Origin of the sequence: Methylobacterium sp. E-046, from assembly GCF_022829625.1 — a bacterium.
In the GTDB taxonomy this organism is placed as follows: Bacteria; Pseudomonadota; Alphaproteobacteria; order Rhizobiales; family Beijerinckiaceae; genus Methylobacterium; species Methylobacterium longum.
In genome coordinates, this window is the sequence record NZ_JAKSYP010000222.1 from 1 (window position 1) to 44,139 (window position 44,139).

Consider the following 44,139-nt stretch of genomic DNA (forward strand, 5'->3'; position numbering starts at 1 on the left):
AAGATCGCCACCGCCGCCACGATGCTCACGCTGTCAGCGAGCCTGGCTGTTGCTGCGCCGTGCAACGTCGGCACGACGACGAATGCGGCCACCGGGAAGGACAGCAGCTCGAATGTCGATGGGGGCTCGACCGCCAAGGTGACCCCCGGCGCCAAGGCGGAGTCCCCCGGCACGGTCGGCGCCATGACCAACACGGGCGCCGCCATGAAGGATGACGGCTCGAAGAAGGCTCCGGAAGGTCAGCCCGTGAAGCCCGGCGCCGACAATTGCTGAGCCTGCACCAGCAGACTCGGACCGTTCAGCTAGGGATCAAGGCATGAGCAATATGAAGCGGGCTATGGACGTCTATTTGAACGGGCTGCGCAATCAGCACGCGGTCGAGACACAGGCGATCGGTACGATTCAGAATGAGTTGCCTCGGATGGAGGGCTATCCGGACCTGCACGCGAAGATGAAGGCAGACCATGAGCGGTCCGTCACGCAGGCTGCGCGGCTCGACGATCTTCTTGAGAAGCACGGATCCAAGAAGTCGATACTCAAGGAGGCAGTGACTGGTGCCGTCGCGACAGTGGCGGGCTTCACTCATGCCGGTGCGGGTGACGAAGTCTTGAAGAACGTCCTCGCTGCCATCGGCTTCAAAGCCTACGAGATCAGCTCCTACAAGGTGTTGCTCGCGTTAGCTGACGCGGCTGGCGCCAGCGACGACACGTCGGTGCTCGAACAATCGATGCGGGAAGAGCAGGACATGGGCGATTGGCTCGGGAGCAATCTGCCCAACCTTGTTCATGCCTATCTTGAGCAGAAGCCTGTTTAGGGCTGTACCTATCGACCCCACCAGCCCGTGATCCGATCGGGCGGTGGGGCCGAATGTGCGGGCGACAGATCTTGATCAGGCTGCCTTGCGGCCCTCCGCGGCGCTCTTGATTGCAGCTCCTGGACGACCGAGGCCAATGGCCTTGGCGAGGGCGGAGCGCTGCGCAGCATAGCTCGGCGCGACCATCGGATAATCGCTCGGTAGCCCATAACGGTCGCGATAGCTCTTCGGGTCGAGACCGTGGCTTGTGAGGTGTCGCTTGAGCGTCCTGTAGGTCTTGCCGTCGATGAAGCTGACGATGCCATCCTCGCGGACCGACTTGCGGATCTGGGCCGAGGTCAGCTTCTCGACGTTCCTGGCCAAGGCAGTCCCGCTCGTGCTGGCATCAGAGCTCAACCCGGCTACCGCGTCGTGCACGGTCTGGATCAGGTTCGGAAGCTCAGAGGCTGGAACCGGATTGTTCGAGACGTACGCCGCGACGAGTTCGCCAGCCAGTTCAATGAAGTTCGCGGTGCGCCCGAAATTCTCTGGTATCAATTTATTCCTGCCATCGTTCTATTGCTCGCGCCACTATACGGAGCATGCTGCGTACATCATGATTTCCTTGACGAAATCAAGTCTCAGGCGCATGATTTCGCCATGCGGCGCGTACGCGCCCTTCGATTGCTAGAACAGGCGTTGATACGCGGCGCGTGCGGGACGCCAAGAAAGATCATAGCCGGCGAGCTATCGGATCCTCGCGCTGATCGGCAGCACGAGGGCGCTCCTGAGCTTCACGCACCGGCGGCTCTGCGAGCGGACCCTGCCAGACACCTTCTTCTGTCACGATGATGTCCATAGGAACGTCGTGCGGCTGCGGGTAAATAGTCGCGAGCCGGGCAAGGTCAAAGCCGACACCGATGACCCGTGGCCTCATCGACTTGGACGCGATGGTCCGGTCATAGAAGCCGCCGCCATATCCCAGGCGGTACCCCGCCTGATCGAAGCCGACGAGCGGCGCTATCAGAACGTCAGGATCGACAGCTGCGCCTTCAGCGGGAACGGGTATGTTCCAGACGCCGCGGGTCATGCGGTCACCTGGCGACCATTCTCGAAACTGAAGCGGGCGCCCCTTCTCCACGACGACCGGAAGCGCCAGCCGTACGCCCGTTCCACGCAGCGGTGTCAGAAGGGGTCTGGGATCGAACTCGCCTCTGAAGGGCCAGTAGAGTCCGATCGATATTCCCGATGCCCCCGGTAGAGCGGCTCGGAGTGCCCGCTCGATTCGCTCGCTCCAGGCCGCGCGGTCCTGGGCAGAGATGCTGACCCGCCGCTCGATGAGAGCGGCGCGGGTCTCCCTTCGCCACTGCCGCACGCGCGACCAGTCGGACGCGGCTTCTTCGGAAAGGTACGATTCGGAAAGCTGAGGCTTCGCCCCCAGGCTGACGAAGTCGGGGCTGAGCTCATGCATGAGGCAGGGTGGAGAACTGTACGCGCCGAACTCAGGAAGGTCGGGAACCGCAGAATCCGGCGACATCTCAGGCAGCTTGGTTGAACGCCCAACCATGATGAGCTCCCGCGCTACGATCGACCCGCACGACTCCCGGTGTCCTTGAGCAAACGCTTCCTCAGCACCTTGAGTTCGGTGAAGCGGATCGCATCACCGCGACACTGCCGGCCATCATCCCCTGCTCGTCTCTGCGCGGCACGATGGTGGCTCCAGCGCGATCAGCTGCCCAACCTTTCAGAGGCTCCAGAAGGACACGCGAGCGCCCTCCGTTCGGGCGTGATGATGGCGGGCGATCAATCGACAGCCCTGGTCCTCTGGTAGAGCGCCGGTCGATTCCCGACCGGCCCTCGCACTCGCCTGGACCGGATCAGCGCGTCGCGGACGGGCCGGCGCTCGGGAAGAACAGCTGTTCGCCGCCGACCTTGTAACCCGCGATCGCCTGCTGCCCCTCCGGTGAGACAAGCCAGTCGATGAAGGCCTGTCCCTGCTTCGCCTTCACGCCAGGGTGCCGATCGGGGTTCACCAGCATCACGCCGTAGGGATTGAACAGGCTCGAATCCCCCTGGACAAGGATGACCAAGTCGGCGCGATTCTTGAACGCGAGCCACGTCCCCCGGTCGGCGAGGATGTAGGCGCCGAGGGCTGAGGCCGTGTTGAGTGCGGAACCCATGCCCTGGCCCACATCCCGGTACCAAGGGCCTCGCACGGCCGCGAGATCGACGCCCGCCTCCTTCCAGCTGCGCAGCTCGGCGCTGTGGGTGCCCGAGCGGTCACCGCGCGACACGAACGCCGCCTTGCTGGCCGCGAGCTTGGCGAAGGCCTCACGCACGCCCAGGCCGCGCACGCCGGCCGGGTCGGAGGCCGGGCCGATCAGCACGAAATCGTTGTACATCACGTCGTACCGCTTCGTCGCGACGCCCTCGGCGAGGAACTTGTCCTCGGCCGGACGGTCGTGGACCAGCACCACATCGGCATCGCCGCGGCGCGCCGCATCGAGCGCCTGGCCCGTGCCCAGAGCCACGACCTTCACGTCGATCCCGGACGTCTCCCGGAAAAGGGGGAGGATGTGTTTGAACAGGCCGGACTGCTCGGTCGAGGTCGTCGAGGCGACGACGATGGAGCTCGGCTCGGCGTCGGCCGACGGCATGAGGCCAGTCGCGCTCAGGAGCGCGGCCAATCCCAGCGTCAGGAGGCGGCGACGAAAGGGGTCCACGGCAACTCCCCAGCGAGATAGGCCCGCGACTCGGACGTGCGGGGCGAGAACAGGATCTGGCGGGCTGGACCATGCTCGACGGCGCGGCCGGAGGCCAGCACGATCACCGTGTCGGCGAGGCGTGCCACCTGCCCGAGATTGTGTGAGACGAGCACCACCGTTGTGCCCGCCCGCGCCATCGCGGACACCAATCCCTCAACGATCTCGGTCGAGGCTGGGTCGAGGTTCGCGGTCGGCTCGTCGAGGAGCAGCAGGTCCGGTCCGACCGCCCAGGCGCGGGCCAGCGCCAGCCGCTGCTGCTCGCCGCCGGAGAACCGCGTCGCGGCATCGCGCCCGCGCTCCGACAGGCGGACGCGGGCGAGCGCTTCCTCCACCCGTGCGGCGCGCGCGGGACGAGGCAGGCCTCCGAGAGCCAGGGCGATGTTCGCGGCCGCGGTTGCGCGGATCAGCGCCGGCCGCTGAAACACGAAGGCCCGCCGGTGCGGGCCGACCTGTACCGTTCCGCCGTCGGGCTGCAGGAGCCCGTCGATGACCCTGAGGGTGACGCTCTTGCCCGCTCCATTCGGGCCGATGACGGCCGTGACGCTGCCCGAAGCGATCTCCAGGTGGAGATGGTCGAGCACCGTTCGCCCGTCGAGGGACAGAGTCACGTCCTGGAGGCGGATGGCCGGCGTCGCGCTCATCCATACACTCGCGCAGCGTGCCGGCGGAGCACGGCCACGGCCACGTTCACCACCAGAACGAGGCCGATCAGCACGAGGCCGAGCGCCAGGGCGAGGCTGAGATCGCCCTTCTGGGTCTCCAGTGAGATCGCCGTCGTCATCGTGCGGGTATACCCGTCGATGTTCCCGCCGACGACGAGGACCGCCCCGATCTCAGAGATCGCCCGGCCGAACGCGGCGAGCGCCGCCGTCACCAGGGAGAAGCGTACGTCGTAGATCATCGCCCCGGCCTGACGCGGTGCGGAGAGCCCGAGGGAGCGCAACTGCTCCCCGAGATGCACCCGGGCGTCGGCGACGACCTGCTGCGTCAGGGCGGCGACGAGCGGCGTTGCGAGCGTCGCCTGTGCGGCGATCATCGCGCCGGGGGTGAACAGCAGGCCGAGCGGTCCGAGCGGACCGGAGCGGGAGAGAACGAGGTACAGCACGAGGCCGACGAGCACCGGCGGCAGCCCCATGAAGGCGTTGAGTAAGCCGACCGCGGCCCCGCGTCCGGGAAAGCGGGCGACAGCCAGGAACGCACCGAGGGGTATGCCGAGCACGAGGCCGATGCCGACGGCAGTGAGGCTGACACGCAACGACAGCCACGCGATCGCCAGCACGTCACGATCCAGGCTGAACAGGCGGGATAGGATTTCCTGGAGCGTCTGCATCATGCGCCCGGGCTGGTCCTCGGGAATGGGACGGGGCGGATGGCGAGATCAGCCGATGAATCCGACCTCGAAACGCAGGTTCGGCCGAATGGACCTGTCATACCTACCAGAGAAGCGCGTGCGGAGAGTCGGTGAGCATATCGCCCGGGGCGACCGTTGTCGTGTCGTCGGGAGGTTCGACGAGGCCATCGCTCTCCGTCAGGGATGTGCGCACACCTGCCCCTTCGCGCGGGAGCTTGCTCGCCACGGGGACGGCGTCAGTGCCGCGCTCGCGGCTGACCGGCACGTGATCTCGCCGATCCGGCTACTTCCGGTACTCGAACGCGGCGTACGGGCCAAGATGCTGGGGTCTCGGTCAGGCCGCCGGGCCGGGCGAGGAGCGGCCGCATCACGAAGAGCAGCGCGACGTGAACCGCGACCGGGTTGCCCGGCAGCCTGCTGAGCAGCTTGTCCACGACCTGCCCGAGGGCGATCCGCCGCCCCGGCCTGATCGCGAGTCGCCGGAGGGCCAGCCGTCCCAGCGCCTCGACTGCCGCCGTCACGCGGTCCTGTTCTCCCATCGAGATGCCGTCGGAGGTCAGACCCCGGTCATGGCCGATGCCGGCCGCGTCCAGCCGGGCCTTCAGGGCGGCAAGGTTGTACCGGATCGGGCGCGCGACGGCAGCCGCGGCGGTCGGCTCGACCGAGCAGGTCAGGCCGTCGATGAGGGCATCCGTGTCCTGCAGGGTCGCAGCTTGAAAACAGTTCACGAACCTGGGAATCCGACCTACGCCCGGAGTGGGCGCGTGTGGTTCACACAGCATCGGCCGAGGATGCCACCCACTCACCGACATGGTGGGGCAACCGTGGCGGATCACTTGCGGGCCCGTGGACGAATAAGCTGGTCGACCGCTACCCCGAGCGGACGGAGCGCGAGCCGGAGCGTTCAAAGGCGGTGGCTGCCGCCCTCGTGTTCGTGGAGCGCGGGAGCAGGCTTGGGAGATCCAGTCTTCGATGTCGTGAAACGGGGGATAATAGGGGTTCACGGTGCCGACCCTTGATCATCGAACCCGGATGGCGCATCGCCGCCACGATGATCCGAAATGCGTCCTCGGCGCTGATCCCGCTTCGGGAGGCGGCGAACCTGCTGAGCGATGAGGCTGCGCCCGTCGCCCCCGCGACCGTTGCGCTCGCAGCGGCGCTCGGACGCATCGCGGCAGGCGCGATCGTCGCGCCCTCCGCCGTGCCGATGAGCATGACGGCCATGCGAGACGGCTTCGCGGTCGAGGCCGCTTCGGTGGGAGGCGCGTCGGCCTACGCGCCGATCTTCCTGGCGCGGCCACCACCATGGGTCGAGGCGGGACAGCCGATGCCTCCCGGCACCGATGCGGTTCTACCCCCGGAGGGATTTGCGGACGGCATGGTCGTCGCGGACATCGCCACGCGGGAAGGCGTGTGCGGGGCGGGCGACGACGTCGCTGGCAAAGAGAGGTTGATCGAGGCGGGCACCCAGATCGAGCCGCTTCACCTGCTCGTCTTGGAAGCGATCGGCCTGAAGGCGGTAGACATCCGTCAACCCCTCCTGCGCGTCGTCACCGCGGGGGCGTCCCACCTCGATACCGTGTCGCCCCTGCTCGGGCGTCTGATCGCCCGGGCCGGTGGGGCCACGGAAGCCGTTCGCGCCCAGGGCGTCCGGGACATCGGCGAGGCCATCCGGGGCGGCACGGCGGACGCGGTGCTGGTGGTCGGGGGAAGCGGGTTCGGACGCTCGGACCACAGCGCGGCGGCCCTCGCCCTCGCCGGAGACGTCCGCGCGCACGGCATCGCCATGCGGCCCGGCGAAACCACCGCCGTCGGCTCCGCAGCCGGCAGGCCGGTTCTTCTGGTACCCGGACGTCCCGAGGCGGCGCTGGCCGGGTTCCTGGCACTCGGCCGTCCTCTCATTGCGAGGCTCACCGGCGCGCCGGACCGCCCGCTCCGGCGGCATGTCCTCGTACGGAAGATCGTCTCGGCGATCGGGTTATCCGAGGTCGTCTTCGTCCGAAGCGTGTCGGATGGCGTCGAGCCACTCGGCGGAGCCGGCCTTCCGCTCCGTCGGTTGGTACAGGCGGACGGCATCATCGTGGTCGAGCCGGAAAGCGAAGGCTTCCGGGCAGGCGAGGAGGTGAAGGTTTGGCCCCTGTGAGCGCCGACGCGGACCGGGACGAGGCGGCGCATTTCGCCGAGCGTATCGCCGCGGCCTCAAGCCAGGAGCAGTTTCTCACGGTGATGAGTCGGGACGACGCGCTCGCAAGGTTCCGGGCGGCGGTCCCGCACACGCTCCTGCCTTCCGAGACCGTGCCGTTGGAAGACGCGCTCGGGCGCGTGCTCGCCCGCGACGTCGCGTCCCCAAGGGACGTTCCACCCTTCGACCGTTCCCTGGTGGACGGGTTCGCCCTGCGCGCCACCGACACGGAAGGAGCCGGGCCGGCGAGCCCGCGGCGTCTCACGCTGAACCGCGAGATCCTTGCTTGCGGCGTCGCGCCGACCGTCGTCGTCCGGCCGGGAACGGCGACGCCGATCTCCACCGGCGGCATGATCCCTCGGGGCGCCGACGCCGTGATGATGGTCGAGCACTCGGAGTTCGACGCCGGGAGCCTCGCCGTCGACGTTCTGACCGCGGTTCGGCCGGCGCAGTTCGTGGGATATGCCGGGGCTGACATGGCACGCGGCGAGACGGTGCTGCGCAAGGGAACGCGGATCACCGCCCGCGAAATCGGCATGGTGGCGGCGTGCGGCCTGGCGGCCGTCGACGTGACGCGACGTCCGCGCGTCGCGGTCCTGTCCACGGGGGACGAGCTGGTCGCACCGGGCGAGCCCCTGCCCGAAGGCGCGATCTACGACTCGAACGGCGCGATCATCGCGGCCGCGGTGACCGAGAATGGCGGGGAACCGCTTCGGCTCGGGATCGTGCGCGACGATGCGGCCCTCCTCGAGGCAGCCCTCCGATCCGCCCTTCGGGACAGCGACCTCGTCGTGCTCTCGGGAGGCACGTCAAAAGGGGCCGGCGACGTCTCGCACCGTGTGCTGCCCCGCCTCGGCGAGCCGGGAATCCTGTTCCACGGCGTGGCCCTGAAGCCCGGGAAGCCACTCTGCGTGGCGGTGGCTCAGGGAAAGCCGATCATCGTCCTGCCGGGGTTCCCCACCTCCGCGATGTTCACCTTCCACGACTTCGTCGTTCCGTTCGTCCGGGCGCTTGCCGGGCTGCCGCCGCGGGAGGACGAAACGATTGCGGCGCGCGTCTCCCAACGGGTGCCCTCCGAGCTTGGCCGCACCGAGTTCGTGATGACCTCGCTCGCCCTCGGTCCCGAGGGGACGATCGCCCTGCCGCTGCCGAAGGGCTCGGGTTCGGTCACCGCCTTCTCGCAGGCGGACGGATTCTTCGCGGTTCCAGCCGCGCGCGCCGGCGTCGAGGCCGGCGAGGACGTCGCCGTGGTTCGCCTGGGCGCCGGCGTTCGGGCGCCCGACCTGACGGTCGTCGGCAGCCATTGCATCGGTCTGGACCGGGTGGTCGGCCTGCTCGCCGAGCGGGGCTACCGCGCCCGCACCATCTGGGTCGGGTCGGCCGGCGGCCTCGCCGCCCTGCGACGCGGCGAATGCGATGTCGCCGCCATGCACCTCTTCGATTCCGAGACGGGCCGGTACAACGCCCCGTTCCTCGCCGAGGGGATGTCCCTCGCGCCCGGTTGGCGCCGCCTCCAGGGCGTCGTGTTTCGCCGCGGCGACGCCCGGTTCGAAGGTCGGGAGGCCGCCGACGCGGTCACCGCCGCGCTGTCCGACCCCGACGCCGTCATGGTCAACCGCAACGCCGGATCGGGCACGCGTCTGCTCGTTGACGGGCTGCTGAACGGTGCAAGGCCGGCGGGGTTCTGGAACCAGCCGCGTTCGCACAACGCCGTCGCCGCGGCGGTTTCGCAAGGCAGGGCGGACTGGGGCGTGGCCATAGCAAGCGTCGCGGATGCCTATGGGCTCGGCTTCCATCCGTTGACGGAAGAGGATTACGACCTAGTGTATCGCGAGCGCGCGAAGGGGATGCCAGCGCTCGCGGCATTCCTGAGCCTGCTGGGCGAGCCCGAGACGGCCGCAGCGCTGCGCGATCTCGGCTTCTCGCCCGCCGCGAAACCCTCGTGACGAGCGCAGGGCTCGCCGGCCTCGTCGCGGCCGGCGTGACCCCGACCAGCCCGGTCAAGATCGCATGAGCCCGCATCCGCCGGCCCGCGATGCGCGGGACCTGCCTCGGTGGAACGAAACGGGGAATCCTGTCGCTCGCCGGGATGCTCGACGATGCCGTTTCGCGTAGGGACGCCTGCGAGGCGCTGGGGTCTCCATCGAGGCGGTGGGCATTGGGCGAGGACACGAGCATCAGTCTGAGGATCGAGCTCGGCTCGGACACCTTGCTGGGACCGGGCAAGGTCGCCCTTCTGAGCGGCATCCGCGACACCGGCTCCATCGCCGCCGCAGGGCGCCGGATGGGCATGAGCTACAAGCGAGCTTGGTACCTCATCGATACGCTGAATAAGGCGTTCCAGGAGCCGCTCGTCTCCGCAAGCAAGGGCGGACGCAGCGGTGGCGGCGCGACCCTCACGAACACGGGCACCGCCATCCTCGAGAGTTACCTGCGCATGGAGCGGCTCGCCTCGGAGGCCGTGGCGGGTGAACTCGACCTTCTCGCTTCGCTGATGAAGCCCGATTCCTAGAATCGAGGACGGCGCTCGGAGGAGCGCATCGATCGGGAGCCGATTCTTGAGGCCGTGCCTCGGCCCGGTAGTCCTCAGCTCGGTGCCGGCGAGCCTGCCGCATCCGGCGCTGCCCGCCGGATCATCCTGATGTCCACCGTCAAGGCCCGGCGGCACGCCTGAGCGCGCCGCCGGAGGTCCACCGCCTACTCGGCGGCCATGGGCGTCGCGTGGACGGCGGTGGCCCGGGCCGCGCAGAACTTGAACTCGGGGATCTTGCCCATGGGATCGAGCGCCGGGTTCGTCAGCAGGTTGGCCGCAGCCTCGGCGTAGCAGAACGGCATGAAGATCATGCCGACCGGCACGTCGCGGTCGGAGCGCACCTTCAGGTGGACGGCGCCGCGGCGCGTCTCCAGCTTCATCGTATCGCCGGGCTCCAGCCCGAGCCGGTAGAGCTCCTTCGGGGCCATGAAGGCGACCGCCTCTGGCTCCAGCGCGTCGAGGACGCCGGCGCGCCGGGTCATCGAGCCGGTGTGCCAGTGTTCCAGTACGCGGCCGGTCGATAGGACCATCGGGTAGTCGTCATCCGGCAACTCGTCCGGGGGCACCACGGCGGCCGGGACGATCTTCGCGCGCCCGCTCTCCGTGGGGAAGCCGGCGTAGAAGATGATCTCGTTGCCGGGCTTGTCCGGCGCGTCGACCGGGTAGGTCACGGCGCCCTCGCGCTCCAGGCGCTCCCAGGTGATGTTGTTGAACGACGGCATCACCATGGCCATCTCGCGGAAGATGTCGGCCGGGCCGCCGTAGTTCCAGGGCAGACCGAGGCGCTTCCCCAGTTCCTGGATGATCCACCAATCCTGCCGCGCGTCGCCTGGCGGCGACACCACCGGCTGCGAGATCTGCACGCGACGGTCGGTGTTGGTGAAGGTGCCGGCCTTCTCCGCGAAGGCGGAGGCCGGCAGCACCACGTCGGCGTGGAAGGCGGTTTCCGTCAGGAACAGGTCCTGTACGACGAGGTGGTCGAGCATCGCCAGGGCGTGACGGGCGTGGTTCAGGTCCGGGTCCGACATCGCCGGGTTCTCGCCCTCGACGAACATGCCCTTGATCTCACCGGCGTGGATCGCGCGCATGATCTCGACGACGGTGAGGCCCCTCTGCGGATCGAGCTTCTGACCCCAGAACTCCTCGAACATCTCCCGCACCGCGGCCTTCTCGACCGACTGGTAGTCCGGGTAGACCATCGGGATCAGTCCGGCGTCGGACGCGCCCTGGACGTTGTTCTGGCCGCGCAGCGGATGCAGGCCGGTGCCGGGGCGCCCGATCTGCCCCGTGACGAGGGCCAGAGCGATCAGGCAGCGCGAGTTGTCCGTGCCGTGGACGTGCTGGCTGATGCCCATGCCCCAGAAGATGATCGAGGACTTGGCGCGGGCGTAGAGCCGGGCGACCTCGCGCAGGGTCTCTGCGTCGATGCCGCAGACCGAAGCCATCTTCTCCGGCGTGAACTCGACGATCTTCTCCTTCAGCAGCTCGAAGTTCTCGGTGTAGCCGGCGATGTACTGCTCGTCGTAGAGCCGCTCCTCGATGATCACGTTGAGCATCGCGTTGAGCATCGCCACGTCCGAGCCGGGCTTGAACGCGAGGTGCTTGTAGGCGTGCCGCGACAGCACCTGCCGGCGCGGGTCCATGACGATCAGCTTGGCGCCGCGCTGCTTCACCGCGTTCTTGAGGAAGGTCGCTGCGACCGGGTGGTTCACAGTCGGGTTGGCGCCGATCACGATGATAACCTCGGCATCGAGCGCCGCCGAGAACGGCGCCGACACGGCGCCCGAGTTCAACCCCTCCATGAGGGCGGCCACCGACGAGGCGTGGCACAGCCGCGTGCAGTGGTCGACGTTGTTCGAGCCGAAGCCGAGCCGCACCAGCTTCTGGAAGAGGTAGGCCTCTTCGTTCGAGCCTTTCGCGGAGCCGAAGCCGGCGAGCGCCTTGGGGCCATGCGTGTCGCGCACCGTCTTGAGGCCGCCGGCGGCGCGGTCGAGCGCCTCCTCCCAGGTCGCCTCGCGGAAGTGCGTCCACGGGTTGGCCGGGTCGACCTGGTCGTTGGCGTCCTTCTTGACGTTGTCCAGGCGGATCAGCGGCGCCGTCAGGCGGTGGGGATGGTGGACGTAGTCGAACCCGAAGCGGCCCTTCACGCAGAGCCGGTTATGGTTGGCCGGCCCGTTCACGCCCTCGGCGTAGACGATCTTCTCGTCCTTCACCTTGTAGGAAACCTGGCAGCCGACGCCGCAATACGGGCACAGCGAGGTCACCTCGCGGTCGGGGTAGACCGTCCGGGTATTGTGCTCGGCGTCGAGATAGGCGGACGGCATCAGCGCGCCGGTCGGACAGGCCTGGACGCACTCGCCGCAGGCCACGCAGGTCGAGCCGCCCATCGGGTCGTCGAAGTCGAACACGACCTTGGTGCCAGCCGAGCGGTAGGCCATGCCGATGACGTCGTTGACCTGGACCTCGCGGCAGGCGCGGACACAGAGGTTGCACTGGATGCAGGCGTCGAGATTGACGCTCATGGCCGGGTGGGTGAAGTCGCCGGTCCAGCGCTCGGCCGCAGGGAAGCGGCTCTCGGAGACGTCGAGGAAGTCGGCCTGCACCCAGAAGTGCGACGTCGGGTCGTGCGAGGTCTCGCGCTCGGGCTGGTCGGCCACGAGCAGTTCGAGCACCATGGCGCGGGCCTTGGTGGCACGCTCGGTCGCAGTCTTGACCTTCATGCCCACGCCCGGCGTGCGCTTGCACGAGGCGGCCAGCACCCGCTCGCCCTCGATCTCGACCATGCAGGCGCGGCAGTTGCCGTCCGGACGGTAGCCGGGCTCGGGCTTGTGGCAGAGGTGCGGGATGTGGGTGCCGAGGCGCTTGGCGACGGCCCAGATCGTCTCGCCGGGACCGGCCTCGACCTGCTGTCCGTCGAGCTCGAACGCGATGGTCGCGGGTGCGGTCGGCCGCTCCGTCAGATCGTGCAGTCCCGACGGCTCCGGTGCCGCCTGGCCGCCCGCCTTCGCGCCTTGCGAGTAGGAGCCGCCGGCCTCCGGCTTCGAGCCCTGCGCGGGACCGCCTGCATCCTGCAGCCCGTCGGCCCGGATCTCGGACTTCTCGGTCTTGTCGCCGTGCTGTTCGGGGGCGTTGCTCATGCGGCCGCTCCTGGCTCGGACATCGGGATAGGGTTCGCTGGCGCCATCGGTTGCCTCACTCGGCAGCCGCGGCGCGCGGCGCGGGGAAGAGGTCCGGGAAATACTTGATGACGCTGCTGAGAGGGTTCGAGGCGGCTTGGCCGAGGCCGCAGATCGAGGCGTCACGCATGCACTGGGACAGCTCGCCCAGGAGTTCGGTGTCCCAGACGCCCTGCTCCATCAGGATGCGGGCCTTCTGGGTCCCCGAACGGCAGGGGGTACACTGCCCGCAGCTCTCGTCCTCGAAGAACCTCATCAGGTTCAACGCGGCACCGCGCACATCGTCCCGTTCGGACAGGATCACGACGGCGGCGGAGCCGATGAAGCAGCCGTACTTCTCCAGCGTCCCGAAATCGAGCGGGATGTCGTTCATCGACGCCGGCAGGATGCCGCCCGACGCGCCGCCCGGCAGGTAGGCCGCGAAGGTGTGGCCGTCTGCCATGCCGCCGCAATACTCGTCGATGAGCTCCTGGATGGTGAGGCCGGACGGGCCGAGCTTCACGCCCGGTTCCTTCACGCGCCCCGAGACCGAGTAGGAGCGCAGGCCGACGCGGTCGTTGCGGCCGTGGCTCTTCCACCACGCACCACCCCGCTCGATCAGGTCGCGCACCCAGAACAGCGTCTCGATGTTGTTGATCAGCGTCGGGCGGTTGAACAGGCCGACCTGGAACGGGAACGGCGGCTTGTGCCGCGGCAGCCCGCGCTTGCCCTCCAGGGACTCGATCAGCGAGGACTCTTCGCCGCAGATGTAGGCGCCGGCGCCGCGGCGCAGGTGGATGCGCGGGCCGCCCTCGGGGAGCTTGGCGATCTCGCGCGTCAGGATCTCGCGGGAGATGGGATACTCGTCGCGCAGGTAGATATAGACCTCCGGCGCCTCGACGACGTGGGCGCCGATCAGCATGCCTTCGAGGAAGCGGTGCGGGTCGGTGTTGAGGTAGAGCTGGTCCTTGAAGGTGCCGGGCTCGCCCTCGTCCCCGTTGACCGCCATCAGCCGGGGCCCGGGCTCGCCACGCACCGAACGCCACTTGCGTCCCGTCGGGAAGCCCGCGCCGCCGAGGCCGCGCAGCCCGCCGTCGTCGAGCACCTTCAGGATGTCGTCGACCGGAAGCTCCCCGCTGCGGAGCCGGTCGAGGGTCGCGTACCCGCCGGCCGCCCGATAGGCGTCGTAGTCGACGTAGTCCGGGATGTGGGCATGGGTGTCGCCGGCCTCGACCGCGGCCCTCACGGACGCGAGATCGGCCTTGTGCAGGAAGTTGTGCCCGACCTCGACGGCGGGCGCGTGGTCGCACAGGCCGACGCAGGGCGCGCGCACGACGCGGACGGCGTCGGAGGCGAGTTCCCGCTGGAGCGTCTCCAGCAACTCGTCGGCGCCGAACATCGCGCAGGTGATGCTATCGCAGACCCGGATGGTCAGCCTCGGGATGGAGGCGTCACCCTCCTTCACGACGTCGAAATGCGCGTAGAAGGTCGCGGTCTCGAACACCTCGGCGAAGGCCAGGGCCATCTCGTCGGCCAGCGCCGCCAGGTGCTCGGCGCTGATCTGGCCGTAGGTGTCCTGGATCAGGTGGAGGTGCTCGATGAGCAGGTCGCGCTGGCGCGAGCGGGAGCCGAGAAGCTCCTCGATCTCGACCTTCGCCCGCGGCTCGACCTGGCGCCCCTTGGGTACGCTACGCGCCTTGTTCCGCCCCCGGCCGGGATGCGAAAAGTTCCTGACTGTCCCCGGTGCCTCACTCATGCGGTATCTGATTTCCAACTTCTGGGGCGGGTGGTCGCGGCGTCCTGCGGTCCGGTCGGGGCCTACTGGCCGCCGAAGGCCCGGAGCGGCTGGCCGGCCTCGGATCGATGTTTCATCACGACGGCTCCCGTCGCCTCGTCCAGGGACGTGACCCTGGGCCCGACGACGGAGCGGAGTTCGATCTCGAACGCGTCGAGGGCGCCGTTCAGGCGGTCCATCAGGGTGTTCGGGGCGTCTTCGGCCGGGGAGTCGACCGCTTTCGCGAGCGCGTCGCGGACGCGCCCGGCGAGCTCCTGCGTGAGCGGCGGTTTCGCGTCGGCGCAGTACGCGTCCGTCACGATGGCGGCCCAGTCCGCCGCAGGGGATGCATCGCCCATGCTCATGCTTGCGCGATCCAGGGGAAGTCGACGTGGTGCATGGCGTGCCCGTTCGGGTCCGTTGGCGTGGCGTTCGCCCGTGGCATGCCACATGGCAGCCGTTATAGCGGAGGTGTTATATCGTTTTTGAAGTCGTTTCAATTTGCGTAGGGCGGGGGTCACGCGCCGCGGCGACATGGCTGACGCTTGCCCTGACTGGTCGAGCGAGGCAGTGGAGACGTCGCGGGGGAGGCGGTCAGTGGTGTCCGGTATGCGCGTAATCGGACTTGCCGGGTGGAGCGGCGCTGGCAAGACCAGCCTCCTGATCCGGGTCATCCCCGTGCTCGTCGCCCGCGGTGTGAAGGTCGCGACCATTAAGCACGCCCACCACGACTTCGACACGGACCAACCCGGGAAGGACTCCCACGAGCACCGCAAGGCGGGAGCGAGCGAGGTCCTGGTCTCGTCGGGCCGCCGGTGGGCCCAGGTCCACGAACTGGGGGACGAGCAGGAAGCGACCCTGGGTCAGCTCCTGCGACGGATCAGCCCCTGCGACCTCATCGTCGTGGAAGGATACAAGCGGGAGCCGATCCCCAAGATCGAGGTCCATCGCGTCGACAACGGCCGCCCGCCCCTCCATCCTCTGGACGCCACCATCGTGGGCATCGCGAGCGACGTCGGATTTCCGGCATCGGGCCTTCCCGTCGTAGATTTGAACGACGCGGAGGCGGTGACGGGGCTGATGCTCGACGTGGCCGGTTCCTTCGAAGACGTCCTCGGGAGGCTCTAGCCGAATGGCCCAGCTCAGCGATGACTGCTTCGCGTTCGGCGGCCCCCTGATGACGATCGAGGACGCGCACGCGCTGTTCGGCGAGCGACTCGAAGCGATCGTCGGCACCGAGGACGTTCCCGTCTGGGACGCCGACGGACGCATCCTGGCCGAGGATTGCGTTGCGCCGATCAACGTCCCGCCGTTCCCCAACTCGGCCGTCGACGGCTACGCGGTCCGCTTCGCGGACCTGCGCGCCTCCGACTCGACGGTTCTGCCGGTCGGCGCGGTCGTCGCGGCCGGCGGCTCGTCGGAAGGCGTGTCGGTGGCGGGCTCGGCCGTCCGGATCTTCACCGGAGCCCCGATGCCGGCGGATGCCGACACGGTCTTCATGCAGGAGGACGTCCACGTCCTGCCCGACGGCCGGGTGTCTCTGCCGCTCGGGTTGAAGCGCGGCGCCAACAGCCGCGACGCTGGCGAGGACGTGGCGAAGGGCGCGCCGATCATCGCGGCCGGCCGGCGTCTCCGGCCGCAGGACTTGTCTCTGGCGACCGCCGTCGGCCTGCGCACGTTGACGGTCCGCCGCACCCTGCGGGTCGGCGTGTTCTCGACGGGCAACGAGCTCGTCGAGCCGGGGGCGCCCTTGAGGCCGGGCGCGATCTACGACTCGAACCGCATCCTGCTGCTTGCTCTTCTCCGGCGGATGGGCGTCGCGGCGCGTGACCTCGGCGTCATCCGTGACGACCCGGCGGCACTCGCGGTGAGGCTCTCGGCGGCGGTCGCGGAGCATGACGTGATCCTCACGTCGGGCGGGGTGTCGACCGGCGACGAGGATCACGTGAAGACCGCCGTCGAGACCATCGGGCGCCTCGTGTTCTGGAGGCTGGGGATCAAGCCGGGACGGCCGGTCGCGATGGGCATGATCGACGGCAAGCCGTTCCTGGGCCTGCCGGGCAATCCGGTGGCTGTCTACGTCACCCTGCTGTTCGTCGTGCGGCCGCTGCTCGCCCGGCTCGCCGGCGAGGCTTACGCGCCGCCGCGCGGGTTCACCGTCAGGGCGGCCTTCTCCTACCGGAAGCGAGCCGGCCGCAGGGAGTTCGTCAGGGCCAGCCTCGCCCGGGACGCCGACGGCACCTGGCAAGCCCGGAAATTCCAGCGCGACGGCGCGGGCATGCTGTCATCGCTCACCGAAACCGACGGCCTCGTGGAGTTGGAGGATAGCCGGATCGAGGTCGCGCCGGGCGACATCGTGCGGTTCCATCCGCACGAAGCCCTCTGGTAGCGAGGCCGTCCTCAGAGCCTCACCGGCCGCAGACGGCGCCCCGAGCATTGCCGGGCTCCCGCTTCCGTTATATCAATCCTGCTATATCGCTTGTGATTGGCCGTACGAACGGCCGCTCGGTCGGCGGGCTTGGTCAACGATGTTCGATGGTGTCTGGCGGAGCCAAGCAGGCGCGGAACTTCGCCTCCTCCAGATGGGCGAGGCCGTTTCCGGGACCTACACCGCCGCCAATCCCGGCCCTGCGCAGACGCATCGAAGCCGCATCCTCGTCGGCACGGCCGAGGGCGACATCATCGGCTTCGTGACCAGCACGTCGTCACCACAGGAAATCACGGCCTGGACCGGGCGTCTCGTCCGCGCCGACGAGAAGACGGCCGAGGAGATTCATGCGGTCTTCCATGCCGTCGAACGGTGTTCGCAGCCGAAGGCCGTGGACGGTCACATCGCGCTCGAAACGACCATCTTCTCAAAGGTCGAGAACGCGTGCTCATGAAGGCAGGGCCGCTTCCATTCCCGATATCGTTCTGAGGAACGGGGGAATTGGAGCGACGAGCGGTCGGGCGACGATTGTCGACGAATATCGGCCTTCCGGTTCGTCCTGCATGCCGTCATCCCCGTGTCGGGTGCGGAGATGGCCGATCGGGGCCGGTAGCCTCCGCTCACGGGATATCCCCACAGCCCGCTGAATGGCCGGGATGGGCGCAAAGCCGAACGACAGGCTTTTCTCCCGTCAACAATTCGGCGTGGCGGAGTCTGGCCGGAAGCCGCAGGGTTGCTTCGGTGAATGGTCAGCCGGAAGAGCGGAGGGTCCTCGCGCGACCCCAATCGGGCGCTCCAGCGACGGCGCGAGCCTCCTGAAAGCCAGGCGGGCCACGGTGCAGGCGAACCCGCCGGGCACCGCGGCCGAGCCACCCGTCCGCGTTCCTGTCGATCGACGCTGGCGCGTTGGATGTGAATTCGGAATGTTACCCGAAGCCGCCATTCGCTGTGCTTGCGACGTTTTCGCACTCAGCAGACCGCACATACCCCTTCGGGTTGCCCTATCAAGGTGCGCCTATACAACACCCGTGCTTGTATAAGCTGGCTGACTTAGGATTTGGCTCGTTGGGTGCGGACGACACGACGGCCGAATGGCGCGCTCTCTGTGCGCCGATGTACGAGATCAGTCCGACCACACCATCCGCCCCGCTGCCTTTCGGCAGCAACATCACGTACCAGATCGGCGACCTCGTCACCCAGCGTTCGCAACTCTCGACCCAGCGGATCCAACGGGACCGCCGGCGCGTCGACGCTGGTCCAGACCACTACATGGTCCAACTTTATCGATAAGGAAGGTGGCGCGCGTCGGCACCTGGCTGACGCTGAAGGAGATCACGGCCGGCGAGTGGGTGTGCACCACTGACTGCACATCCGGGCGTACCCGACAGATGGCGCTGCGGATGAACCGCTCGAGGAAGACCTGACGGCCCCTCGCATCGACCGGCTCGCCGGCGCGGTCGGACTCCAGAATGTCGTCGCGTCGGACCAGCGCCGGCGCCACAGTGCGCGACATCAGGAAGTGATCACGCCGCGTGGGATGCCGATGCCGCTATGTCCAGAGCCATCCACCACGCCTTGATCAGTGAGGATGTGGTTGGCCCCGACGAGCTCCTCGATCCCGGCATCGAGGGACGGGGCGGAAGTCGGCGTGGGTTGATGGACGTAGGTTTGTCCGCACCACGAACTGAGCAGCGTGCAGGCGCCGGCAGATAACCCCAGAGGTGTGATTCTCACCGCTTTGTCTCCCCCCGCCCAAGTCGCGCGCTGTGACGGGGCAGCGGTGATCCCGACAATGGCGTGAATGCGGACGAATGCCGCTAGAACAGCGGCCTTCCGATGCCGGGCTCGGCGGCAAGGATGCTTGCCGATAGCCCCGACGCACCCTCTCTCAGGGCAACAACACCGCCTGCACCAACTGGACGACGGCATCCCGTGCCGGTACCGTCGCGACCCTCTTGCGGCCGACATGGGCTCCTGTCGCCGCGCAAGAGTCCGTACCGGGCTTGTGAGGCTGGCCTACCGCAGCTTGAGAGCGTGCCCGCGTCGCTTTCTGCCATCCTGCAATGGCGGGTGCTCTGCGCATTCGGGAACGCGACGGGCCACGGGCTGGTGGGCGTGTCGAAGCTGTGCCGCGCACCGGGATTCTCCGTCAGCGCGACATCTGCCCTATCCGGAAGCGCCGTGGCGGCGCCGAAGCGCCAACGGGTGGATGTGCCAGAGCCCCACGAGAAGGCCGAGGGTCAGGATCGCGGCGACCACGCCCGCCCCGTTCGATGCGACGACCTTCGCCACCACGACGCCCAGATCGGCCGAGATGCCGAGCGCGAGCGTCACGCTCGCCGCCAGCAGGAAGCGGCTGCCCAAGGCGTGGAACTCGGGCGTGTCCTCGCCCGCATAGACGATGCGGTGGTAAGCCGCCGGCGCCATCAGCCAGACCACCGTCAGCGCCAGGAAGCCGAGGGCCACCAGGTGCACGACCTTCGTAGCGAAGGCCAGCTTCTCGAACGCCTCCGAGAAGGTGATGACGAGCTGGAAGCCCAGCAGCGCCTGGGCGCCGGGCAGGATCACCCGCGCCTCGGTCAGCATCTGCGTGATCTTGGTCTCCAGCGAGGTGTGCTCGTGCTCGGGTTCGCGGTCGGTCATGATGCGCTCCCGTTCCCCGACGCTTCGTGCCTTCAGCGCCTCCAACCCGTACCAGAACAGGAGGGCGACGCAGCAGGAGAGGAGACCGGCGGCGGCGCCGGGGCCAAGCCCCAGCACCGGTTCGACGGCGAGGTACAGGTCCGCCCCGAGCGCCCCGGCGAACGGCGCGAGCGCGAGGCCGGCGCAGCGCCCGATCACGCCGAGAAGGCGCTTCGTGTCCCGTCCGCCCTCCACCACCCGGTGTTGGACCGAGGGCGTGATGAGGAGGGCGATTGTGAGCGTGATGAGGCCCAGGGCGGCGACCCAGACGACGCGGTCGTGGAACCGCAGCCTCTCGAAGGCCGGGCGGAAGGCGCCCTGGAGCTGGAAGCCCAGCAGGATCTGCGAGCCGAGGATCAGGATGCGGGTCTCGTCGAGGCCGACCTTCACCTTCTTCGACAGGGACATACGCGACCTGGTCCAAGGGAGGCGGGATGCGGCAATCGGCAACCCCCATGCCGGGTTCCGTTCCGGGACGCTCGGGCGGCCTAAGCCGCCGCCGCAGGCGACTGCGCGTCCACAGCCGGCTTACCCCCCTCGCCACGAACAACCGATCCAGAATTCGCCGCGCCACGCCCGTGCCACCCTTCAGGCCAAGCTCGACAAGCTCATCCGGTCGAGCGCGGCCCGGAACCGCTGCATCGGCATCGAGACCCCCCGAGGAGGAGTTGGACGATCTTCGGCATGGCTGCGAGACGCGCGCCCGGGTGGGGGGCTGGACGACGCCCGGCAAGCGGCCAAGGAAGCAGAGGCGCGAGCCGACGAGAAGGGGGCCCGCGTCGCGCGGATCCGCTAGGGCGACCGGCAGGAGCCGAAACACGGCCTCTTCCCCGGACACCCGCTTCCCCTCGCGGCAAGCCCCGCGCCTGGCTCTTCGGTTAGGCCGTGCCGTTGCCGCCCGTGGCTCCGTAGACTTCGCCGGTCACGTAGCTCGCCTCCTGGGAAGCCAGGAAGACGTACACCGGCGCGAGTTCGACCGGCTGGCCGGGGCGGCCGAGCGGCACTTCCGAGCCGAACTTCTCGACCGCATCCTGCGGCTGGCCGCCCGAGGGCTGCAGGGCCGTCCAGAACGGACCGGGCGCGACGGCGTTCACGCGGATGCCCTTCGCCACCTGCTGCTCGGCCAGGGCCTTCGAGAAGGCGACGATGCCAGCCTTGGTGGTGGCGTAGTCCAACAGAATCTGCGGCGGGTTGTAGGCCACCACCGAGGCCGTGTTGATGATGGAGGCGCCCGCCGGCATGTGCGGCAACGCTGCCTTGGTGATCCAGAACATCGCGTAGAGGTTGGTCTTCAGCGTCCGGTCGAACTGCTCGGCCGTGATGTCGCCGATGTCCTTCTGGTTCGTCTGCTTGCCGGCGTTGTTCACCAGGAGGTCGAGGCCGCCGAGGTCGGCGACCGCCTTCGTGACCAGCGCCTCGCAGAACACCGGATCGGTGATGTCGCCCGGCAGCAGCACCGCCTTGCGCCCCTCGGCCTCGATCAGCTTTGCCACCTCCCGCGCGTCCGGCATCTCGTCCTCGACGAAGCTGAGCGCCACGTCGGCGCCCTCGCGGGCGAACGCGATGGCGGCCGCGCGCCCGATGCCGGAATCAGCGCCGGTCACCAGGGCCTTCCGACCGGCGAGGCGCCCGTGACCCTTGTAGCTTGTCTCCCCGTGGTCCGGCTTCGGGTCCATCGCCCCAGCGAGGCCGGGCGCCTCCTGCGGTTGACGTTTGAACGGCGGCTGCGGGTACTGGGTGCGGGGATCCTGCATCCTGAGGCGCTGATCGGCGGCGTCGGTCATGAAGCTGTCCTGTCGCGCCGCCTTCGAACGGGACAGCTCGTGCGGCTCGCGTGTCGGGTGATGCTGTCCGGGGTCCCTTGAAATGGACGCCGCCCCCGGATGTTCCGGCGCCTGCGGCCATGTGGACGCCGTCGAGGGCTCCCGTCAGGCCGCTTTGCCCCGCCTGTTCCCGAGTGCGGCCATGGCCTCGTCGGCAGCCCTTTGCCCGCTGTCGTGGGCACCGTGAGCGGTCGTGAAGTCGAAGGGATGCGTCGCCTCGCCCGCGAAGAACAGCCGGTCCTCGAAGGGCTGGGCCAGCCGCGCCCGCGCCTGGGATCGGCCCGGCAGAGCGCAGCTATACGCGCCCCCGATGGAGGCCATCCGGCTCCAGGAGGTCGCCGCGAGCGGTCGTATCGCCGAGGCGACGTCGCTGCCGAACAGGGCTGCCAACTCGGCCGAGACATGGGCGAACCCTGCGGCCGGGCCATCCTCCTTCACGATGCGGGCGCCGTCGCCCCCGAGGAACGCCTCGATCACCGGCCATCCGTTGGGTCGGATCGAGTAAGCGGCCGACCTCGCGTCGTGGAGGTTGCCGTACGCATGCGTGTCCGGCTCGAATGCGGAATCGCGCCCGATCTCCAGGAAGAGCTTCTCGTTGCAGCCCAGCGGCAGCGCGGCAGCCGCCTCGCGCCAGGGATCGACTCCGGCGGGAAGGCGGATCGCGTCGCCGGCCAGGACCGCAGTCGAGACTGTGAGGATAGCGGCGCCGGCACGGACGACGCCGGCGCGGGTGGTGACGGCGACGCCGTCCGCTGTCAGGTCGATCTGCTCCACGGGGGTGGCGAGCCGCAGGGCCGTAGAGGACGGCAGGCTGGCAGCGACCAGCGTGCCGTAGCCGAGCGGCAGGTTCCAGTTCCGCCCCGTCGAGGCATCATCATAGGCGAGGTAGTCCGCGGCGGAGATCCGCTCGGGTGCGACGCCACTCATGAAACCGGCGATGGCTCGCACGTAGGCGTTCCAGGGGACGCCGGGCTCAAGGGCATCGCTGGCTTGGTCGCTGCCCGAGGCGACGATGCGGAGCCGCTCCTCCCAATCGCCGTATGCATGCCGCGCCGCCTCCTGGTCATCGACATCCTCGGCAATGGAAGGGTGCGCCTTCGCCCATGACGGATCGCCCCGGTCGACCGGGAAGCCCGATGCCTCAGCGACGCCGACCCATGCGTTGCGGTCGCCCGAGTGGAGCCACTCACAGCCGAGGTCGAGGGGGTAGCCCCCGAGATCCTGCGTGTACGCGCGGCCTCCGAGACGCGACGACGCCTCGAGAAGCAAGGCCGCTGTGCTGTGGGCCGCAAGCCACCGCGCGGCGCCGATGCCCGCGGCGCCTCCCCCTACGATGATGACGTCGAATTCGCGGCCCATGGAGCCAAGGTGAGGACGGCCGACACGGCTTCCAAGGCCGGTGCGGCTGTAGCCCGCAATCGGGAGGGATCAATCCCGCTGGACGCCGCCGATCAGGCAGAGACCTGAGCGAATCGATCCTGAACCTCGATTGCTGGCAGGGTTGGCGCCCGCAGGATCAGCGACCGGTCGCCCTCGGCAGCCTCGTTCGCCCCGTGATCGAGGGAGACGAATTCGAGACTTCCACCGGCCTTGATGGTGAGCAGATGGATGTCGTCCTGCCGAGCGACGTCATCCGGCTCAGTCACCACGAACCGCCACCCGGCCTCGTGCCGACCGGCCAACGCATCGAAGCTGGCGTCAGCGTTCCCGAAAACCTTTCCGCGGGCATCCCGGCTGACGCCGGTATCGGCGTGCAGCAGGTGATTCTCCGAGGGGGCGATCTGGTAGACGCGCTCGCGACCGATCTCCGGAGCGAGCCTCGTGCACACGAGGGCGTTGTAGAGATCGTCCCGGGTCGCCGCGAGCAGGTGATCCGGAGGATGGTCGGCCATCCCTTCCTCGGCGTGCCGGGACAGGAGTTCGGCCTGGAGTGTCGGCACGCGCGCCTGCCGTGCGGCCAGCATGGCACCGGGGTAGATGTCGATGATCACGACCGGCACGCCAGCCCGGTGCAGAGTGATGACGAGATCGCTCGCCCACGGCGATGCCCCGACTACGGCGAGCCGCTGGGTATCGGCGGCAGTCGACAGGCCGAACCGGCGGGCGAGCGGTCCGAGAGAGAAGCCGTGGGCGAGCACGGTCGCGACGATGACCGCGAACACGGTGGGCTGGATCAGGTCGCCACCGGCATACCCCGCCTCGCTGAGCCGGGGACCGGCCAGCCCCGCGACGGCGGCCGCGACGATGCCGCGGGGCCCGATCCAGCCGACGAACAGGCGCTCCCGCCGGGATAGGTCGCTGCGCAGCGTGGCCAACCAGATCGCCGCCGGGCGAACCACGAACAGGATCGCGGCCGTAAGCCCGAGGATCGGCACGGACAGTTTGCCGAGGACCGCGAGGTCGAGGTCGGCGGTCAGCACGACGAACAGGCACGACACCAGCAGGACGACGAGGCTTTCCTTGAAGCGGCGGAGTTCGGCCAATCCGGGCACGTGCCGGTTCGCGAGCGCGATGCCGAACACGGTCGCGCCGATCAGCCCGGCCTCGTGCATCAGGAGGTTCGGCACGACGTAGGCGACCAGCGCGAGCGCGAGCAGCACTGGCGTCTTCAGTGTCTCCGGGATCTGGTCGCGCCGGAACGCCCAGGCGACCAGGACTGCCGAGCCGACACCGAGGGCGCCGGCCACCAGCACGCCCTCCGCGAGGTGAAGCGTCAGTGCGGTGGCCGGATCCTCCCCGGCGCCGTGGGGCACACCCACCAAAATCTCGATGACGACCGCGGTCAGGATCGCGCCGACGGGATCGTTGACGATGGCTTCCCACTTCAGGAAGGCGGCTGAACGCCGTTCCAGGCGGGCATGGCGCAGGAGCGGCAGGATCACGGTCGGCCCGGTGACGACGAGGATGGCGCCGAACACGGACGCCGGTCCCCACATCATCCCCCCGATCAGGTGGGCGGCGAGCGTGCCCAGGACGAAGTTGATGGGCAGGGCGAAGGCCGTGAGCCGGAGCACCCCCTCGCCGGACGCCCGCAACTCGCGGAAGTCGAGCGCGAGGCCGCCCTCGAACACCACGATGGCCACGGCCAAGCCGATCAGGGGTCGTAGGTTCGGTCCGAAGTCGTGCGTGGGATGCAGCAGGCCGAGTACGGGCCCGACCAGGAACCCGAGCGCGAGGAGGAGGACGATGGCCGGGATGCGCAGCCTGGCGGCGAGAACCTGGGCGGCGATGCCACCACCGACGACGCAGAGGACCGCCGTGGCTACACCGTTTTCCATGCAGGACGCTCCGGACCAGCATCCGGACCTACCCCCTGGCAGCCGAACCGGGACCTAATGATGGGTGGGGACAGTCGCGCCGTTTCGCCCCCGACTGGCGGCTCACCATGCGTTCCACGGCCAATCGAGTGGCACCGCCACGGTTCCCGTTCAAGCGGTGCACCCGTGGACGCAGCGACTGGGTCACGCGCCGATGATGACCGTAAGCCGCCCCAATCGCCATGAAGGCGACCTTCGATCTTCGCTGGCATCGCACGGCCGGGCCCTGAGGGCGCCTGTGCGATGCGTCCGACGGCCGGCGCCTGAGTCGATGTGCCTGTTACGTTATCAACGCCATGGCAACGCCTCAGCTCTCCGACGGCGCGGGACACCGCGTTCGCACGCAGGATGAACGGCTCCGGGTAGGCGACCATCGTTTGGGCGCCGGTGATCGCCCCCCCCCGAACACCGTCCCGACGCGAGCCGACGTCCCCTTCGGAGATGCCGCCGAGGGCCACCGGATGACTGAGTTGGGCGCGAAGCCGACCATCCGGTTTTGAGCGGCAGTACGAGCTGCTCCAAGCGCATCCCACCTCTTCTGCTCCGCAATCATTGTGGCGCGACGCGCTTCGGGAACCGATCGGGACCGACGGCGACCCAGCGTACTTCGTTGCTGGCTTCGTCGTGATTAGGCGGATCAACCGGACTGCCGTGGCCCTGTCGAAGGAGATCGCCTGCCCGATTGGGTGGACAGGAGATCGCAGCACCCCGCGCGATGCGTTCTCGTCGCAAGACGGTGCGCACGTCCACTCACCCGCCGGGCCGCCGGCGCTTCCAGCCGGCCTGTTACGGCTGCAACGCCGCGTATGAGCGCCGTGCTGGGCGGCAGGAACAGAACGGAGCGGGCCGCACCGTGGAAGCGGCTCATCCGCCTCTCTGACATACGGATGAGGCGGGAAACCATGGCGTCAACTATCACGTGGCTGGTGGTTCAGACCGAGCCCTCTCGAGACATGATCACCTACCGCGGTTCTTCCTTCGCGGCGCCGATATTCGCTGCGTTGGTAGCGAGCGTTTTCTCCAGCGCTCGCGCGTGAACAGCATATTACTTAATCTCAAGCTTGAGCCTGCGCTCAGCATACCGCGCATTGTCGGCGCACGTGAAAAAGGCTCTTGGTCGTAGCCTCTTTGGTGCTGGTAAGTGTCTGAACAATCTGGTGAGCGCGCTGGGACTCGAACCCAGGACCTACAGATTAAAAGTCCGTTGCTCTACCAGCTGAGCTACGCGCTCGCGTCCCACACCCGCCTGCTACAGCCTCGCGGGGACGGCGCGTCCGCAATAGGTGAGCGGACCCTAAGGGTCAACACGAGGCGCCGCGGCGACGCTCAGGACATGCTGCCCCGGGCGCGCTCCACGATCGCCCGGGCCTCGTCGAAGGCGGCGTTTGCGTCGAGGTCGGTCGTGTCGAGCCGGATCGCATCATCCGCCATGCGCAGGGGCGCGGCGGCCCGGGACGCATCGCGCGCGTCGCGGGCCTCGATGTCGGCGAGAATCACCGCGAAGTCCGCGGTCTCGCCCCGGCCTGCGAGTTCCAGATGCCGCCGCCTGGCCCGCTCCTCCGATGACGCGGTGATGAACAGCTTCACGCCCGCATCGGGGCAGACCACGGTGCCGATATCGCGTCCGTCGAGGACGGCGCCCTGGGGATCGGTGGCGAAGCGGCGCTGCCATGTGAGCAGGCCGGCGCGAACCTCCGGCACGGCGGAGACCCGCGACGCCGCCTCCCCCATCGCGCGCTCGCGCAGGCGAGGATCGTCGAGCCGCTCGGCGTCGAGGGTGCGTGCGGCCTGGGCAGCCGCGGCGTGATCGTCGAGGGAGCGGCCGGCGTCGAGCAGCGCCAGCGCGACGGCTCGATAGAGAAGCCCAGTATCGAGGTGCGGCAGTCCGTAATGGCCGGCCAATCTCTTGGCGAGCGTACCTTTGCCCGAAGCGGCGGGACCGTCGATCGCGATGAGAAGCGGCATGCGGATCACGCTCCGATCCGGCCGCCGAGGGCCTGCATGCTCGGCAGGAAGCTGGGGAAGCTGGTCGCGATCATCGCGCCATCATCCACCGTGACCGGATCGCGCGTCGCGAGCCCCATCACCAGGAACGCCATGGCGATGCGATGGTCGAGATGGGTCGCGACGGTGCCGCCGCCGGCGGCCGCCGCCCCGTCCCCCTCGACCACGAGGTCGTCGCCCTCGACCGTGTGGCGAACGCCGTTGGCCGCAAGCCCGGCCGCCACAGCCGCGAGGCGGTCGGATTCCTTGACGCGCAGCTCATGCAGACCGTTCATCCGCGTACGCCCCTCCGCGAAGCTCGCCGCGACCGCCAGCACCGGATACTCGTCGATCATGGCAGGCGCGCGCTCGGCCGGAACGTCGACGCCCTTCAGACGGCTCGCCCGCACGCGCAGGTCGGCCACGGTCTCGCCGCCCTCTTCCCGCTCGGCGACCCGCTCGATCTCGGCCCCCATCTCGAGGAGCGTGGTGATCAGGCCGGTGCGCAGCGGGTTCATCATCACGCCTTCGATCACTACGTCGGAACCGGGCACGATCAGCGCGGCCACCAGCGGGAACGCGGCCGAGGACGGGTCGGCCGGTACCACCACGTCGGTGCCGCGCAGGGTGGGCTGCCCGGTGAGCGCGACTTTGCGGCCGTGACCGCCCGGACCGTGCGGCTCCACGCTGACCGTGGCGCCGAACAGGCGCAGCATGCGCTCCGTGTGGTCGCGGGTCGCCGCCGCCTCGATCACCGTGGTGATCCCGGGGGCGTTGAGCCCGGCGAGCAGCACGGCGGACTTGATCTGCGCCGAGGCGGCCGGGGTCTCGTAGGTGATCGGGATGGCCTCGTTCAGGCCGCGCAGGGTCAGGGGTACGCGTCCGCCGGGGGCTTCGGCCAGGACCTGCGTGCCCATGCGGGTCAGCGGGTCCAGGATCCGGCGCATCGGCCGCGAGCGCAGGGAGGCGTCGCCGTCGAAGGTCGCGGTAACCGGCTGGCCGCCGACGACGCCCATCATCAGCCGCGAGCCGGTGCCGGCGTTTCCGAAGTCGAGCACCGTGTCCGGGTCGGTCAGGCCGCCGATGCCGACGCCGCGCACCTGCCAGCGGCCCGTGCCAAGACGCTCCACGGCGGCGCCGAGCGCTTTCGCGGCGGCGGCGGTGCGCAGCACGTCGTCGCCCTCGAGCAGCCCTTCGACTCTCGTCTCGCCTTCGCTGAGCAGCCCCAAGATCATCGCCCGGTGCGAGATCGATTTGTCCCCCGGCGGCCGAAGGCGCCCCCGCAGGGGCGCTCCCGGCGCGGCGGTGAGGGGCTGGGGAGGCGAATCGTGCGACACGGGACGTCCGTTCGGGCTCGGGATGGACCTGGATCCGGTGCGTCGCGCGGCGTCGCCGCAGCACTGCAATCGGACCGTGAATTCGCCGCGCGGTTAACACGCGTGATGTCGCGCGTCATCCGCGGGCTCCGCGGGACCGGACCGGGCAGAGGCCGTGCGCACCCGCTCGATTGACAGGCGCAGCGCCCGCGACTAACGGGGCCCCTCCCCCAAGACAGCATTGACGACGAGGTGTCCGCCCGTGGCCCGACCGGAACTTGGCTTGAAGCGCCAGTGCATGAGCTGCGGCGCGAAGTTCTACGACCTCGCCCGCGACCCCGCCGTGTGCCCGAAATGCGGCGCGGTCTATCAGGCGGTGGCGACCAGCAGCCGTGCGGCGGCCCCCATCGTATCGCGGGCGCCGGTCAACAACGACGATGAGGACGAGACGGACGAGAAGGGTCCGGAGCTCGTGTCCCTCGACGAAGTCGAGGCCGCCGAGGACGAGGCCGATCCGACGCCGGAGGACGAGACCTCCGAGGATGGGGACCAGGCCGACGACGACACCTTCCTCGAGGAGGAGGACAGCGGCGACGACGACGTGTCCGATCTGATCGACGGCGACATCGAGAACGACGAGGAAAGCTGAGGCTTTGACCGCCTCTCCGACGAGACCCCGGAAAATCGCGAAAAAAAGGGGTTGAGTCCGCGGCGGGAGCCGCCTATAGAACCGCCCTCGCCGGACGCCAGCCGGACCGGCGAGACACCGCGGACCCCAAACCGCGGCGGATAAAGTGGGGCCTTAGCTCAGCTGGGAGAGCGCTTCCATGGCATGGAAGAGGTCATCGGTTCGATCCCGTTAGGCTCCACCATCCTCCCCCTTCGCGGCCGGTTCCGGCGCGCACGAAGGGTGCATCTTAGACCTTCAGACGCAGACCAACGTCCCCGGCGACCACTGCGGGCTTTGTACCGCTTGCGGCGAGCCACATCAGCGGGTCAGGTGCCCGAGCGGCAGCGCGGTGGTGTACTTCACCTGACCCAGGGCGAAGCTGGAGCGGATGTTGGCCACACCGGGAATGCGCGTGAGGTGGTCCAGGACGAGCTTCTGGTACTGGCCGAGATCCTCCACGACGACCCGCAGCATGTAATCGGCCTCGCCGCTCATCAGGTAGCACTCCATCACCTCGGGTCGGCTGCGCACCGCCGCGTCGAAGGCCTGGAGCGCCGCCTGAGTCTGTTTCTCCAGGGAGACGTGGACGAAGACGTTCACGGCGAGCCCCAGGCTCAGCGGGTCGACCACGGCGACGCAGCCCCGGATGATGCCCGCCTCCTTGAGGTCGTTGACCCGGCGCCAGCAGGGTGAGGTCGAGAGACCGACCTGCTCGGCCAATTCCGCGATGCTGATCTCGCTGTCCTGCTGGAGGCGCTCGAGGATCCGCAGGCTCGCGGCGTCGAGGGTTGCCGGGGGCTGGGCCATGAACGCACGCTCCGCTTGCCTCGGATCGATCACGAGCCGGGCATCCTCCACCGGCCCCGACCGGGGAACCGTTTGCCGCGAAACGGCCGTCCCCCGGTCGATTGATCCCGCATTCGGACCGCGGAAGCAAACAATCGGTATGTTGCCCCTCGGGGATGTCCGTATGATCCCGCGCAACAGGAGAGCCCGCGCCGATGAACGCCATTCCGCCGAAAGCCACCATCGCGCGGTCCGCCGAGGTCGATCACGACCCGGCCGAGACGCAGGACTGGCTCGCCGCCCTGGAATCGCTGTTCCGCACCGAGGGCGCGGCCCGGGCGCGCTTCATCCTCGACCGCCTGGAGCGGCGCTCGAAGGAGATCGGCATCCTCGACGAGGCGCTGCCCTACTCGCCCTACCGGAACACGGTCCCCCTGGAGAAGCAGCCGCGCTATCCGGGCGACCTCGACATCGAGGAGCGGCTGACCTCGATCATGCGCTGGAACGCGCTGGCCATGGTGGTGCGCGCCAACATGGCCTACGGCGAACTCGGCGGCCACGTGGCGAGCTACGCCTCGGCGGCGGAGCTGTTCGAGGTCGGGTTCAACCACTTCTTCAAGGGCGGGGCGGACGGAGATCTCGTCTACTTCCAGCCGCATTCGGCGCCCGGCGTCTACGCGCGCGCCTTCCTGGAGGGACGGCTCAGCGACGAGCAGCTGAAGCATTACCGCCAGGAGATCGCGGGCGACGGCCTCTGCTCCTACCCGCATCCCTGGCTGATGCCCGATTTCTGGCAGGTCCCGACCGGCTCGATGGGGATCGGACCGATCCACGCGGTCTATCAGGCGCGGTTCATGCGCTACCTCGCCGACCGGGGACTGGCCGACACGTCCGGCCGGCACGTCTGGGGCGTGTTCGGCGACGGCGAGATGGACGAGCCCGAGTCGATCGGCGGCCTCGCCCTGGCGGCCCGCGAGAACCTCGACAACCTCACCTTCGTCATCAACTGCAACCTGCAGCGGCTCGACGGTCCGGTGCGCGGCAACGGCCAGATCATCCAGGAGCTGGAGAGCCTGTTCCGGGGCGCCGGCTGGAACGTCATCAAGGTGCTGTGGGGCTCGGAGTGGGACGGGATCTTCGCCCGCGACACCAACCACGCCCTGCTGCGCCGCTTCGCCGACACCGTCGACGGCAAGTACCAGACGCTGGGCGCCAAGGACGGCGCCTACAACCTCGCCCACTTCTTCGGCGAGGATCCGGAGGTGCGCGAACTCGTGGCCCACATGTCGGACGCCGACGTGGATCGCCTCAAACGCGGCGGCCACGACTTCCGCAAGCTCTACGCCGCCTTCGCGGCCGCCAAGACCACCAAGGGCCGCCCGACGGTGATCCTGGCCAAGACCAAGAAGGGCTACGGCATGGGCGGCGCGGGCGAGTCGCGCATGACCGCCCACCAGGCCAAGAAGCTCGACGTCGACGCGCTCCGCGCCTTCCGCGACCGCTTCGCCCTGCCGCTCACCGACGCGCAGGTCGAGGGCCTGGCCTTCTACAAGCCGGCCGAGGACGGGGCCGAGATGCGCTACCTGCGCGAGCGCCGCGAGATCCTCGGCGGCGTGCTGCCGGCCCGCCGCCGCACCGCGCCGACCGTCGCGGTACCGGCGCTCTCGACCTATGCGGGCTTCGCGCTGGAGGCCGGCGGCAAGGAGATGTCGACCACCACCGCGGTGGTGCGCCTGTTCGGCAACCTCCTGAAGCACAAGGACCTTGGGCCCCGCGTCGTCCCGATCGTCGCCGACGAGGCGCGGACCTTCGGCATGGCCAACCTGTTCCGGCAGGTCGGCATCTACGCGCCGCAGGGCCAGCTCTACGAGCCGGAGGATGCCGGCTCGATGCTCTACTACCGCGAGGCCCGGGACGGGCAGCTCCTGGAGGAAGGCATCACCGAGGCCGGGGCGATCTCGTCCTGGACGGCGGCGGCCACGTCCTACAGCGTCCACGGCCTGTCGATGCTGCCGTTCTACATCTACTACTCGATGTTCGGCTTCCAGCGGGTCGGCGACCTGATCTGGGCGGCGGCCGACCAGCGGGCCCGCGGCTTCCTGATCGGCGCCACGGCGGGCCGCACCACCCTCGGCGGCGAGGGCCTGCAGCACCAGGACGGGTCGAGCCACTTGGCGGCGGCCGCGATCCCGAACTGCCGCGCCTACGATCCGGCCTTCGCGTACGAGATGGCGGTGATCGTCGACCGCGGAACCCGCGCGATGATGGAAGAGGGCGAGGACGCCTTCTACTACCTCACCGCCATGAACGAGAACTACGCGCAGCCCTCCATGCCGGAAGGGGTGGAGGCCGGGATCCTGAAGGGCATGTACCGCCTGTCGGGGCCGGAAGCCGGGCCGGGGACCGGAACCGCCGCCATCCGCCTCCTCGGCTCAGGCGCGATCCTGCCGGAGGTGATCGCGGCGGCCGACCTGCTCGCGCGGGACTGGGGCGTCTCGGCCGAGGTGTTCAGCGTGACGAGCTTCAGCGAACTGGCCCGCGACGCCCGCGAGGCCGAGCGGCAGGCGATGCTCAACCCGGAAGCCGAGGCACCGGTCAGCCACGTGGCGGCGCTGCTGCCGGGCACGGCGCCGGTCGTCGCGGCGACCGACTACGTCCGGGCTTACCCGCAGCTGATCGCGTCCTACGTCGGCGCGCGCTTCGTCGCGCTCGGCACGGATGGGTTCGGCCGCAGCGACACGCGCAGCGCGCTCCGCCGCTTCTTCGAGGTGGACCGCCAGCACGTGGTCATCGCCGCCCTGCACGCCCTCGCTGAGGCCGGTACGGTGCCGCGCGCCACGGTGTCGGACGCGATCGGCCGCTACGGCATCGCGACGGACGCGCCCGCCCCCTGGACGATCTGAAGGCGGTGACCCCACGCAGCGCGCCTCGCAGGAGCCCGCCCGCCGGCCGCGCGGTCCCCGGAGGGCTCCTGCGAGGCCTCCGCTCCGGCACCGCGGGATGAGGGGGCGGAACGAAGACACGGCAGACCGTCGCACGGGGTCCATCCGCAACGGCCCGCGATTCCCGCGCCTGCCCGGGCGCAAACAGACCGCCACGACCTTCCAGAAACCGGAATTCCACCCCATGAGCGCCGCGCTGCAGATCGCCCTCCCGGACATCGGCGACTACCGGGACGTGCCGGTCATCGAGCTTCTGGTGAAGCCCGGCGACCGCCTCGCGGTGGACGACCTGATCCTCAGCATCGAATCCGACAAGGCCACCATGGAGGTCCCCTCCCCGGTGGCCGGCATCGTGCGCGAGTTGCTGGTCGCGGTGGGCACGAAGGTGTCGGAAGGGACGCCGATCCTGACAGTCGAGCCTGCGCAGGGCGATGCTTCGGCGGCGGCGGGCGCCCTTCCGCCCCCCTCCGAGCCGGGTGGCGCTTCCGTCGGCGAGAATCGGGAGAGGGGAGCCGGGCGCCCGGAAGAGGCGGGCCCGGCGGGCGGGTCCCCGCCCGGCTCGGCCCCGTCGTTCTCCGCCCCCGACCCGGTTCCCGCGCCGCCCTCCCCCGCCGCGGGCGGAGGGAAGACCGGTGCCGCGCCCGGTGCCGCGCCCGGAGCCGAGCCCGATCATCCGATCCCCGCGACCCGGGGCGACGTGCATGCCAGCCCGTCGGTCCGCCTGCTCGCCCGCGAACTCGGCGTGGGCCTCGACGGCGTGCCGGCCACCGGGCCGAAGGGACGGATCCTGCGCGAGGATGTGCACGCCTTCGTCAAGGCGGCGCTCGCCGCGCCCGCCCGTCAGCCCGTCGCCGCATCCGGGATCGGTGCCGGCCTGCCGCCCTGGCCGCAGGTGGATTTCGCCAAGTTCGGTCCGGTGCGGCGCGAGCCGCTGTCACGCATCCAGAGCCTCTCGGGGGCCAATCTCAGCCGCAACTGGCTGACGATCCCGCACGTCACCAATTTCGACCGGGCCGACGTCACCGAGATCGAATCGTTCCGCGTGGGCCTGAACAAGGAGCCGCGCACGCCCCCCGCCCGGGTCACCATGGTGGCGTTCCTGATCAAGGCGGCGGCCTCGGCGCTGCGCGCCCATCCGCGGTTCAACACCTCCCTGGAAGGTGGCGACCTCGTGCTGAAGGACTACGTCCATGTCGGCTTCGCGGTGGACACGCCCAAGGGCCTGATGGTCCCGGTGGTGCGGGACTGCGACCGCAAGGGACTGATCGAGATCGCCACCGAGATGGCCGAGATGGCCGAGAAGGCCCGGGCCGGAACCCTCGCGGGCTCCGACATGCAGGGCGGCTGCTTCTCGATCTCGTCGCTGGGCGGGATCGGCGGCGACGGCTTCACGCCGATCATCAACGCCCCCGAGGTCGCGATCCTGGGAGCCGCGCGCTCGCGGACGGAGGCGGTGTGGGACGGCAAGGCCTTCCAGCCGCGCCTGATCCTGCCGCTCAGCCTGTCGTGGGACCATCGCGTGGTGGACGGCGTCGCCGCCGCCCGCTTCCTCGGCCATGTGGCCTCGGTCCTCTCGGACCTGCGCCGCGCCCTCCTGTGACCGCACCCCCCATGCCCGAGACCATCGACATCCGCGTGCCCGATCTCGGCGATTACGCCGACGTCCCCGTGATCGAGATTCCGGTCACCCCCGGCCAGTCGATCGCCAAGGACCAGACCCTGCTGATGGTCGAATCCGACAAGGCGACCCTGGACATCCCCTCCCCGGTCGCCGGCCGCCTCGTGGAGATGCTGGTCGGCCTCGGCGACACGGTCTCGGCCGGCACGCTCGTCGCCCGCCTCGCGGCCGAGGAGCCGGCGGCGCAATCCCGCGCCCAGCCCGGATCGGGGACCGGGCAACCGGTCCCCGCGCCCGCGACGGCGGCCCCGCCGCCCGGCGAGGGCGGCGGCCCGTCCTGCGACGTGCTGGTCGTCGGCGGCGGCCCCGGCGGCTACGCGGCCGCCTTCCGGGCGGCCGATCTCGGCCAGCGGGTGATCCTCGTCGAGCGCGACGCGACGCTCGGCGGCGTCTGCCTCAACGTCGGATGCATCCCCTCGAAGGCGCTGCTCCACGTGGCCGCCGTCACCGAGGAGGCCGCGCGCCTCGCCGCGCACGGGATCAGCTTCGGTGCCCCGACAATCGACCTCGAGAAGCTGCGGACCTTCAAGGCCGGGACGGTGCGCCGCCTCACCGACGGGCTCGCCCAGATGGCGCGCCAGCGCAAGGTCGAGGTGGTCCGCGGCACCGCGCGCTTCACCGGGGCGTCCACCGTCGCGGTCGCGCTCCACGCCGGCGGGGAGCGGAGCCTCGCCTTCGCCCGCGCCATCGTGGCCGCGGGCTCGTCCCCGGTGGCCCTCCCGATGCTGCCGGAGGATCCGCGGATCGTGAATTCGACGGGGGCGCTGGAGCTGCCCTTCGTGCCGAAGCGCCTGCTGGTGATCGGCGGCGGCATCATCGGCCTGGAGATGGCGACCGTGTACAGCGCCCTGGGCGCCCGGGTCGACGTGGTCGAGCGCCTGCCGAACCTGCTGGAGGGCGTCGACCGCGACCTGGTGGCCGTCTGGATGAAGCGCAACGCGCACCGGTTCGACCGAATCCTCACGGGGACCGAGGTCGTGTCCGCGACGGCCGGTGCCGACGGCATCGCGGTCGCGCTGGGGGGCGAGGCCGAGCCGCAGACCTACGACCTCGTCCTCCAGGCGGCGGGCCGGCGCCCGAACGGCCCGGGCCTGGGGCTCGAAGCCGCCGGGGTGGCAGTGGAGAACGGCTTCGTTCCCGTCGACGCGCAGATGCGCACCGGCGTGCCCCACATCTTCGCCATCGGCGACCTCGTCGGCCAGCCGATGCTCGCCCACAAGGCCGTCCATCAGGGCCACGTCGCCGCCGAGGTGGCCGCCGGCCACCGGGCCGGCTTCGACGCCGCCGTGATTCCCTCCGTGACCTACACGGATCCGGAGATCGCCTGGGTCGGCCTCACCGAGACCGCCGCCAGGGCGGCCGGCCGGGCCGTGGAGGTGGCGCGCTTTCCCTGGGCGGCCTCGGGGCGGGCCATCGCCAACGGCGCGGAGTACGGCCTGACCAAGCTGCTGTTCGACGCGGGGACCAAGCGGGTCGTCGGCGGCGCCCTCGTCGGCCCGAGCGCGGGCGACATGCTCGGCGAGATCGCCCTGGCCATCGAGCTGGGGGCGGACGCCGCCGATATCGGCCGCACGATCCACCCGCACCCGACGCTGGGCGAGACGATCGGCCTGACCGCCGAAGTCGCCCTCGGCCTCTGCACCGATCTCCCCGCCCCGGCGCGTCGGGCCTGACGCCGTGCGGATCGAGGCCCCGCCCGATCCCCTCCTCGGGGTGTGCCGCCGCGCGGGGGGCTCCGCCGAGCCCGGCGACGCCACGCGATCGGTGCCGGCGCGCCCCGGCCATCTCGACCGCTCGGGTTTTCCTGGCTAAATCTCGCGCACGGCCGCACCGCGGATCGAGAATCGTCTCGACCCGCGCGTATCGCCGGGCATCGACGCGGCGGCCGCCGTGCTGAAGCCGGCGCCGCGTTCGGGAGGATACGTGTCGAGATGCCGTGGCGCTGCGGACGGTCGCTCCAACGTTCGGCCTCGACTGGGCTTCGACTTGATCGGGCCCTCCGCGCGGCGCGGAAAAGCTTGCCGGGCCGCCTCCTGCTCGCCGTTTCTCTGTCGGCGCTGGCGGTGAGCGCGCCGCGCAGTGCCCTGGCGCAGGCTGCGCCCGCCCGCGAGGCCGCACCCGAACCGCGCGACGACGCCTTGATCGCCGACTTGAGGAGCCGGATCCTCGCCGCGCACAGCGCGACCTTCGCCCTCGAGAGCTGGTGCGCCGACCACGCGCTCGCGGCCGATCCGCACCTCGTCGCCGAGCGGCTGCCCGTCCCGGACAAGCCGCTCTCCGTCGCGCAGCGGGCCCGGCTGGCGATCGGCCCGGACGAGCCCGTGCGGTACCGGCGCGTCCGCCTCGCCTGCGGGGACCGCGTCCTGTCGGAGGCGGACAATTGGTACGTGCCGGCCCGGCTGACGCCCGAGATGAACGCCACCCTGGACGGCACCCGCACGCCCTTCGGCCGGGTGGTACGCTCCCTGGCTCCGGTGCGCAGCACGGTGGCGGTCCGCGGCCCGGGCCGCGGCGCGGAGACGGGACCGACCGACCCGCTGTTCGAGGTCGACGCCGTGCTATCGACCGGCGCCGGGCAGCCCTTCTGCGAGGTCGTGGAGACCTACCTGGGCAGCGCGCTGCCCCGGGCGTCCCGCTGACCGACACGATGACCTGACAACGGGAGGAACAGGATGCGTTTCACGGTACGTCCCACGGTTCTGGCGGCGCTGGCGGCCGGCCTGCTCTGCGGCCCGGCGCAGGCCGCCGACCCGTCCGGGACCTGGCTCACGGAGACCGGCACGTCGCGGGTCCGGATCACGCCCTGCGGCGGCGGCTTCTGCGGGACGATCGTGAGCGCCCCCGGCAAGGGGCTCGACGAGAAGAATCCCGATCCGGCCCAGCGCACCCGCAGCGTCGTCGGCATCCAGATCCTGAACGCGCCGCAGGCCGACGGCGGCGGCTTCTCGGGCTCGCTCTACAACCCGAACGACGGCAAGACCTATTCCGGCTCGCTCAAGCTCACGGGCGCCAACTCCCTCGAGGTGGCGGGCTGCGTGATGAGCGTCTTCTGCAAGCGGCAGACCTGGACGCGGGTGAAGTGATCCCCCGCGGCCACGATGCTGGCCAGGGCGCTGGCCACGCTGCTGGCCACGCTGCTGGCTAGGGCGGCCCGGCCGCCCCCGCCTCAGGCGGCCTCGGTCAGGGCCTGCTCGACGGCGTCGAGGGCCTCTTCCGCACCCGCGCCGTTGGGACCGCCGGCCTGCGCCATGTCGCGGCGGCCGCCGCCGCCCTTGCCGCCCAGCGCCCCGGCGCCGGCCCGCACGAGGCCGACGGCGTCGTAGCGCGCGGTCAGGTCGTCGGTGACGCCGACCACCAGCCCAGCCTTGCCGTCCGGCCCCACGCCGACCACCGCCACGATGCCGGAGCCCAGGCGCTTCTTCTCCTCGTCGACGATCGGCTTGAGGTCGCGCATGTCGAGCCCCTCGATCACCGAGCGGCGGAAGGCCACGCCGCCGATCTCGGATTGCCGCGCCCCTGAGCCCGGGCCGCCCTCGCCGCCCATGGCGAGCTTGCGGCGGGTCTCGGCGAGTTCGCGCTCCAGGCGGCGGCGATCCTCCATCAGCGCCGTGAGGCGGTCGGGCGCCTCCGAGACCGGGGCCTTGAGAATGCCGGCGAGGGCCGCCAGCGTCCGCGCCTCCTCGGCGCGGTGGCGGCGCGCCGCGTCCGCCGTCAGCGCCTCGATGCGGCGGACGCCCGCGCCCACGGCGCTCTCCGCCACGACGGTGATCGCCCCGATATCGCCGGTGCGCGCCGCGTGGGTGCCGCCGCAGAGCTCGACGGAGAAGGTCTTCGGCCGGCCCTGGGCGGCCTCGCCGTCGACCGGCAGCCCCATGGAGACCACCCGCACCTCATCGCCGTACTTCTCGCCGAACAGCGCCCGGGCGCCAGACGCGATCGCGTCGTCCACCGCCATCAGCTTGGTCACCACGGGGACGTTCTGGAGCAGCACCGCGTTGGCGATGTCCTCGACCCGGGCGAGTTCGTCCGCCTCGATCGGCTTCGGATGGCTGATGTCGAAGCGCAGGCGGTCGGGGCTGACCAGCGAGCCCTTCTGGGCGACGTGGTCGCCCAGGACCTGCCGCAAGGCCTCGTGCAACAGGTGGGTGGCCGAGTGGTTGGCACGGATCGCCCTGCGGCGGGCGTTGTCGACCTTCAGCTCCACCGGCAGGTCGAGGCTCAGGCGCCCCTCCTCCACGGTCACGTGGTGGACGAACACGTCGCCGAGCTTCTTCTGCGTGTCGGTGATGCGCGCCCGCACGCCCGGCGCCAGGATCAGGCCGGTATCGCCGACCTGACCGCCCGATTCGCCGTAGAACGGCGTCTGGTTGACGAGGACGAGGCCGGTCTGACCGGCCTCCAGGCTCTGCACCTCGGCGCCGTCGCGCAGGAGCGCGGTGACGATGCCCTCGGCGGTCTCGGTCTCGTAGCCCAGGAACTCGGTGGCGCCGACGCGCTCGCGCAGCCCGAACCACACGGTCTCGGTGGCGGCCTCGCCCGAGCCCTTCCAGGCCTCGCGGGCCGCCTGCTTCTGGCGCTGCATCGCCGCCGCGAAGGCGTCGGTGTCGACGCCGATGCCCCGGGCCTTGAGGGCGTCCTGGGTCAGGTCGAGGGGGAAGCCGTAGGTATCGTAGAGGGTGAAGGCGGTGTCACCCGAGAGCTTGTCGCCGTCCTTGAGGTCGCGGCTCTCGGCGTCGAGGATCGACAGGCCCCGCTCCAGGGTGCGCCGGAAGCGGGATTCCTCCAGCTTCAGGGTCTCGCCGATCAGGCTCTCGGCCCGCATCAGCTCGGGATAGGCCGGCCCCATCTCGCGCACCAGGGTCGGCACGAGGCGGAACATGGTGGGCTCGCGGGCCCCCAGGATCTCGGCATGGCGCATGGCCCGGCGCATGATCCGGCGCAGCACGTAGCCGCGGCCCTCGTTGCCCGGCAGAACGCCGTCCGCCACCAGGAACGACGCGGCGCGCAGGTGGTCGGCGATCACCCGGTAGGAGGCCATCGTCGCCGGCTCGGGCGCCCGCGATACCGCGTGCGCGACGGCATCGATCAGGGCGCGGAACAGGTCCGTGTCGTAGTTGGAGTGCACGCCCTGGAGGATCGCCGCCATGCGCTCCAGGCCCATGCCGGTGTCGATCGACGGCCGCGGGAGAGGGTTGCGCGAACCCGGCTCCAGCTGCTCGTACTGCATGAACACGAGGTTCCAGAATTCCAGGAACCGGTCGCCGTCCTCGTCGGGGGAGCCGGGCGGGCCGCCCTGGAGCGCGGGACCCTGGTCGATGAAGATCTCCGAGCACGGGCCGCAGGGGCCGGTATCGCCCATCTGCCAGAAATTGTCGGAGGTCCCGATCCGGATGATCCTGTCCTCGGAGAAGCCGGCGATCTTCTTCCAGAGGCCCGCGGCCTCGTCGTCGTCCGCGTAGACGGTGACCAGCAGCCGGTCCGACTTGAGGCCGAACTCCTTGGTGATCAGCGTCCAGGCCAGCTCGATGGCGCGGTCCTTGAAGTAGTCGCCGAACGAGAAGTTGCCGAGCATCTCGAAGAACGTGTGGTGGCGCGCCGTGTACCCGACATTGTCGAGATCGTTGTGCTTGCCGCCGGCGCGCACGCATTTCTGAGCGGTCGTCGCCCGGTCGTAGGGGCGCTTCTCCATCCCGGTGAAGACGTTCTTGAACTGCACCATGCCGGCGTTCGTGAACATCAGTGTCGGATCGTTCTTCGGCACGAGGCTCGACGAGGGCACGACCTCGTGCCCCGCCTTCGCGAAGTAGTCGAGGAAGGTCGACCGGATCTCGTTGACGCCGCTCATCAGGGCTGACTCTGGCAGGACACACGGGGAAAGGGCGGCCGCGCGCTTCCGCGCGGCACCCGCAAGGCGCCCTCTTAAGGAGGGATCCCGCGCGAGTCACGGGCGGCCCGCCGCGAAATCTCCCCGGGACGCCGCAACTCGGCCACAAGCGCGGCCGTGTTGTCGCCACATCTGTCAAGCGATGGTGTGTCCGTAGCGCCGCAGCGGCGTGTGGAGAGTCGGGATAACGATGCAGGGCCGCACGGTCGGATCGCCGAGGACCATCACCGGCAACCAGCGCCATTTCGGCGCCCGCCATGCCGACGTGATCGCCGCGCAGCCCATGCTGGGCCGCGCCCATGGCAGCCGCCCCGCGCTGTTCCGCTCCCTGCTCACGGTGTCGCTGATCGCCGGGGGCCTCAGCGCGGCCCTGATCGGATCGGGTGTCGATCTCGGCAAGGTCGGGCTGTCGACGGCGGTGTCCACCGCGCAGGCCGCGACCGAACTACCGATGCCGCGCCCGCGCATCCACACCGTCGCCCTCGCCACCGATACCGATCTGGAGCAGACGCCGCTGCGCGCCTCCGCCAGCTTCGCCGCGGTGCACGACCTCGACACCGATATCGGCTCCAACACGGTGGACCGGGTCTCGTACGACTTCCTGCTGTCGGAGAGTGCGGCCGGCGACCCCAACGACATCCTCGAATTCGGCCCGATGAAGATCCGGCGCCACCTCGTGCAGACGATCGTGCGGGCCGCGCAGGCCGTTCAGACCGATCCGGTGCTGCTGATGGCGGTGGCCGACAAGGAGTCGAGCTTCGTCACCGCGGTCCAGGCCAAGACCTCGTCGGCCACCGGCCTCTACCAGTTCATCGAGCGCACGTGGCTCGGGGTGGTGCGCGACTTCGGCCCGAAATACGGGCTGGAGAAGGAGGCCGCGCTGGTCACGGCCGACGCCAACGATCGGCCGGTGATCACCGACGCGGCCGAGCGCGCCCGCATTCTGGAACTGCGCCGCGACCCCTACCTGTCGGCGCTGATGGCCGGCGAGATGCTCAAGCGCGACGCCGGCCGCATCGCCCAGCGGATCGGGCGCGAGCTGACCCTCGGCGAGGTCTACCTCGCCCACTTCCTGGGTGTGGATGACGCCGGAGAGTTCCTCGCCAACGTCGTCAACAAGCCGGCCGCCGCCGCCGCCGTGCTGCTTCCGGGACCGGCGCGCGCCAACCGCTCGATCTTCTTCGCCGCCGGGCGCTTCGTCGGGCGCGGCCGCCATCGGAAGCCGCTGAGCCTCTCGGTGGCGCAGGTCCACGAGAAGTTCGAGGCGATGATGAGCACCCGCGGCTCGCGCTATCAGAACGTCCGCGCGGTCTCCGGCATCATGGCTTACGCGGACGCCGAGACCGGCCTCGCCACGCAATAACGCTCCCGAGAGGCCAGGCGGGATTCGGATTTCCCCGCGCAACCAGGGGCGGATTGCCGACTTTCCTCCCCAGGCGCCGCGTTCTGCATGTCCGTGACTGTACGACTTCGGGGGGAGTCCTTGAAAAAGCACCAGACGAGCGCACCCCTGCCGCTCACCGATACGCTGTCCCCAGGCCTTCCGCTCGATCAGATCGGACGGACACTGGCCTCGTTCTACGACAACCTCGTCACCGAGGGCGTGCCCGAGCACCTCGCCGCGCTGGTCCGCCGCGTCCGCCAGACCGAGGACGACGCGTCCGCCCGGCACGAGCCGCCGGTCGTGACGCTCGAGGCCGAGCCCCCGCGCCTCGCCCTCGTGGTGGAGGACGATCCCGAGATTCGCGCCCTGGCCGAAACCCTCCTGGAGGAGACCGAGCTCAACGTGGTCGGATGCGACAGCGCCGAGGCCGCGCTGTCGGTCCTGCAGGCGCGCGGCGGCGACGTGGCCCTGGTCTTCGCCGATGTCCGCTTGGCCGGTCAGATGGACGGGCTCCAGCTCGCCCGCGCGGTGGCGACCCTGTGGCCCCGGGCGCGGCTGGTGATCACCTCGGGCCACGGCCTGCCGCGCCCCGACCTGCCGGCCGAGGCCGTGTTCATCGCCAAGCCGTGGCGCCCCTTCGACGTGCTGGTCGAGGCTGAGCGCGCAGCCGCCGAGTCGGCTCCGCCGGTGATCTGAGGCGCTTGCGCCGCCATCGCCCTTCGCCGCCGTCTTGCCGGGACGGCGGCGCTGTTCACCGGGGTCGAACGGCGCGGGCCCCGATCGCGAGTGCGCCGCGCCTCCCCGAAAAGACCGGATCGCCGGATTTTCCGGCCGTCGGTCGGCCGCGCTGGGCCCGCCCCTTGCATGGCTGGTCTCCGAGTCGGTGACAGCCCGGAGCCCGAGAAGTTGCCGATCCTGTCCGTCCGCCACCGCACGGTCTACCGGTACCGGCGCCCGGTCGCCTTCGGAGAGCACCGGATCATGTTCCGGCCGCGCGACAGCTACGACCAGCGTCTGATCGAGGCGACGCTCGACGTCACCCCCGAGCCGGCCTCCCTGCGCTGGATGTTCGACGTGTTCGGCAATTGCGTCGCCGTGACGACCTTCGACACCCGGGCGGAAACGCTGACCTTCGCCTGCGGCATCACCCTCGAACACACGCCGGAACATGCGCCGGTCTTCCCGCTCGCGCCCCACGCGACCCACTACCCGTTCGGATACGGCGCGGAGGACATGCCGGACCTCGCCCGTTCCATCGAGCGGCAATGGCCGGATCCACACCACGATATCGACGCCTGGGCGCGCAGCTTCCTGCCGGTCCAGGGGCGGATCCCCACGCAGGATCTGCTGGCCGCCATGACGCGCAGCGTCCGGGCGAACTTCACCTACCTCGCCCGGTCCGAGAAGGGCGTGCAGGATCCGCTGACCACCTTGCGCAGCAAAGTCGGATCCTGCCGCGACTTCGCGGTGCTGATGATGGAGGGGGTGCGGGCCCTGGGCATGGCCGCCCGGTTCGTGTCCGGCTACCTCTACAATCCCCGGAACGACCGCGCCCGCCACGTGGGCGGCGGCTCCACCCACGCGTGGCTGCAGGTCTATCTCCCGGGTGCCGGCTGGGTGGAGTTCGATCCCACGAACGGAATCGTCGGCAACCGCGACCTGATCCGCGTGGCGGTGGCGCGCAACCCCGCGCAGGCCGTGCCGCTGCACGGCTCCTTCTTCGGTCTCGCCAGCGACGATCTGGGCATGCGCGTCGAGGTCGACGTGATCGCCCTGCCGGCGGACGCGACGACGTCCCGCACCGCGCAGGGGCCTCCCCCCGATGCGGCGCGTTGAACCCCGGGATTCTGAACGAGCGTGCGTGGCGTCTCCGCGCGGAAGGCGACAGGGCAAGGTGGCCGCGATGAAGATCAGGACGGGTTTCGATATCGCCTTCACGCTGTCGCAGCCGACGCCGATGATCCTGATGCTCAGCGTCCATCCCTCGCGGTTGGGGGACGTTCTGACACCGCAGGTGATCACCTTCGATCCGCCCCTCGAGGCGCGCGAATACCGGGACGGCTTCGACAACATCTGCCACCGCCTCGTCGTGCCGCCCGGGCAGGTGACGATCTCGGCGGATTTCACGGTCGCGGATTCCGGAACCCCCGATCCGGTCGTGCCGGAGGCGCGGCAGATCCCGGTGCAGGACCTGCCGGACGACGTCCTCATCTTCCTCCTGGGCTCGCGCTACTGCGACACCGACAAGCTCTCGCAGACGGCGTGGTCGCTGTTCGGCGGCGCTCCGGAAGGCTGGGCGCGCGTCCAGGCGATCGTCGACTACACGCATGAGCGCATCCGCTTCGACTACCAGCGCGCCGACGCGACGCGCAGCGCGCACGACGCCTTCATGCAGCGCGAGGGCGTGTGCCGGGACTTCGCCCATCTGGCGATCACCCTGTGCCGGTGCATGAACATCCCGGCAGGCTACGCCACCGGCTACCTCGGCGACATCGGCGTCCCGAATGATCCGGCGCCGATGGACTTCTCCGCGTGGTTCGAAGCCTATCTTCACGGGCCCGAGGCGCCGCGCTGGTACACGTTCGACGCCCGGCCCAACCGCCCGCGCATCGGCCGCATCGTCATGGCCCGCGGTCGCGACGCCACCGACTGCGCCATTTCGACCAATTTCGGCTACGCGCATCTGGCGCGGT

General features: G+C 69.8%; 37 protein-coding genes and 2 tRNA genes. 19 read left to right on the plus strand and 20 right to left on the minus strand.

From position 1 onward, the window contains the following. Both MKK82_RS23865 and MKK82_RS23870 read left to right on the plus strand, forming a co-directional pair. Nucleotides 1–273 (plus strand): hypothetical protein (locus MKK82_RS23865; protein ID WP_243987049.1); only part of this gene is annotated, 273 nt, incomplete at its 5' end. Between the two features lie 43 nt (nt 274–316). After that, on the plus strand, nt 317–814 hold the full coding sequence (locus MKK82_RS23870; protein ID WP_238290654.1) for a DUF892 family protein: 498 nt from the start codon (nt 317–319) through the stop codon (nt 812–814). 75 nt (nt 815–889) lie between these two features. Here MKK82_RS23870 and MKK82_RS23875 read toward each other — a convergent pair whose 3' ends face one another. From MKK82_RS23875 to MKK82_RS23905, 7 genes are all read right to left on the minus strand, one after another. Then, nucleotides 890–1,351 carry a MucR family transcriptional regulator gene (locus MKK82_RS23875; RefSeq protein WP_238290653.1) on the minus strand — a complete coding sequence of 154 codons (462 nt, stop codon included), beginning with the start codon at nt 1,349–1,351 and terminating at the stop codon, nt 890–892. Between the two features lie 175 nt (nt 1,352–1,526). Further along, complete coding sequence (locus tag MKK82_RS23880) at nt 1,527–2,330, minus strand: 5-formyltetrahydrofolate cyclo-ligase (protein ID WP_409566836.1); 804 nt, start codon at nt 2,328–2,330, stop codon at nt 1,527–1,529. 340 nt (nt 2,331–2,670) lie between these two features. Further along, on the minus strand, nt 2,671–3,516 hold the full coding sequence (locus MKK82_RS23885) for a substrate-binding domain-containing protein (protein ID WP_243987051.1): 846 nt from the start codon (nt 3,514–3,516) through the stop codon (nt 2,671–2,673). Beyond that, on the minus strand, nt 3,489–4,199 hold the full coding sequence (locus MKK82_RS23890) for an ATP-binding cassette domain-containing protein (RefSeq protein ID WP_238290651.1): 711 nt from the start codon (nt 4,197–4,199) through the stop codon (nt 3,489–3,491). Before MKK82_RS23890 ends, MKK82_RS23885 begins: the two co-directional genes overlap by 28 nt. Continuing rightward, nucleotides 4,196–4,891 (minus strand): ABC transporter permease, encoded by a 696-nt coding sequence (locus tag MKK82_RS23895; protein WP_149312762.1) that lies wholly within the window; start codon nt 4,889–4,891, stop codon nt 4,196–4,198. The genes MKK82_RS23890 and MKK82_RS23895 overlap by 4 nt, the downstream gene beginning before the upstream one ends. 100 nt (nt 4,892–4,991) lie before the next feature. Beyond that, a complete protein-coding gene (locus tag MKK82_RS23900; protein WP_313902115.1) occupies nt 4,992–5,174 on the minus strand; it encodes a hypothetical protein in 183 nt (60 codons plus the stop codon). After that, nucleotides 5,146–5,637, minus strand: a complete 492-nt coding sequence (locus tag MKK82_RS23905; protein ID WP_243987053.1) for a molybdopterin-binding protein — start codon at nt 5,635–5,637, stop codon at nt 5,146–5,148. The genes MKK82_RS23900 and MKK82_RS23905 overlap by 29 nt, the downstream gene beginning before the upstream one ends. Before the next feature lie 323 nt (nt 5,638–5,960). Here MKK82_RS23905 and MKK82_RS23910 point away from each other — a divergent pair, with 323 nt between their 5' ends. From MKK82_RS23910 to MKK82_RS23920, 3 genes are all read left to right on the plus strand, one after another. After that, nucleotides 5,961–7,052: a molybdopterin-binding protein gene (locus MKK82_RS23910; protein ID WP_243987072.1), complete on the plus strand. Its 1,092-nt coding sequence runs from the start codon at nt 5,961–5,963 to the stop codon at nt 7,050–7,052. Further along, the gene (locus MKK82_RS23915) at nt 7,049–9,037 is read left to right on the plus strand and encodes a molybdopterin biosynthesis protein (protein WP_243987073.1); all 1,989 of its coding nucleotides are present in this window, start codon (nt 7,049–7,051) and stop codon (nt 9,035–9,037) included. The genes MKK82_RS23910 and MKK82_RS23915 overlap by 4 nt, the downstream gene beginning before the upstream one ends. A gap of 236 nt (nt 9,038–9,273) precedes the next feature. Beyond that, complete coding sequence (locus MKK82_RS23920; RefSeq protein WP_238290688.1) at nt 9,274–9,603, plus strand: winged helix-turn-helix domain-containing protein; 330 nt, start codon at nt 9,274–9,276, stop codon at nt 9,601–9,603. Nucleotides 9,604–9,788: 185 nt separating this feature from the next. On the opposite strand, the gene fdhF is transcribed toward MKK82_RS23920, so the two are convergent. The 3 genes from fdhF to MKK82_RS23935 form a co-directional block, all read right to left on the minus strand. Beyond that, nucleotides 9,789–12,761, minus strand: a complete 2,973-nt coding sequence (fdhF, locus tag MKK82_RS23925) for a formate dehydrogenase subunit alpha (RefSeq protein ID WP_238290650.1) — start codon at nt 12,759–12,761, stop codon at nt 9,789–9,791. Nucleotides 12,762–12,816: 55 nt separating this feature from the next. Continuing rightward, nucleotides 12,817–14,535, minus strand: a complete 1,719-nt coding sequence (locus tag MKK82_RS23930) for an NAD(P)H-dependent oxidoreductase subunit E (RefSeq protein WP_243987055.1) — start codon at nt 14,533–14,535, stop codon at nt 12,817–12,819. 62 nt (nt 14,536–14,597) lie between these two features. Next, on the minus strand, nt 14,598–14,912 hold the full coding sequence (locus MKK82_RS23935; protein WP_238290687.1) for a hypothetical protein: 315 nt from the start codon (nt 14,910–14,912) through the stop codon (nt 14,598–14,600). Between the two features lie 250 nt (nt 14,913–15,162). On the opposite strand from MKK82_RS23935, the gene mobB reads away from it, so the two are divergent. The 3 genes from mobB (at nt 15,163) to MKK82_RS23950 (ending at nt 17,435) form a co-directional block, all read left to right on the plus strand. Then, on the plus strand, nt 15,163–15,681 hold the full coding sequence (mobB, locus tag MKK82_RS23940) for a molybdopterin-guanine dinucleotide biosynthesis protein B (protein ID WP_238290685.1): 519 nt from the start codon (nt 15,163–15,165) through the stop codon (nt 15,679–15,681). A gap of 4 nt (nt 15,682–15,685) precedes the next feature. Beyond that, complete coding sequence (glp, locus tag MKK82_RS23945) at nt 15,686–16,942, plus strand: gephyrin-like molybdotransferase Glp (protein ID WP_238290648.1); 1,257 nt, start codon at nt 15,686–15,688, stop codon at nt 16,940–16,942. A 139-nt stretch (nt 16,943–17,081) separates the two neighbouring features. Next, on the plus strand, nt 17,082–17,435 hold the full coding sequence (locus MKK82_RS23950; protein WP_238290647.1) for an avidin/streptavidin family protein: 354 nt from the start codon (nt 17,082–17,084) through the stop codon (nt 17,433–17,435). Between the two features lie 738 nt (nt 17,436–18,173). Here the strand turns inward: MKK82_RS23950 and MKK82_RS23955 are convergent. From MKK82_RS23955 to aroA, 8 genes are all read right to left on the minus strand, one after another. Beyond that, entirely contained in the window at nt 18,174–18,494 is a 321-nt protein-coding gene (locus MKK82_RS23955) for a class II aldolase/adducin family protein (protein ID WP_238290646.1), read from the minus strand. A gap of 653 nt (nt 18,495–19,147) precedes the next feature. Continuing rightward, nucleotides 19,148–20,071, minus strand: coding sequence for a DUF6328 family protein (locus MKK82_RS23960; protein ID WP_243987057.1), 924 nt, complete (start codon nt 20,069–20,071; stop codon nt 19,148–19,150). 470 nt (nt 20,072–20,541) lie between these two features. Continuing rightward, on the minus strand, nt 20,542–21,447 hold the full coding sequence (locus MKK82_RS23965) for an SDR family oxidoreductase (protein WP_243987060.1): 906 nt from the start codon (nt 21,445–21,447) through the stop codon (nt 20,542–20,544). Between the two features lie 144 nt (nt 21,448–21,591). Beyond that, entirely contained in the window at nt 21,592–22,845 is a 1,254-nt protein-coding gene (locus MKK82_RS23970; RefSeq protein ID WP_243987062.1) for a flavin monoamine oxidase family protein, read from the minus strand. A 92-nt stretch (nt 22,846–22,937) separates the two neighbouring features. Then, on the minus strand, nt 22,938–24,764 hold the full coding sequence (locus MKK82_RS23975; RefSeq protein ID WP_238290642.1) for a cation:proton antiporter: 1,827 nt from the start codon (nt 24,762–24,764) through the stop codon (nt 22,938–22,940). Between the two features lie 1,194 nt (nt 24,765–25,958). Further along, nucleotides 25,959–26,034: transfer RNA gene (locus MKK82_RS23980), tRNA-Lys, on the minus strand. A gap of 95 nt (nt 26,035–26,129) precedes the next feature. Beyond that, the gene (cmk, locus tag MKK82_RS23985; RefSeq protein ID WP_238290641.1) at nt 26,130–26,768 is read right to left on the minus strand and encodes a (d)CMP kinase; all 639 of its coding nucleotides are present in this window, start codon (nt 26,766–26,768) and stop codon (nt 26,130–26,132) included. A gap of 5 nt (nt 26,769–26,773) precedes the next feature. Continuing rightward, on the minus strand, nt 26,774–28,123 hold the full coding sequence (gene aroA, locus MKK82_RS23990) for a 3-phosphoshikimate 1-carboxyvinyltransferase (protein ID WP_238290639.1): 1,350 nt from the start codon (nt 28,121–28,123) through the stop codon (nt 26,774–26,776). 241 nt (nt 28,124–28,364) lie between these two features. Between aroA and MKK82_RS23995 the strand changes: the two genes are divergently transcribed. Further along, on the plus strand, nt 28,365–28,751 hold the full coding sequence (locus tag MKK82_RS23995; RefSeq protein ID WP_238290637.1) for a TIGR02300 family protein: 387 nt from the start codon (nt 28,365–28,367) through the stop codon (nt 28,749–28,751). Between the two features lie 147 nt (nt 28,752–28,898). Beyond that, nucleotides 28,899–28,974: transfer RNA gene (locus tag MKK82_RS24000), tRNA-Ala, on the plus strand. A gap of 116 nt (nt 28,975–29,090) precedes the next feature. On the opposite strand, the gene MKK82_RS24005 is transcribed toward MKK82_RS24000, so the two are convergent. Next, a complete protein-coding gene (locus MKK82_RS24005; RefSeq protein WP_238290636.1) occupies nt 29,091–29,579 on the minus strand; it encodes an Lrp/AsnC family transcriptional regulator in 489 nt (162 codons plus the stop codon). Nucleotides 29,580–29,773: 194 nt separating this feature from the next. On the opposite strand from MKK82_RS24005, the gene mdeB reads away from it, so the two are divergent. The 5 genes from mdeB (at nt 29,774) to MKK82_RS24030 (ending at nt 37,261) form a co-directional block, all read left to right on the plus strand. Next, nucleotides 29,774–32,461, plus strand: coding sequence for an alpha-ketoglutarate dehydrogenase (mdeB, locus tag MKK82_RS24010; protein ID WP_243987064.1), 2,688 nt, complete (start codon nt 29,774–29,776; stop codon nt 32,459–32,461). A 223-nt stretch (nt 32,462–32,684) separates the two neighbouring features. Then, nucleotides 32,685–34,100, plus strand: a complete 1,416-nt coding sequence (locus MKK82_RS24015; RefSeq protein ID WP_243987066.1) for a 2-oxo acid dehydrogenase subunit E2 — start codon at nt 32,685–32,687, stop codon at nt 34,098–34,100. Nucleotides 34,101–34,111: 11 nt separating this feature from the next. Further along, nucleotides 34,112–35,851, plus strand: coding sequence for a dihydrolipoyl dehydrogenase (gene lpdA, locus MKK82_RS24020; RefSeq protein ID WP_243987068.1), 1,740 nt, complete (start codon nt 34,112–34,114; stop codon nt 35,849–35,851). Between the two features lie 345 nt (nt 35,852–36,196). Continuing rightward, nucleotides 36,197–36,817, plus strand: coding sequence for a hypothetical protein (locus MKK82_RS24025; RefSeq protein WP_238290632.1), 621 nt, complete (start codon nt 36,197–36,199; stop codon nt 36,815–36,817). 33 nt (nt 36,818–36,850) lie between these two features. Continuing rightward, on the plus strand, nt 36,851–37,261 hold the full coding sequence (locus MKK82_RS24030) for a DUF2147 domain-containing protein (RefSeq protein WP_238290631.1): 411 nt from the start codon (nt 36,851–36,853) through the stop codon (nt 37,259–37,261). Nucleotides 37,262–37,344: 83 nt separating this feature from the next. Here MKK82_RS24030 and alaS read toward each other — a convergent pair whose 3' ends face one another. Beyond that, nucleotides 37,345–40,023 (minus strand): alanine--tRNA ligase, encoded by a 2,679-nt coding sequence (gene alaS / locus MKK82_RS24035; protein ID WP_238290630.1) that lies wholly within the window; start codon nt 40,021–40,023, stop codon nt 37,345–37,347. Between the two features lie 229 nt (nt 40,024–40,252). On the opposite strand from alaS, the gene MKK82_RS24040 reads away from it, so the two are divergent. The 4 genes from MKK82_RS24040 to MKK82_RS24055 form a co-directional block, all read left to right on the plus strand. Beyond that, nucleotides 40,253–41,425 carry a transglycosylase SLT domain-containing protein gene (locus tag MKK82_RS24040; protein ID WP_243987069.1) on the plus strand — a complete coding sequence of 391 codons (1,173 nt, stop codon included), beginning with the start codon at nt 40,253–40,255 and terminating at the stop codon, nt 41,423–41,425. A gap of 120 nt (nt 41,426–41,545) precedes the next feature. Beyond that, a complete protein-coding gene (locus MKK82_RS24045) occupies nt 41,546–42,142 on the plus strand; it encodes a response regulator (protein WP_238290628.1) in 597 nt (198 codons plus the stop codon). Nucleotides 42,143–42,352: 210 nt separating this feature from the next. After that, the gene (locus MKK82_RS24050) at nt 42,353–43,282 is read left to right on the plus strand and encodes a transglutaminase family protein (protein ID WP_238290627.1); all 930 of its coding nucleotides are present in this window, start codon (nt 42,353–42,355) and stop codon (nt 43,280–43,282) included. A gap of 67 nt (nt 43,283–43,349) precedes the next feature. After that, nucleotides 43,350–44,139: transglutaminase-like domain-containing protein (locus MKK82_RS24055; RefSeq protein WP_243987070.1), on the plus strand; the 790-nt coding region annotated here is incomplete at its 3' end.

What these genes read in the sequence shown, in the direction of transcription:
- MKK82_RS23955 (WP_238290646.1), bottom strand. Translation starts at nt 18,494, where the DNA reads ATGTCGCGCACTGTGGCGCCGGCGCTGGTCCGACGCGACGACATTCTG.
- MKK82_RS23935 (WP_238290687.1), bottom strand. Translation starts at nt 14,912, where the DNA reads ATGGGCGATGCATCCCCTGCGGCGGACTGGGCCGCCATCGTGACGGAC.
- MKK82_RS23895 (WP_149312762.1), bottom strand. Translation starts at nt 4,891, where the DNA reads ATGATGCAGACGCTCCAGGAAATCCTATCCCGCCTGTTCAGCCTGGAT.
- MKK82_RS23950 (WP_238290647.1), top strand. Translation starts at nt 17,082, where the DNA reads ATGTTCGATGGTGTCTGGCGGAGCCAAGCAGGCGCGGAACTTCGCCTC.
- cmk (WP_238290641.1), bottom strand. Translation starts at nt 26,768, where the DNA reads ATGCCGCTTCTCATCGCGATCGACGGTCCCGCCGCTTCGGGCAAAGGT.
- fdhF (WP_238290650.1), bottom strand. Translation starts at nt 12,761, where the DNA reads ATGAGCAACGCCCCCGAACAGCACGGCGACAAGACCGAGAAGTCCGAG.
- mobB (WP_238290685.1), top strand. Translation starts at nt 15,163, where the DNA reads ATGCGCGTAATCGGACTTGCCGGGTGGAGCGGCGCTGGCAAGACCAGC.
- alaS (WP_238290630.1), bottom strand. Translation starts at nt 40,023, where the DNA reads ATGAGCGGCGTCAACGAGATCCGGTCGACCTTCCTCGACTACTTCGCG.
- MKK82_RS23975 (WP_238290642.1), bottom strand. Translation starts at nt 24,764, where the DNA reads ATGGAAAACGGTGTAGCCACGGCGGTCCTCTGCGTCGTCGGTGGTGGC.
- MKK82_RS23910 (WP_243987072.1), top strand. Translation starts at nt 5,961, where the DNA reads ATGATCCGAAATGCGTCCTCGGCGCTGATCCCGCTTCGGGAGGCGGCG.
- MKK82_RS24030 (WP_238290631.1), top strand. Translation starts at nt 36,851, where the DNA reads ATGCGTTTCACGGTACGTCCCACGGTTCTGGCGGCGCTGGCGGCCGGC.
- MKK82_RS24005 (WP_238290636.1), bottom strand. Translation starts at nt 29,579, where the DNA reads ATGGCCCAGCCCCCGGCAACCCTCGACGCCGCGAGCCTGCGGATCCTC.
- lpdA (WP_243987068.1), top strand. Translation starts at nt 34,112, where the DNA reads ATGCCCGAGACCATCGACATCCGCGTGCCCGATCTCGGCGATTACGCC.
- MKK82_RS23965 (WP_243987060.1), bottom strand. Translation starts at nt 21,447, where the DNA reads ATGACCGACGCCGCCGATCAGCGCCTCAGGATGCAGGATCCCCGCACC.
- glp (WP_238290648.1), top strand. Translation starts at nt 15,686, where the DNA reads ATGGCCCAGCTCAGCGATGACTGCTTCGCGTTCGGCGGCCCCCTGATG.
- MKK82_RS24040 (WP_243987069.1), top strand. Translation starts at nt 40,253, where the DNA reads ATGCAGGGCCGCACGGTCGGATCGCCGAGGACCATCACCGGCAACCAG.
- MKK82_RS23970 (WP_243987062.1), bottom strand. Translation starts at nt 22,845, where the DNA reads ATGGGCCGCGAATTCGACGTCATCATCGTAGGGGGAGGCGCCGCGGGC.
- MKK82_RS23880 (WP_409566836.1), bottom strand. Translation starts at nt 2,330, where the DNA reads ATGTCGCCGGATTCTGCGGTTCCCGACCTTCCTGAGTTCGGCGCGTAC.
- MKK82_RS23870 (WP_238290654.1), top strand. Translation starts at nt 317, where the DNA reads ATGAGCAATATGAAGCGGGCTATGGACGTCTATTTGAACGGGCTGCGC.
- MKK82_RS23960 (WP_243987057.1), bottom strand. Translation starts at nt 20,071, where the DNA reads ATGTCCCTGTCGAAGAAGGTGAAGGTCGGCCTCGACGAGACCCGCATC.
- MKK82_RS23890 (WP_238290651.1), bottom strand. Translation starts at nt 4,199, where the DNA reads ATGAGCGCGACGCCGGCCATCCGCCTCCAGGACGTGACTCTGTCCCTC.
- mdeB (WP_243987064.1), top strand. Translation starts at nt 29,774, where the DNA reads ATGAACGCCATTCCGCCGAAAGCCACCATCGCGCGGTCCGCCGAGGTC.
- MKK82_RS24015 (WP_243987066.1), top strand. Translation starts at nt 32,685, where the DNA reads ATGAGCGCCGCGCTGCAGATCGCCCTCCCGGACATCGGCGACTACCGG.
- MKK82_RS23930 (WP_243987055.1), bottom strand. Translation starts at nt 14,535, where the DNA reads ATGAGTGAGGCACCGGGGACAGTCAGGAACTTTTCGCATCCCGGCCGG.